The following is a 56,284-nucleotide window of genomic DNA, read 5'->3' as shown; positions in this document are numbered from 1 at the left end:
CACCGTGGCGTTGAGGCCGCGCAGTCCGTTGCGGATGGCGATCTGGCCGGTGGTGCTGTTCATCACGGTGTTCGGGAACCGGCCCGGATTGACCAGGTACGGCTTCTCCAGCGTCAGCGTGTCGTGGAGCAGGGTGCTGTGCGTGGACACCGAGCCGGTGTTCGTGGCGAGCACCACTCCGGTGCGCGCCCCGTCGACCTCGATCCCCTGGAGCACCTCCTTGCAGGAGACCAGCCCGAAGGAGGTCAGCCGGTCCAGGTACTTGGTGCCCTTGCGGCCGAGCTGCTCCTTGACGTCCAGGCCCCGTACCGCGCGGACCGGACGCGGCGGGTAGGCCGCCGCGTCCTCGCCCACCGGCTCGTCGGCGGCCCGGTCGCCGGCCCCGCCGTCGCCGAGCAGCCGCCCGGCCAGCGCGTCCAGCCCCAGGCCGGCCGCGGAGACGACTCCCGCCGAAGCCACGTACAGCGGTGCGACGACGCTTGCCCTCCGCTCCCCGGTGGCGCCGGCGGCCTCGGTCGTGGCGGTCACGAAACCCTCCCCAGGATGGTGATGACGTTGTTCCCGCCGAAGGCGAACCCGTGGTTCTGCACGATGTTCAGGCGGGCCTCGCGGCCGGTGCCCGGCACGCAGTCGACGCCCTCGCCGAGCTCCGGGTCCGGCTCGGTGACGTGCGCGGTGGGCGGCAGGAAGTCCTGCTCCAGCGCCTTGCAGCAGGCGATCGCGCCGAAGCCGGAGGCCGCGCCCATGGTGTGGCCGAGCATCGACTTGATCGAGCTGATCGGCGGGATGCGGTCGCCGAACACCGCGCGCGCCGCCGCCACTTCGGTGGCGTCGTTGGTGGGCGTGCCCGTGCCGTGCGCGCAGATGTAGTCGATCTGCTCCGGGTCCACCCCCGCCGCCTCGTGCGCGGCCCGGATGCCGGACGCGATGCTGGTCGCGTCGGGGTGCACCATGTGGGAGGCGTCGCAGTTCGCCGCGTAGCCGAGGACCTCGGCGTACATGCGGGCGCCGCGCGCCCGGGCGTGCTCGTAGGTCTCCAGCACCAGCACCGCGCCGCCCTCGCCGGTGACGATGCCCGAGCGGTCCGCGGCGAAGGGCCGCGGCACGTCCTCGGCCATGGCGCCCAGCGCGTAGAACCCGGCGTGCGTCAGCCGGTTGACGGCATCGGCGCCGCCCGCCAGCATCACGTCGGCCTCACCGCTGCGGACCAGGTCGAAGGCGTACCCGAGCGCGTAGTTGGAGGCGGAGCAGGCCGTCGGGATGGTCTGCGTGTCGCCGCTCAGCTGCAGCTCGGTGCTGACCGCGTTGGCGATGCGCGAGGCCGGGGTCTGACCGGCCAGTGCGCCGTCGATCGATTCCAGTCCGCCGGCGATCCACTGTTCGGCCAGCTCCTGGACGACGGCGGACTCGCCGCTGGTCGTCCCCATGATCGCGCCGGCTCCGGCGGCCTCCAGCTCGCCCTCGTCGATCCCGGCGTCGGCGATCGCCAGCCGGGCGGCCGCGGCGGCCAGCAGGCCGCTGCGGCCCCAGCGCGTGGGGTCGAGCCGCTTGAGGTGGTCGGCGGGATCGAAATCGAGGACCTCACCGGCATTGCGCCGGGGAAAAGCACTCGCGTCGAAACTCTCGATCGGACCGGTACCGCTCTCGCCCGCACGGATGGCGGCAGCGAATACATCGGCACCGATTCCGACCGGAGACACCGCACCGAGCCCGGTGATGACGACCCGGCGGTACGTTCCCGCCGCCTTGCCGGCAGTACGCGCGGGTCCCTTCTCAGCCATTCGGGTTCTCCTTGGCGTACCGCTCGACACCGTCCACCAGGAGACGCAGGTTCACGAGTTCACCGAGGTCGGTCTTCGGAATGACCACACCCAATTCCTTCTCGATCCTGGAAACGACGGTGATGAGGGAGAGCGAGTCACTGTCGTAGTCGTCGATGAAGTGGCCACCGTCGGTGAGCTCCCCCTCCTCCAGCTCCAGCTCTTCGTTCACGATCGCGCTGACAGCCGCGTAGTAGTCGCTCACGGATGCCACGGTCTGCTGAGTCATGCGCTTGCCTCTCGTCGCCTTCGAACCGTTCGAACAGGACCGTATGCGGGTATGAATTGACCGAGCAAGGCCCCCACAACCAAAGAGGCAGCGCATCCCCCTAAAGTGACAACAGCGCCCCTCGACCCCCTTTGTCCGGCATTTGCCCGGGGTTTCATCACGCGTTTATCGAGATTCCAAACCCCCCTGCCAGAATCACCGGGACGGTGATATCCGAGGGGGAAGAGGTCGAGATGAGCGCATTGCGCGGACCACGGTTGGCCCTGCTCTTTCCGGGCGAGGACGCACGGCATCCCGGAATGGGGAGGCTCTGGTCCGATTCCCCGAACTGGTTCCTGGCCGAGCGGGCGGGCGAGGTGTCCGGGTACGACGTGCCCGGGCTGCTGCTGGACCCCGACGGCGGCGCGGACCACCCGCCGCGGACGGACGCCGCCCAGCTCGCCACCTACGCGCTGGAGATGGTGATCCTCGCCGATCTGCGCCAGGCCCTGCCGGCGGCCGCCCGGCCCCTCGTCTGCGCCGGCCACGGCCTGGGCGAGTACTCCGCGCTCACGGCCGCCGGGATCATCGGCTTCGACGAGGGCGTACGCCTGGTCGCCGCCCGCGGCAGGGTTCTGCGGGAGGCGGCCGGCGCCGACCCCGGCACCATGGCGGCCGTGCACGGGCTCGCCCCCGAAGCCCTGGAGCGCGCCGCGGAGTCGGTGCGCGAGGCCGGCGGCCGGGTCTGGGTGGCCCGCCTCGACTCGGTCCGGCAGACCGTCCTGTCGGGCGACCCCGACTCCGTGGCCCGCTGCCGGACCCTGGCCCGCGAGCTGGGGGCCGCCCGGATCGAGCCGGTCCCCCTCGGCGGCGCCTTCCACACCCCGCTGATGGCCGGAGCGGCGGCGGCCTTCGCCCCCACCCTCGCCGCCACCGGGTTCCACCGCGGATCCGCGCCCGTCGTGGCCAACGCGGACGCCCGGCCGCACCACGGCCCCGACGGCTGGCCGGAGCTCCTGGAGCGCCAGCTGACCGGCCCGGTGCGCTGGGCGGACTCGGTGCGCACCATGGCCGACGGCCTGTACTGCGACATGTTCGTGGAGATCGGCCCCGGCCGCACCCTCACCGCACTGGCCCGCCAGACCACCCCCCGGGTGTCCCGCCTGACCATCTCCGAGCCCGGCCAGCTTCCCGCCGTCCCGAGGACCCTCGTACGGAGCGCCGCATGAACACCACCGACAACACGAGCCCCACCCCCACCCCCACCCACTGGGACGCGATCGTCATCGGCTCGGGCATCGGCGGGCTGGTGTGCGCCGCCTACCTCGCCGTCGGCGGCAAGCGGGTCCTGGTCGCCGAGCAGGGAGCCGTCGCGGGAGGCAACAGCCACGTGTTCCGCAGACGCCGCGTCTACGAGTTCGACGTCGGCGTCCACTACCTCGGCGACTGCGGCCCCGACGGCATCCTCCCGGCCATCCTGGACGGACTCGGGCTGCGCGGCAGGGTTCCGTACGAGGAGATGGACCCGGACGGCTTCGACCGCATCGTGGCCGGCGGCACCACCCTCGACATGCCGGCGGACTGGAAGCGCTACCGCGAGCGGCTCCAGGAGGCCTGCCCCGAGGACGCCGCCGGGATCGACACCTTCCTCGACGTCGTGGAGGGGCTCGGCCGCGAGCGCCGCGACGCGATCATCTCCGCCGCCGACGTCCCCATGGCGGAGCTCGAGCACCACGCCCCGCAGTCGGTGGCCTGGGGCCGGCGGACCCTGACCGAGCTCTTCGACCACTGCGCGCTCTCCACCCGCGCCCGCACCCTGCTCGCCGCCCAGTCGCCCAACTACGGGATGTCCCCCGACGAGGCGACCGTCGCCACGCACGCCACCCTCATCGACCACTACGTCCGCGGCGCCTACTACCCGCAAGGGGGCGGGCAGATGCTCGCCGGCGGGCTGCTCGAAGTGATCCGCTCCCACGGCGGAGCCCTGCGCACCCGCGCCCGGGTGACGCGGATCGCCATCGAGGACGGCCGCACCCGCGGCGTGGAGTTCGCCGACGGGAGCAGCGCCACGGCCCCGGTCGTCGTCTCGAACGCCGACTACCGCCGCACCATGCTCGACCTGGTGGGCGCGGACCGGCTGCCCCGCCGCCTGGCCGCCAAGACCCGGGACGCCCGGATGGCACTGCCCTGGGCCACCGTCTACGTGGCCCTGGACAAGGACATCGAGCGCCACGCCAACGTCTGGTGGTACCGCGGCGAGGACATAGGCCGCTTCTACGAGGAGCTCCGCTCCCCCTCCCCGTCCTCCACCACCGACTTCCTCTTCATGTCCTTCGCCTCCGGCAAGGACCCCGCAGGCCGCCGCATCTGCCCGCCCGGCCACTCCAACTTCCAGCTGATGACGCTCTGCCCGCCCGGCCTCGCGCACTGGGGCGCCACCGAAGGCCCGGCGGACGGCGGGCAGTACCGCGACGACCCCGTGTACCGCAAGGAGAAGGCGCGGCTCACCGAGTCCGTCCTGGACGCCGCGGAGGAGTTCCTCGGCCCGTTCCGCGGCCACATCACCCACCTGGAGACGGCGACCCCCCTCACCCAGGAGCGGTACACGCTCTCCACCGGCGGCACCCCCTTCGGCATGGCCCAGTGGGGCGCCACCGGAGCCCGCCCGGACACCGCCACCCTCATCGAGGGCCTGCACATCGCCGGCGCCAACACCCGGTACGGCAACGGCATCACCGGCTCGGCGGTCAGCGGCATCGCCTGCGCCGGCCAGATCCTCGGCCGCCGCCTCATGCACGAGGTCCACTCGGGCTCGGTGCTCGGCGATCCCGCGGTGCTCCCGGAGCGCGGCCCCGACTGGGACCCCCTGACCGTGTCCCGCGGACTGTCGCCCCGCGGGCTCTCGTGAGACTGAGCGCGGACGAACGCCGGGAGACCGTGCTCCGGGCCGCGGTCGCCGAGTTCGCCACCGGCGGCTACCACGGCACCCCGACCGGGGCGATCGCCCGACGGGCCGGCGTCTCCCAGCCGTACCTGTTCCGGCTCTACCCGACCAAGCGCGCCCTGTTCCAGGCCGCGGCGGTCCGCTCCTTCGAGCAGACCGCCGCGGTGTACGGGCACGCCGCCGGGCAGCTCCGGGGCACCGAGGCCCTGGAGGCCATGGCCCGCGCCCGCGACGGGCTCCTGCGCACCGGGGAACACCTCCCCCTGATGCGGCTCCAGGCCGTCGCCGCGGCGGCGTCCCTGGACGACCGCTCCTTCGCGGCCGTGGTCCGCCGCGCCTGGTGCGACCTGTGGGACCTGGTCCACACCTGCACCGGTGCCACCCCGGACGAGGTCACGGCCTTCTTCGCCCACGAAGCCCTGGCCACCACCACGGCCGCCCTGACCCCTCACTAGCAACCGAGACCCTCATCACGCCCGCACCCGTGCCCCCACCCCCGGGCACAACGAAAGAACCCCCTCACCGGATCTCTCCGGTGAGGGGGTTCTCACTTGTGCGCGAGGGGGGATTTGAACCCCCACGTCCCGAAGGACACTGGCACCTGAAGCCAGCGCGTCTGCCGTTCCGCCACTCGCGCTAGTGACGACCAGTGGTTCTTCCCTTGCGGGCCGTTCCCCTGGCGACATCGGAACATTAGCACGTCGCAGGGGCTGGATTCACATCGCTTTTCGTGCTCCCCCCGGGCCCGCCGACGACCGCCCCTCCCGCACCCGCCCGCCGGTGCGGGACACTGTGCTCGGGGCGCCCCTACGATCGCTTGTGAGGACCAACACTCATGCGCACGTGACCGATGGGGAACCACCCGAATCCGCCACGCGTGGATACGATCAGTAAGCAGTACAGGGCGACAACGACGGAGGAGGTGCCCCATGGGAGTCCTGAAGCGGTTCGAGCAGCGACTCGAAGGTCTGGTGAACGGCACCTTCGCCAAGGTGTTCAAGTCCGAGGTCCAGCCGGTGGAGATCGCGGGCGCCCTCCAGCGCGAGTGCGACAACAACGCCACCATCTGGAACCGCGAGCGCACCGTCGTCCCCAACGACTTCATCGTGGAGCTGAGCGCGGGCGACTACGAGCGCCTGAGCCCCTACTCCGGCCAGCTCGGCGACGAGCTCGCGGGCCTCGTCCGCGACTACGCCAAGCAGCAGCGCTACAGCTTCATGGGCCCCATCAAGGTCCAGCTGGAGAAGGCCGACGACCTGGACACCGGTCTCTACCGGGTCCGCAGCCGTACGCTCGCCTCCAGCACCTCCCAGTCCCCCGGCCAGCCCGGTCCGGGCCAGGGGCAGGGCCACCAGGCCCCCCCGGCCCAGCCCGGCGGCTACGGGTACCCCCCGGCCTCCGCGCCGCCCATGCCCGCGGGTCCGCCCCCGGGCGGACCGGGCGCCCGCCGGACGGGCCCCGGCGGCCCCGGCGGACCGGCCCCCGTACCTCCCGGAGGCGCCGTCCGGCGCCACTGGATCGAGATCAACGGCACCCGCCACCAGATCTCGCGCCCTACGCTCGTACTCGGCCGGAGCACCGAGGCCGACGTGCGGATCGACGACCCCGGCGTATCGCGCCGGCACTGTGAGATCCGGACCGGAACGCCCTCGACGATCCAGGATCTCGGGTCCACCAACGGCATCGTGGTGGACGGGCAGCACACCACCCGCGCTACGCTCCGCGACGGTTCACGGATCGTCGTGGGCAGCACCACCATCATTTACCGGCAAGCCGAAGGGTGAAGCGGGGGCAATGTCAGAGCTGACCCTGACGGTCATGCGGTTGGGTTTCCTGGCCGTTCTGTGGCTGTTCGTCATCGTGGCCGTCCAGGTCATCCGCAGCGACCTCTTCGGTACGAGAGTCACGCAGCGCGGTTCCCGCCGCGGCGGGGGCGCTTCCGGCGCCCCGACGCAGCAGGGCCGCCAGCCGGCGACCCCACCGCAGCAGCGCCAGCGCCGCGGTGCACCCACCAAACTCGTCGTCTCCGAGGGCACCCTCACGGGCACCACGGTGGCCCTCGCCGGCCAGACGATCACCCTGGGCCGCGCCCACGACTCCACGATCGTGCTGGACGACGACTACGCCTCCAGCAGGCATGCCAGGATCTACCCCGACCGTGACGGCCAGTGGATCGTCGAGGATCTCGGGTCCACCAACGGCACGTATCTCGACCGGACCCGGCTGACCACCCCGACGCCCATTCCGCCGGGCGCCCCGATCCGCATCGGCAAGACCGTCATCGAGCTGCGGAAGTAGTACGAGAATGAGCGAGCGGAGCGAGCGAGCCGCAGCGGTCCGTCCCACCGGGGACACGGACCCGAGCGCGCTCCAGGCCGGAGGGTGGGCAGTGTGGCTCGAGACCGGTTGTACCCCGAGGCGTCGACTGGGCAGGTGCGCATGAGTCTGTCCCTGCGGTTCGCCGCCGGATCGCACAAGGGCATGATCCGGGAGGGCAACGAGGACTCCGGCTACGCCGGTCCCCGCCTCCTCGCGATCGCCGACGGCATGGGCGGCCAGGCCGCCGGTGAGGTCGCCAGCTCCGAGGTGATCTCCGCCCTCGTGCAGCTCGACGACGACGTCCCGGGCTCCGACATGCTCACCGCGCTCAGCACCGCCGTGCAGCGCGCCAACGACCAGCTGCGCGTCATGGTCGAGGAGGACCCCCAGCTCGAGGGCATGGGCACCACGCTCACCGCCCTGCTGTGGACGGGACAGCGCCTCGGCCTGGTCCACGTCGGCGACTCCCGTGCCTACCTGCTCCGCGACGGCGTCCTCACGCAGATCACCCAGGACCACACCTGGGTGCAGCGCCTCGTCGACGAGGGCCGGATCACCGAAGAGGAAGCCACCACCCACCCGCAGCGCTCCCTGCTGATGAGGGCGCTGGGCAGCGGCGACATCGTCGAGCCCGACCTCTCCATCCGCGAGGTCCGGGTCGGCGACCGCTACCTGATCTGTTCCGACGGGCTCTCCGGCGTGGTCTCCCACCAGACCCTGGAGGAGACCCTCGCCGACTACCACGGCCCCCGCGAGACCGTGGCCTCGCTCATCCAGCTCGCGCTGCGCGGCGGCGGCCCCGACAACATCACCTGCATCGTGGCCGACGTGCTCGACACCGACAGCAACGACACCCTGGCCGCGCAGGTCAACGACACCCCGGTCGTCGTCGGTGCGGTCGCCGAGAACCAGCACCACCAGCTCTTCGACGGCGGCAACGCCATGCAGACCCCCGCCGGCCGCGCCTCCGGGCTCGGCCGCCAGAGCCCGCCCGCCGGCGCCTTCGGCCCTCCCGGCAGCGGCGAGGCCCCGGGTTACGGCGGTTACGGCGCCCAGGGACAGGGCGGCGGAGCCGACGCGTACGGCAGCTACGGCGACCCCGACCCGTACGACGGCGACTCCGGGTACGAGGACACGTACGACCACCCCCGCAGGCGCCGCGGCAAGGGCCGCAAGTGGACCACGCGCACGCTCACGCTGCTCGTGGTCCTCGGTGTCATCGGCGGCGGACTGTACGCGGGCTACCGCTGGACGCAGACGCAGTTCTACATCGGGGCCAAGGGCGAGCACATCGCGCTCTTCCGCGGGATCAGCCAGAAGCTGGGCCCGATGGAGCTCTCCAAGGTGGAGACCGACCGCCCCGACATCGAACTGAAGTACCTCCCGTCCTTCAAGCGCAAGCAGGTCGTGGACACGATCAGCGAGAGCAGCCTCGACGGAGCCCGCGCCAAGATCGACGAGCTCGGCACCCAGGCCTCCGCGTGCAAGAAGGACGAGGAACGGCGCGCCGCCGAGGCACAGGGCAACCAAACACCCGGCCCCGCCCTGACTGCCGAGGAGCAGTCGGTCGTCGGCCAGTGCGAGAAGCAGTAGACATACGCGGGCACAGGGGGCCCGCCACACCATGAGCGTTGTCACCAACACGACCACCATCGGCGCCATCGAGCTGCCGAGCCGGCGGAACACCGAGCTCCTGCTGCTCGCCTTCGCCGTGGTCATCCCGATCTTCGCCTACGCCAACGCGGGCCTGTCGATCCACGGGAAGCTGCCCCCGGGCATGCTCACCTACGGGCTCGGCCTCGGCGTCCTGGCGGGCATCGCCCACCTCGTCGTACGGCGCTACGCCAAGTACGCCGACCCGCTGCTGCTGCCGATCGCCACCCTCCTCAACGGGCTGGGCCTCGTCCTGATCTGGCGACTGGACCAGTCCGAGCGCCTGCAGAACCTGGCGAAGCGCTCGTTCGGCGCCTTCTCCGAGTCCGCGCCCCGGCAGATGATGTACACGGCGATGGCGATCGCCCTCTTCTCCGGCGTCCTGGTGGTGCTCAAGGACCACCGCGTCCTGCAGCGGTTCACCTACATCTCGATGGTCGCGGCCCTGGTGCTGCTCCTCCTGCCGCTCGTCCCCGGCCTCGGCGCGGACGTCTTCGGCGCCAAGATCTGGATCCGCGTCGCCGGATTCTCCATCCAGCCCGGAGAGTTCGCGAAGATCGTCCTCGCGGTGTTCTTCGCCGGCTACCTGATGGTCAAACGCGACGCCCTCGCCCTGGCCTCCCGCCGGTTCATGGGGCTCTACCTGCCGCGCGGCCGCGACCTCGGCCCGATCCTGGTGATCTGGGCGGTGAGCCTGCTCATCCTGATCTTCGAGAACGACCTCGGTTCCTCGCTGCTGTTCTTCGGCATGTTCGTGATCATGCTGTACGTGGCCACCGAGCGGACCAGCTGGATCATCATCGGCCTGCTGATGTCGGTCGGCGGCGCCGTCGTCGTGGCCGGCTTCTCCAGCCACGTCGGAGCCCGGGTCAGCGCCTGGATGGACCCGTTCGGCTGCTGGGAGCGGCGCGGGCTCGACGCCGGAGCCTGCGAGCAGATCGCCCAGTCGATCATGAGCTTCGGAGCCGGCGGGGTCCTCGGCACCGGCTGGGGACAGGGCAACTCCGACCTCATCGGCTTCGCCACCAACTCCGACTTCATCTTCGCCACCGTCGGCGAGGAGCTCGGCCTCGCCGGGGTCATGGCCTTCCTCCTGCTCTACGGCCTGATCATCGAGCGGGGCGTGCGCACCGCCCTCGCCGCCCGCGACCCCTTCGGCAAACTCTTCGCGATCGGCCTCTCCGGCGCCTTCGCGCTCCAGATCTTCGTGGTCGCCGGCGGAGTCATGGGCCTCATCCCCCTGACCGGCATGACCATGCCCTTCCTCGCGTCCGGCGGCTCCTCCGTCCTCGCGAACTGGATCCTCATCGCCGTCCTCATCCGGATCAGCGACACCGCACGCCGCCCTGCCCCGGCCCCGGCACCGTCCCCCGACTCCGAGATGACCCAGGTGGTCCGCCCGTCATGAACAAGCCCCTGCGCCGCATCTCGATCTTCTGCGGGCTGCTCGTCCTGGCCCTGCTCGTGCGGACCAACTGGATCCAGTACGTCAAGGCCGAGGAGCTCAGCACCCGCAAGGAGAACCGCCGGGTCCAGATCGCCCAGTACGCCACCGAACGCGGCAACATCATCGTCGAGGGCAAGGCCATCACCGGCTCCGCCGTCACCGACGGCAGCGACTACAAGTACAAGCGGACCTACCTCAACGGCCCGCTCTGGTCCCCCGTGACCGGCTACGCCTCGCAGGCCTTCGGCTCGACGCAGCTCGAATCCCTCGAGGACGGCATCCTCACCGGCAACGACGACCGGCTCTTCTTCGACCGCACCATCGGCATGTTCACCGGCGAGAAGAAGGCCGGCGGCAACGTCGTCACCACGCTCAACGCCGCCGCGCAGGAGGCCGCGTTCAACAAGCTCGGCTCCAACAAGGGCGCCGTCGCCGCGATCGACCCGCGCACCGGCGCGATCCTCGCCCTGGTCAGCACCCCCTCGTACGACCCCAGCTCCTTCGCCGGCAACTCCAAGGCCGACGAGAAGGCCTGGGTCGAGCTCAAGGACAGCGAGGACAAGAAGCTGGTCAACCGCGCCCTGCGCGAGACCTACCCGCCCGGCTCCACCTTCAAGGTGGTCACCGCCGCCGCGGCGCTGGAGAACGGCGTCGTCACCGACATCAACGCGCCGACCGACACCGAGGACCCGTACATCCTCCCGGGCACCAAGACCGAGATGGTCAACCACGCCCCGAACTGCGGCAAGGCCACCCTCAACTACGCCCTGCAGGTCTCCTGCAACTCCGTCTTCGCCAACCTGGGCGACAAGGTGGGGCGGGACAACATGGTGAAGACCGCCGAGAAGTTCGGCTTCAACAACGACAAGATCGACACCCCGGTCCGCGCCTTCGCCAGCGTCTACGACAAGACCATGGGCAAGGACGGCAACGCCCTCAGCTCCATCGGCCAGTTCAACACCGCGGCCACCCCGCTGCAGATGGCCATGGTCACCGCCGCCATCGCCAACAACGGCAAGCTGATGAAGCCGTACATGGTGAAGCAGCTGGAATCGCCCAACGTCGACGTCATCGAGAAGCACGAGCCGCAGGAGATGAGCTGGCCCCTCTCCCCCGAGAACGCGGAGAAGGTCCGGGCCATGATGGTCAACGTCGTCGAGAACGGCACCGGCCGCACCGCCAGGATCAACGGCACGACCGTCGGCGGCAAGACCGGCACCGCCCAGCACGGCGAGGGCAACAAGAAGCGCCCGTACGCCTGGTTCATCTCCTACGCCCAGAACTCCGACGGCAGCTCGCCGGTCGCCGTAGCCGTCGTCATCGAGGACAGCAGCGCGGACCGCGAGGACATCTCCGGCGCCGGCCTCGCCGCCCCCGTCGCCAAGGCCGTCATGCAGGCCGTCCTCAAGAGCAACAAGGGGTGACGGACGGGGCCGAGGGCCACCAAAGAGCCGCAAGGGGCACACAGATGTGATCCGGGTCACCATTCCCGCCCGGATCCGAGCGCACGGTACCGGTCCGGTATCAGCCTGTGGTCACGAACCGATCACCGACGATCGGCCGGTAGCCTTTGCGCGAACAGCACACCGCCGGACCACACACGGGTGCGGTCGGGACTGACGGAGAGGGCTGCACGTTATGGAAGAGCCGCGTCGCCTCGGCGGCCGGTACGAGCTGAGCCACGTGCTCGGCCGTGGTGGCATGGCCGAGGTCTACCTCGCCCACGACACCCGGCTCGGCCGTACCGTCGCCGTCAAGACCCTGCGCGCCGACCTCGCCCGCGACCCGTCCTTCCAGGCCCGGTTCCGTCGCGAGGCCCAGTCGGCCGCGTCGCTCAACCACCCGGCGATCGTCGCCGTGTACGACACCGGCGAAGACTACGTCGACAACATCTCCATCCCGTACATCGTGATGGAGTACGTCGACGGCTCGACCCTGCGCGAACTCCTGCACTCCGGCCGCAAACTGCTGCCCGAGCGCACCCTGGAGATGTGCATCGGCATCCTCCAGGCGCTGGAGTACTCGCACCGCGCCGGCATCGTGCACCGCGACATCAAGCCCGCCAACGTCATGCTGACCCGCTCCGGCCAGGTCAAGGTCATGGACTTCGGCATCGCCCGCGCCATGGGCGACTCCGGCATGACCATGACGCAGACCGCCGCCGTCATTGGCACCGCCCAGTACCTCTCCCCGGAGCAGGCCAAGGGCGAGCAGGTCGACGCGCGCTCCGACCTCTACTCGGCCGGCTGCCTCCTCTACGAGCTCCTCAGCGTCCGGCCGCCCTTCATCGGCGACTCCCCGGTCGCCGTCGCGTACCAGCACGTACGGGAAGAGCCGCAGCCCCCGTCGAACTTCGACCCCGAGATCACGCCCGAGATGGACGCGATCGTGTTGAAGGCACTGGTCAAGGACCCGGACTACCGCTACCAGTCCGCCGACGAGATGCGCGCCGACATCGAGGCCTGCCTCGACGGCCAGCCCGTCGCCGCCACCGCCTCCATGGGCGCCCCCGGATACGGCTACCCCGACCAGGGCCACGGCTACGGACACCAGGGCTACGACCAGCCCACCACCGCCCTGCGCACCGCCGACCCGAACCAGACCTCCATGCTCCCGCCGATGCCCCCGGGCGACGGCGGCTACGGCTACGGGGACCAGGGCGGCTACGACCAGGGCGGCCGCGGCGGCCGGCGTCCGCAGAAGAAGAGCAAGGCCTCCACGATCCTGCTGGTCACCGCCGGCATCCTCGTCCTGGTCGGCGCGATCCTCATCGGCCGCACCATCTTCGACACCACCGCCGACAACCGGCCCGCGGTGCCCAAGCTCATCGGCGAGACCTTCGAAGCGGCCAAGTCCAACGGCACCAACGTCGGCCTCGTCGTCGAACAGGCCGGCGAGATGGCCTGCGACGCCGCCCCCAAGGGCAGCGTCTGCGAACAGGACCCCGCCGAAGGCACCAAGGTCGCCAAGAACTCCGTGGTCAAGGTGAAGATCTCCACGGGCGCCCCCAAGGTCCTCGTCCCGAACGTCGTCAACCTGGCGATCGCCGACGCGGAGAAGGCGCTCCAGGAAAAGGGCTTCCAGGTCGAGAAGAAGCCGGTCGAGTCCGAGCGGACTCCCGGCACGGTCATCGAGCAGAACCCGAAGAGCGGCGAGGCCGAAAAGGGCTCGACGATCACCCTGACGGTGGCCAAGGAAATCTCCCAGGTGACCGTCCCGGACCTGACCGGCAAGAGCCAGGCCGACGCGGCGAAGGCCCTGCAGGCCGTCAAGCTGAAGCTCGGCAGCATCACGGAGGTGGACGCGCCCCCGGGCACGGCCCCCAAGACGGTCGTCAGCCAGGACCCCGGCCCCAGCAACCAGGTCGACGTCAACTCGACGGTCAACATCTCGGTCGCCAAGGCGGTCCAGCAGCTCCAGGTCCCGAACGTGGTCGGCAAGACCATCAACGCGGCCCGGGCCGAGTTCGCCTCCAAGGGCCTGATCTTCGGATCCGTCCTGTCGGGCTCCTCGGACGGCAAGGCCAGGATCCTCAGCACGGACCCGGGCGCCGGCAGCCCGGTGACCACCGGCACGGTGATCAACGTGGTCACGATGCCGGACAACCAGCAGAACGGCGGCAACGACAACGGCGGCGGCGGCTTCATCGGAGGCCTCGGCAACTAGCCCCCACCGCCACCGAGCACCAACGGGTCCGGCCCCTCTCCACGAGAGGGGCCGGACCCGTTTTCCGTACGTACGTGTCTTCATATGTACGAAGTTCGTTAACCCGGACGGGGCGGGCAGCAGGGCCCGCCCGGGAGGGACGGATCATGATCAACGAATCGGTGCTGCTCGAGTCCAAGACCTTGCGCACGAGCGTCCTGGAGCGGACGGACGTACTGGACAGGGTGAAGGTGCTGTCGCTCCTGCCGGACCGGCTGCACGTGACGACGGCGATGGTGGCGGCGTATTACGAGGTCACCGAGGTCGTGATTCGCGCCCTGCTGTTCGACCACCGCGAGGAACTGGAGTCCAGCGGCTACCGAGTTTTGACAGGTACAGAACTGAGTTACTTCAAGCAACTCGGTGACATTCCGTCACAAGTTTCGTCACTCGCAGTGTTCCCCCGCCGGGCCGTCCTGAACGTCGGAATGCTCCTCAGGGACAGCAAAGTCGCACGTCAGGTGCGTACCTACCTCCTCGACACCGAGGCCGAGGCCCGCACACGCCCTGTGGACAACCTTATCCACAGGCCCAGTTGGGACGAGCTCGACGAGCGGATCGACAGCCGGATCACCGACGTACTCGGCAAGACCGTCGTGCCCATGCTGAACGTCCTCATCGAGACCTCCGGCGAACAGCGCCACGAACTGATCTCCCTTCGGGAGGACGTCGAGCAGATCCAGCAGCGGCTCGTCGAGCACGACCTCCAGCTCAGCCGCCTCCAGCGGGGCCAGGACGTGAAGGCGCTCACCGGAGTCATCGGCACCATCGACGCCATGAGCCGGAAGGAGTTCCAGCTGCACGTCGCCGACCTGCTGCGCCGCGACGGCTGCACCGACGTCGAGGTGTACGGCGGGCACGGCGGCGACCGCGGGGTCGACATCACCGCCCGGACGGCGGACGGGCGGTCGGTCGCCGTCCAGTGCAAGAACTTCGCCCCGTTCCGCCACGTCCTCAGCGGGGAGATGCAGAAGTTCCTCGGCGCCGCCAAGGTCCTCCACCGGGCCGACGTGGCCCTCTACGTGGCCACCTGCGCCTTCACCCGCGAGTCCCTGGCCATCGCCGCCCAGGGAGGTGTCACGGCCGTCCACAGGGGGCTTCTGGAGGCCTGGAGCGCCGGAGTGGTGCTCCAGGTCCTGCGGTGATTCCGAAAGGGTCGGGCTGTCGCTCTCGGAATCAGCGCAGCTCCGCCGGAGGCGTTCGCTTCGCGTCCACCTTTTCCGTGCGGACCAGCTCGCCCCACACGATGTAGCGGTACTTCGAGGTGTACACCGGGGTGCAGGTGGTCAGGGTGATGTAGCGGCCCGGGGCCGTGCGGCCCGACTCCTTGGGGACCGGGCTGATCGAGTCCACGTTGTACTTCGAGGTCTGGCTCAGCTCCGCGAAGACCTTGTACACGTACCAGGTGTCGCGGGTCTCGAAGACGACCGCGTCGCCGTTCTTCAGCTTGTCGATGTTGTGGAACTTCGCCCCGTGCCCGTCGCGGTGGGCCGCCAGCGCGAAATTGCCCGCCGGATCCCACGGCAGCGCCGATTTCACCGGCTCCGTGTAGTACCCGGCGACGCCGTCGTTCAGGACCTCCGAGTCGGTGCCCTTCTTGACCAGCACCTCGCCGTTCTTCATCGCCGGCACGTGCAGGAAGCCGATCCCGCCCTGGGTGTCCAGCGCCCCCGGCGCCGCGGCCGCGTCCTGCGAGGGCGCCGCCCGCTCCCACTGCTCGCGCACCGCGTCCCCGCGCGCCGACGCGTCCCGGTCCGCGAGGACGTTCGTCCACCACAGCGAGTACGCCACGAACAGCCCGAGCACCAGGCCCACCGTGATCAGGAGCTCGCCCAGCAGGCTCAGGAACCCCGCGAGGGCGCTGCGGCGCGGGGGCGGTGCGACACGTGACACTGCGGATCCTCTACGGGCTGGTCAGCTCGGGCGGAGCACCCTGGCTGCGGGGGCGTTCAGCGGTCATCCTGCCCCATACGATCATCCGGTAGGTGCTGGTGAACTCCGGGGTGCAGGTGGTCAGCGTGATGTACCGGCCCGGGGAAGTGAATCCCGATCCGGCGGGCACCGGCTTGATGACCGACACGTTCGACGGCGGGGTCTGCGCGAGCTGCGAGCTCATCTCGTACGTGTAGTACGCGTCCCGCGTCTCCACCACGATCTTGTCCCCCGGCACCAGCCGGTTGATGTAGCGGAACGGTTCGCCGTGCGTGTTGCGATGCCCCGCCAGGGCGAAGTTGCCCTGGGGATCGGCCGGCATCCCGGTCGCGAGCGGCGCCTCGGAGTAGTGGCCGACCATGCCCTTGTCGAGGACCTTGGCCTTGTTCGTCCCCTCCGCGACCGGCACCTTCACGTCCAGCTTCGGGATGTACAGGATCGCGAAGCCCTGGCCCGGTTCGAACGCCGCCACCGGCGGGGCGGCCGCCCCGGCCGGAGCGCGGTCCCAGTTCTGGAGCAGCGAGCCCGCCGCGTCGTCGGCCGTCCGGCCGGCCAGGAAGTTCGTGTACCAGAGCTGGTAGCCGACGAAGAGGAGCATCACCAGGCCCAGCGTGATGAACAGCTCCCCGGAGAGCCTGCTGACGACCACGACCGGCCCGCCCGAGGCCGGCCGCCTGCGCCGCCGGCCGCGGCCCTGGCCGCGGCCCCGCGTGCGCGTACGCTTCGCGGCCGCCTGTGCTGCCCTGCGTCGCGCTGCCCGGCCCTCGGTGGGCGCGGACGGCGCGAGAGCCGTCACGCGACGGCCTTGCCCACCACCGGGGCGAGCCCCACCGAGCGCTCCACGGCGCCCGCGTCACCGCAGCGCACCAGCCAGTTCGCGAGCATCCGGTGGCCCCACTCGGTCAGCACGGACTCGGGGTGGAACTGCACGCCCTCGACGTCGTGCTCGCGGTGGCGCAGGCCCATGATGATCCCGTCCTCGGTCCGCGCCGTGACCTCCAGCGTGTCCGGGAGGGTCGGCGGCTCGGCCGCGAGGGAGTGGTAGCGGGTCGCGGTGAAGGGCGAGGGCAGTCCCTCGAAGACGCCGAGGCCCTCGTGGACCACCGGCGAGGTCTTGCCGTGCAGCAGCTCCGGAGCCCGGCCGACGACCCCTCCGTAGGCGACCGCCATCGACTGCATGCCGAGGCAGACGCCGAAGACCGGTACGCCCGTGTCCGCACAGTGGCGGACCATGTCCACGCAGACGCCGGCCTCTTCCGGCGTCCCCGGCCCCGGGGACAGCAGGACTCCGTCGAAGCCGTCCTGGGCGTGGGCGAGCTCGACCTCGTCGTTGCGCAGCACCTCGCACTCGGCCCCGAGCTGATAGAGGTACTGGACCAGGTTGAAGACAAAGCTGTCGTAGTTGTCGACCACCAGAATGCGCGCGCTCACGGAGTCGCTCCCGATCCCTCGTCCACCGTCACATCGTTGAACGGAAGCAGCGGCTCGGCCCACGGGAAGACGTACTGGAACAGCACGAACACCACCGCGAGCACCAGCACGAGGGAGATCATCACGCGTACCCACGCGTTACCCGGCAAATGCCGCCAGATCCAGCCGTACATGCCGCCTGTGTCCTTTTCGTCCACGATCGTTCAACGCACCGCGGGGGCGGTGCGTCCACAGCCTAAAGCCACCCGCCCGGGGCGGAGGGTCACCTTGCCAAACCCTCCGGTGCGCCCTGTGCGAGGGTCCGCATACCGGTCAGTTCGCCCCAGACCACGAGCCGGTGGCTGTGGCCCCATTCCGGGTCGCAGGTGGTCAGCGTCAGGTACTTGCCGGTCCCGGTGAAGGGCGAGCGGGCCGGCACCGGATCGACCACGCCGATCTCGGTGGGCAGCGTGCGCAGCGCCTCGGCCCGGACGGTGTACGTGTACCAGCCGGTGGCGTCCTTGAGGATCACGGCGTCGCCGGGGCGCAGCTTGGGGATGTCCTTGAAGGGGTCCCCGTACGTGCGCCGGTGGCCGGCCACCGCGAAGTTCCCGGTGCCGCCCAGCCGGGCCGTACCGGCGTAGTGGCCCAGGCCCTTCTTCAGCAGCTCGGTGCCCGTGCCCTCCAGGACGGGCTTGTTCCACCCGCGGCCGAACCGCGGGACGTACATCTCGGCGAAGGCCTTGCCCGCGGGGTACGCGGCGGTCTCGTGGGCGGCCGGAGCGGCCGACGGCGCGGGGGCGGGCTGCGGGGCGGCCGCGGGCGCCGCGGACCAGCCGTCGCGCAGGCGGGCCATCTCCCCGTCCATGGCCTGGTCGGCCTTGACCCCGGTCCAGAGCAGGACGTAGGCCACGAAGAGCACGATGAGCGAGCCCGCCGTCAGGCACACCTCGCTGAACGTCCGTACCAGCAGGCGCGGTACGTCGACGTCCCGATCACGGGGTGGAGGACTCCAGCGGCTTCGCATAGTGGAGGTCCACTGTGCCGGAGTAGCCCGGCAGTGTCAGCGCCTTGTGCTCGTCGACTTTCCAGCCGAGACCGTAGGCGTTCACGTACAGCTGGTAGTTCTGCAGCGCCGGGGAGGCCGCGAGGGCCTTCTTCAGCGCGCCGGGGTCGCCGACCGCCGTCACCTTGTACGGGGGCGAGTACACCCGGCCCTGGAGGATCAGGGTGTTGCCCACGCAGCGCACGGCGCTGGTGGAGATCAGGCGCTGGTCCATCACCTGGATGCCCTCGGCGCCGCCCTGCCAGAGGGCGTTGACCACGGCCTGCAGGTCCTGCTGGTGGATCACCAGGTCGTTGGGCTGCGGCTCGGGCACGTTGGGGATGCGGGCCGTGGCGTTGGGGGGCGCGTCGTTGAGGGTGACCGTCACGGCCTTGCCGGTGAGCTCCTCGGTGCCGGAGGCGGTGCGCAGGGCAGCCAGTTTGGCGTCCTCGGCCCGGGTGCTCCCGTTGTCGCGTTCGGCGAGGGCGTCGACCTGGTCGCGTGCGGTGGCGGTGCTCTTCTCCAGCTCCAGATTGCTCTGGCTGCGCTCCTGGATCAGATCGGACAGCTTGAGGAGGGAGGCATCCGTCCGGATGTTCGTACCCTTGGAAGTGTTGAAGCTGGTGACGAAGATCAAGCCGGCCAGGGCGAAAACGGCGGCCGTGAGCAGCCGGACCGGTCTGGCACGGCGACGGGGACCCGCGGAGGAGTCGTCGGAATTGCTCAACGTACCCTTCTCCTTCAACGCCACAGGTCCACTACGCTAACGGACGCCCGGGGCAGGCCAGGTCCCCAGCCCATCGACAGGAGAGCCCCTCGTGCCGAAGTCACGTATCCGCAAGAAGGACGACTACACGCCGCCCCCCACGCGGACGCCGCAGTCGATCAAGCTGACGAACCGCAACTGGGTCGCCCCGGTCATGCTGGCGTTCTTCTTGGTCGGTCTGGCATGGATCGTCGTTTTCTATCTGTCCGAGACCAAGCTTCCGGTCGAAGCCCTCGGAAATTGGAACATTGTGGTCGGATTCGGCTTCATTGCGGCAGGATTCGGCGTCTCCACGCAGTGGAAGTAGTCCGGCTCCGCAAGCTCTCCCCATGAGTTATCCACAGCGTCATCCACACCTGAGGAAAAGACAGAAGATCTGTGGATAACTCTGTGGAGAGTTGACGCCGGTGTGATCAGTTGAGGACGGAAAGCTCGGCCGTCCGGATCGCGATCAGGGCTGTGGCCAGCAAGAACACCGCCACACAGGTGCCCCACTGGACGAATTTCCGATTTCGCGCGCCCATGTCCTTCGTCGGCCACAAGAGACCCAGCGCGACCAGCGCACCGGTGATCAGGCCACCGATATGGGCCTGCCAGGACACGTTCAGCCCCGGCACGAAGGTCAGCAGCAGCATGAACACCGCCACGGTGATCAGCGGGCGCATTTCGTACCGCATCCGGCGGGCCAGCACCACGGTGGCGCCGAGCAGGCCGAAGACGGCGCCGGAGGCGCCGAGGGTCGCGGCGTTCATCGGGGTCAGCAGGTAGACCACGGCGCTGCCGCCCAGCGCCGACAGCAGGTACAGGGTGAGGTAGCGGGCCCGGCCGAGGGCCTGCTCCAGCGGTCCGCCGATGAACCACAGGCCGAGCATGTTGCCGAAGACGTGCCACAGCTCGGTGTGCAGGAAGGTCGAGGTCAGCAGCCGGTAGTACTCGCCGGTGGAGACGCCTTCTGCCGGCCCGCCCACCAGCTCGCGGTACCAACCGATCAGCGCCAGGTGGAGCTCCAGCCCGGGGAAGATCTCGGTGGCGAGGAACACGGCCGCGTTGATCCCGATCAGGATCTTGGTGACCAGGTACGGATCGGCGGCGACCACCCCGCCCGCGATCGTGCGCGGAGCGTTGGCCGCGGCCCCGTGGCCGGTTCCCGAGCCCCCGCGGACGCACTCGGGGCACTGGAATCCGACCGAGGCGCTGATCATGCACTCGGGGCAGATCGGCCGCTCACAGCGCGTACAGCTGATCCCGGTCTCGCGGTCCGGGTGCCGGTAGCAGCCCGGAAGACGGTCGGTGTCCATCGGTCCCCTCGGTCGGCGGCGCGGCGCGGATCCGCCCGCGCCCGTCCGGTACGTATCGAGGACGGACGGGCGGGGCCGAAAGGTTCCCCTGCGGTCAGCGCTTCTCGATGACGACGGAGTGGATGATCACGTCGTCGAGGGGGCGCTCGGTGCGGGGGTTGGTGGGACCTGCGGCGATGGCGTCGACGATCTTCTGGCTGGCCTTGTCGCCGATCTCGCCGAAGATGGTGTGCTTGCGCGTCAGCCAGGCGGTGGGGGCGACGGTGATGAAGAACTGCGAGCCGTTGGTGCCCGGGCCGGCGTTCGCCATCGCGAGCAGGTAGGGCTTGGTGAAGGCCAGGTCGGGGTGGAACTCGTCGGCGAACTGGTAGCCGGGGCCGCCGGTGCCGTTGCCCAGCGGGTCACCGCCCTGGATCATGAACCCGCTGATGACGCGGTGGAAGACGGTGCCGTCGTAGAGCGGGTCCGTGGTCTTCTGGCCGTCCGTGGGACGCGTCCACTCGCGCTCACCGGTGGCGAGTTCGACGAAGTTGCGCACGGTCTTCGGGGCGAAGTTCGGCAGGAGCTCGATCTCGATGTCGCCGTGGTTGGTCTTCAGGGTGGCGTAGAGCTTCTCGGCCACGGATCTGCCTTCCCTCGTCATCACTGGTCACACTGCTCATCACTCTCGGTTTCAGATCCTCGCACGGAGGGCCGCACCGGACGGAAATCGTCCACCCATATGCCCTGTCGTGCATGCCGGGCGGCGTTATGGGAGGCATGATCCGACAAAGGGTGGAAAGGTGAGCTGTGTCCGCCACCGAGGAGGAGGTTCCCGTGACCCGCAATGAAAGCGTGCGTCTGGCAGCGTCAAGTGCCAGGGATACGGCGCGGCACGCAGCGGAAGTGGTGGCGCCGTACGCGGAATCCGCCAAGCACGCTGCGGTGCATTACGCCCACGAAGCGAATGAACGGCTCACGCCGATGGTGTCGCACGCGGCCGGTGAGGCCGCCAAGCAGGCCCGCCACACGTACGGGTGCCACGTACAGCCCATGATCAGGACCGCGCGCGCCCATGTGCCGCCGAATGTCGACCGGGCCGCATCCAAGGCCGTGAAGCAGACCCGTCTGGCGGCCCTGCACGCAGTGGAGTACACGCAGCCGAAGCTGGAGAGCGCCCTCGCGGCGGCCCAGCCGGTGGCCGAGGAGGCCGCTTCCCGGTCGACGGCCGCGCTGGCGGCACTGCGCGGCCAGGTATCGGCCAAGGAGGTCCAGAAGCTCGTACGGCGCCACGAGCGGCGGGCGCGCTGCGGCCACCTGCTCAAGGGCGCGGCGGTGGTGGGCCTGCTGGCCGGCGCGGCCTTCGCCGCGTGGAAGTGGTGGGACCAGCAGTCGAACCCGGACTGGCTCGTCGAGCCGCCGGCCGCCACCGAGCTGTCGTCGCGTGAGGGGGAGGCTCCGGCCCCCTACGACGAGGAGCTGGCGGCGAAGGAGCACGAGGCGAGGAGCACCCCGTCCAGCCTGGAGGCGGAGGCCGAGGCCGTGCAGGAGCGGATCGACGCGGAGGACGCGAAGCGCAAGCACCGCTGAGCGCGCACGTGAGTGGGGCCGCGCAAACGTGAGTGGGGCCCGGATCCTTTCCAGGATCCGGGCCCCACTCACGTGCGCCCCTAGTTGGGGAGGGTGAGCTTCATCCCCGGGTGGATCATGTCGGGGTTCGAGCCGATGACGCCCTTGTTCATCGCGTAGAGCTCGCGCCAGCGGCCCTCGTTGCCGAGCTCGCGGCGGGCGATCGCGGAGAGCGAGTCACCCGAGCGGACGGTGTACGTGCGCTGCGGCTTGGGCGCGGGCTTGGCCGCCGGCATCGGCGCCGCGGGCACCGCCTTGTGCGCGGCGGAGGCCGGCGTGGGCGTGTGCGGGGCGGGCCGTGCGACGGGGGGCGCCGGGGGTGCCGGTGCCGCCTTGGGCGGCGCGGCCGCCGCCATGCGCTCGGCGGCCGCCTTGGTGGCCGCCGCCGCGTCGGTGTACTTGGTCCCGGTGTCGGCGGGCATCGCGGACGGCGGCGCCGGAGCGTCCGCGGCCTGCTGCTGCACCTGCTCAGCCGCCTTCTGGGCGGCCTTCTCGGCTTGTTCCTTCTTCTTGTCGGACCTCATGAAGTCGAACAGTCCCATGTGCGTACGCCTCCGGCATGGTGGTGCCCCCCTGGGGCGAGTGCCCTGTCCCACTCTCTGCCAGAAGGCGCGGGACGGCCCTGTGACTGGGCCATACGGGGGATGCCCCGGGAAGGTCCGGGAATGCCCGGGCGGGGCCCCGGCTGCTACTGGCGGGCCCGGCGGGCCGGCCGCGGGCTCTCCGACGGGGTCTCCAGATCGCCCTTGACCAGCAGGTTCAATACGCGCAGCACGGCCTCGCGGTCCGCGTCCGCGAGGGAGGCGAGGGCCTCGGCGTGCACCTGGTCGACGATGCGAGTGCTCTCCTGCGCCAGGGCCGCGCCCCGCTCGGTGACGACGATGACGCGGGCCCGGCGGTCGGTGCTGGACTGCCGCCGCTCGGCCAGTCCGGCCTTCTCCAGGGCGTCGACGGTGACGACCATCGTCGTCTTGTCCATGCCCCCGATCTCGGCGAGCTGGATCTGCGTCCGCTCCTCCCCCAGGGCGTGCACGAGCACGCAGTGCATCCGCGCGGTGAGCCCGATCCGGTCGAGCGCCACGGCCATCCGGGTGCGCAGGACGTGACTGGTGTGGTCCAGGAGGAAGGAGAGGTCCGGCTCGTTCGGTGAGGGTGCCATGGCAGTCATGTCCGCCACTCTAGCAATTCAGTCTCCAATAGATCGTCTACAACGGAACTATCTGATACGGTCCTACCAAGTCAGCCCGCCGCTCACCGCCTGGGGACACAGATGCCTGCCACTTCCGCTCCCGCCGCTCCTGCCACCGCACCGGCCGCCTCCACCGGCACCGCTGCCACGGGGACCACCCCGCGCGGGCTGCGCTCCCGCTGGACCGCCCTCGGAGTGCTCTCCACCGGTGTCCTGATGACCGTCCTCGACGGCAGCATCGTCACCGTCGCGATGCCGGCCATCCAGAAGGACCTGGGCTTCAGCCCCGCCGGACTCAGCTGGGTGGTCAACGCCTACCTGATCGCCTTCGGCAGCCTGCTGCTCCTCGCCGGCCGGCTCGGCGACCTCATCGGCCGCAAGCGGATGTTCCTGGCCGGGACAGGCGTCTTCACCGGAGCCTCCCTGCTCGCCGGGTTCGCCGGCTCGCCCGAGGTGCTGATCGCCGCCCGGTTCCTGCAGGGCCTCGGCAGCGCCATGGCGGCGGCCGTCAGCCTGGGCATCCTGATCACGCTGTTCACCGAGCCGCGCGAGCGGGCCAAGGCCATCGCCGTCTTCTCCTTCACCGGCGCGGCCGGAGCCTCCCTGGGCCAGGTGCTCGGCGGGGTCCTGACCGACGCCCTCGACTGGCACTGGATCTTCTTCATCAACCTGCCCATAGGACTGGCCGCCCTCGCGCTGGCCCTGCCCGCGCTCCCCGCCGATCGAGGACTGGGTCTGCGCGCCGGAGCCGACGTCCTCGGCGCCCTCCTGGTCACCGCGGGCCTGATGCTCGGCATCTTCACCGTCGTCGAGGTGGAGCGCTACGGCTGGCTCTCCGCGCACACCCTCGGCCTCGGCGCCCTCTCCCTCGCCCTGCTCGCCGGCTTCACCGCACGCCAGGCCAAGGCCCGGACCCCGCTGGTACCGCTGCGCGTCTTCCGCTCGCGGACCGTGGTCGGCGCCAACCTGGTCCAAATGCTGATGGTGGCCGCGCTGTTCTCCTTCCAGGTCCTGGTCGCCCTGTACCTCCAGAACGTGCTGGGCTACGGAGCCGCCGAGACCGGGCTGGCCATGCTTCCGGCGGCCGTGGTCATCGGCGCGGTCTCCCTCTTCGCCTCGGCCCCGCTGAACGCCCGCTTCGGCGAGCGGCGCGTCCTCCTCGCCGGACTCGCCCTGCTCGTCGCCGCCCTGGGCCTGCTGACCCGGCTCCCGGTCCGCGCCGACTACGTCACCGACCTGCTCCCCGTGATGCTGCTGGCCGCCGGCTTCGGCCTGGCCCTGCCCGCCCTCACCGCGCTCGGGATGTCCGGCGCCGACGAGCGGGACGCGGGGCTCGCCTCGGGGCTGTTCAACACCACCCAGCAGATCGGCATGGCCCTCGGCGTCGCCGTCCTCTCCACCCTGGCGGCCGCCCGCACCGACTCCCTGCTCGGCACCGGCCTCGACCGCTCCGCGGCCCTGACCAGCGGCTACCACCTGGCCTTCGGTATCGGAGCCGGGCTGATGCTCACCGCGCTCGTCGTGGCGGCGACCCTGCTGCGGACCGGCCGTCGCCACTGACTCCCGCCCGATGTTTCACGTGAAACATCGGGGCAGAACGCCAAGGGCCGCTCCGCACCCCGGAGCGGCCCACGTGCATGTCCCGGTCCCTACTTCACGAAGAGACCGTTGAGCGTGCCGTAGTCGACCGCCCCTTCGAGCGCCCCGTACGTCCCCTGCTCCAGCACCTCGACCGCAGCGGCACGGGCCGCCGAGTACGCCGCCTGCGCCACACCGGTCCCGACACTGACCCGGCGCACCCCGGCCTTCGCCAGCTCGGCGACGGACGGGCCGCCCGGACCGGCCATGGCGTTGACCGGCAGCGGGCCCCGCGCGATCTCGCCCAGGGCCTCCAGGTCCAGCAGCCCGGGCACGAAGATCCCGTCCGCCCCGGCGGCGGCGTACGCCTCCACCCGCGCCAGTACGTCGGCGAGGCGGCCGGACTCCTCGCCGATCCCGAACAGGAAGACGTCGGTACGGGCGTTGATCACCAGCTCCGGCAGCCCGGCCCCGGCGGCTGCGGCTCGGGCGGTACGGATCCGTTCGGCCTGCTCGGAGGCGGTGCGGAGGGTTCCGTCGGACGCCTTCGAGTCCTCCAGGTTGATCCCGACGGCGCCCAGCGCCACCACCTCGCGCACGGTGGCCCCGAGGTCCTCGTAGCCGCCCTCGATGTCCACGGTGACCGGGACGTCCACGGCCGCCACGATCCGCGCGGCCGCCGCCAGCATCTCCGGCCCCGTCGCGTGCTGCCCGTCCCCCCGCCCGATCCCCCAGGCCACACCACCACTGGTGGTGGCAATGGCCGGCGCCCCGGCCGACTCGATCACCGCCGCGCTGCCCGCGTCCCAGGCGTTGGGCAGGACGAGCAGCGACTCGCCCAGCTCCCGCAGCCGCAGGGCCTTCTCGGTGCTCTTCGCTTCCACGGTCATCCGAACTCTCCTCAGCCGTACGACTTCTCAAGCCCCGTCACATCACTCGACGGACAGCGGACTCTAACCGGGCGGCACACGGCTCAGCTCGCGGTTTTCCGACACCGAGCCACGGCGCCGGCCCACCGGACGGCCCATCTGACGTTCCGCGTCCGGGACCGGTCATGGCCGGGCGCGGAAGGCCGGAATCCATGGTCCGGAAGTCCGCGGCAGGGAAATCTCCTCTCTTGTGATCCGCGCCAAGGTTGGAGAGACCATGCAGTCCCCGCTCATACGTTCCTTCTCGCAGCTCGACACCCTGGACCCGAACCGTCCCGTCGTCACCCTGTTCAGCGGCGGCCTCGACAGCTCGTACCTGCTGCTGCGACTGCGCCGCATGGGCGTCCGCGACGTACACGCCGTCAGCGTCGACATCGGCGAGGACGAGTCGAGCCAGTACAAGCGTCAGGTGGCGGAGGCGCTCGGCGCGACCATCCACATCCTCGACCGGCGCGAGGAGTTCGCCGGCCAGTACGTCGCCCCCGCGATCGCCGCCCAGGCCGTCTACCTCGGCATCCACCCGGTCAGCTCCACCCTCAGCCGCCCGCTCATCGCCCGCAGCGCGGTCGAACTGGCCCGCGCCCTCGGCGCCCAGACCGTCCTGCACACCGCGAACCGCTCGCAGAACACCCTGCGCCGGCTCAACGGCGCGCTGACCCTGCTCGGCTGGGAGGGCAGCTTCGGCAGCCCGTACGACCTCGACCCGGTCACCCGCGAGGAGAAGCTCGTCGAGCTGCGGTCCGCGGGGATCGACCTGCTCGCCGGCCGGATCGTCAGCGGGGACTCCAACCTGTGGTGCCGCGAGTTCGAGTCCGGGATCCTGGACGACCCGGAGCGCCACGCGGTCCCCGAGGACATGTACACCTGGAGCCGCGCCACCGCGCTGCCCGGCGAGTCCGAGACCCTGACCGTCTCCATCGAGCGCGGGCTCCCGGTCGCCGTCGACGGCGTTCCGATGCCGCTCACCGACCTCATCGACCAGCTCAACCACCGGGTGGGCGCCTACGGTCTCGGCCGCTACTCCGGCCTGGAGCACCTCGACCACGGCGAGAAGGTGCTGGAGATCCGTGAGATGCCCGGCGCCTACCTGCTGCTGAGCAGCTACCGGCACGTCGAGAGCGCCTGCCTGGACGCCGAACTGATCCGGGAGAAGCGCCACCTGGAGCAGGTCTGGACCCGCGAGGCCCTGGAGGGCCGCTGGTTCGGCGACCTGCGGCTCACCGTCCAGGCCTTCATGGACACCTGCGCCGCCCGCACCACCGGCTCGGTGACCTGGCGGCTGCAGACCGGCGGGGCTGACACGCGGGCCATCACCGCGGTCAAGCCGCTCTACCTGCGCGACCGCGAGGCCTGGGAAGAGCAGGCGATCGAAGCCGAGTCCGCGCCCTTCGCCCGCGCCGACTCCCTGCTCGCCGCCGTCTGATCCACCGTACCTACCGTTCTTCCTCGTTTCCACGGAGCACTTCCATGACCACTGCCGCCGTCACCACGCACCCCGTCGCGCTCGACGCCACCGCCGCCCTCGCCGGATCCGGCGGGCACCTGATGCCCTCCCGCGCCCTCTCCGACCTGGTCGACGCCGACTCCTCCGACTGGGCCCGGTTCGCCGCCCACTGGGACGAGCTGACGCTCGACACGCACATGGCCGACGGAGGCACCTACCGCTTCCGCCGCTACGGCCAGTTCGAACTCGACGCCGACTCCGGCGAGCTCAGCCTGCTCCCGCACGAGCCCTACCGCCAGGAAACGGACGTCAACCCCCTCAACGGCGGTGTGGAGCGCGTCTTCGACCCGCTGACCGGCGCCTTCGTCGGCGACCAGCTCCTGCGCTCGGTCCTGGTCGAACTGGGCCGGATCTTCACGGCGGTCGACGGCACGAAGACCTGGAACATCAAGCTCCACCCGTACCGGATCATCTCCTCCGCCGACCAGGAGGGGCAGCCGGCCCCCGAGGGCCGCCACCGCGACGGCGTCACCTTCATCACCTCGCTGATGATCGGCCGCACCAACGTCACCGGCGGCGAGAGCGGCGTCTACACCGACGCCGGCGAGCACCTGCTCACCACCACCCTGACCGAGCCCGGCGACCTCCTGCTGGGCGACGACCGCCGGACCCTGCACTCGGTGACCGGTCTGCAGCCGGTGGACCCCACGGCCGCGGCCCACCGCGACGTCCTGGTGATCGCCTACACCGCCCGCTGAGCCCGACCGCTCCCGCCCTCCCCCCACACCCCGTAGGAGTACTCCCGATGACCGCCACCGCCGCGGCCCGCCGCGCCTGGCTGACCGATCTGCCCGTCCTGCTGGTCGCAGTGGTGTGGGGATCGAGCTACCTGGCCGCCAAGGGCGTCACCACCACCCAGACCGTGCTGGCGGTGCTGGTGCTGCGGTTCGCGGTGGCGCTGCCCGTGCTCGTCATCGCCGGATGGCGCAAGCTCCGCGCGCTGAACGGGGCACAGGTGCGCGGCGCGGGCGTCCTCGGGCTGATCCTCGCGGGGATCTTCCTGCTGGAGACCTACGGGGTGGTGCACACCTCGGCGACCAACGCGGGGCTCATCATCAGCCTCACGATGATCTTCACCCCGATCGCGGAGAGCCGGATCCGCGGGACCGCGCTGCCGCGCCCGTTCATGGCGGCGGCCGGGCTGTCGGTGGCGGGCGTCCTGCTGCTGACCCAGGGGGCCGGCTTCACCGCGCCCTCCCTCGGCGACCTGCTGATGCTGGGCGCGGCCCTGGCCCGTACGGTCCACGTCCTCGCGATGTCGCGGATGAAGTCCGTCGAGGGCGCGGACTCGATGTCGATGACCACGGTCCAGCTCGGCAGCGCGGTCACGGTGTTCGCCCTGCTGTCCTTCGCGCCCGGCACCGGAGGCACCCCGTGGGCGGCCGCCGCCGCGTTCGACGTCTCGGACTGGCTCTGGCTGGTCTACCTGTCCGTGTTCTGCACGCTCTTCGCCTTCTTCACGCAGATGTGGGCCGTCCGCAGGACCTCGCCCTCGCGGGTCAGCCTCCTGCTCGGCACGGAGCCCGTGTGGGCCGCCGTGTTCGGCATCGCGCTGGCCGGGGACCGGCCCGGACTCCTCGGCCTGGCGGGCGCGCTGCTGGTCCTCGCGGGCACCGCCTGGGGCCGCACGGCCGCCGCCGGCCCGGCCACCGAGAAGGAGACCGCCCCGACCGGGGCCACCACCGCCTCAGTCGTCGAGCCAGCCGAGCCGGACCGCGCACACACCGGCCTGGAACCGGCTGGCCGCGCCTAGCCGTTCGGTCAGCTCGGAGACGAGACGGCGGACCGTGCGCTCGGACACCCCGAGCTTGCGGGCCATCGTCTCGTCCGTCAGCCCGCCCTCCAGCATCCGCAGCAGCTCGCGGTGCCGGCCGGTGGGCTGCCAGCCGCCCTCACCGCCCGGGGCCGCCGCACTCGCCGCGGTGCCCGCCTCACCCAGCACACTGGCGGCCTCCCAGCAGTGCTCGAAGATCCCGCGCAGGACGCCGACCAGCGTCTCCCCGCGCAGGACGACGGCGGCGATGTCCCCGTCCACCGGTTCCGGAGCGGGGACGATGGCCAGGGAGCGGTCCACCACGATCAGCCGCAGGGGCAGGGTGTGCGCGGTGCGCACCTGGGCCCCTGCCGCGTTCAGCCCGCGCAGGTAGGTGCTCATGTGCGGCACGGCGGCCGCCGAACCGAGGTGGATGGTACGGATCTGCACCCCGCGGCCGAGCGCCAGCCGGTCCCGCTCCAGCCCCGCTTCGATCATCTCGGCGGGCAGCGCCCGCCCCGGGTGCAGGGAGAGCACCTCGTGCTCGACCCGCTGCGAGGCGTCCTCCAGCGCGGCCGAGACGTTGGCGGCGCCGGTGACCACTTCCATCTGTACGGAGGACAGTTCCCGGGCGTGCACCGGCTGGAAATCGGTGACGACCTGGGCGAGCGCGGCCCGGGTCTGCTGCACGGCCGAGAGCAGGGCCCCCGTGTGCTGCTCCTCCTCCAGCAGGAGGTTGCGCAGCGCCGTGTCCGGGGCCAGCGCGGTCCAGCCGTTGCGCGTCTCGGGCGAGGGGACGAACAGCCCGAGCCGGTTGAGCAGGCGCAGGGCCTCCGCGAATTCCGGGTCGGTCCAACCACGTTCGCCCGTGACCAGCTCCGGCCGCCAGGACGCGTCGTCCAGTGCGATCCGGTACAGCTCCTGCGCCTTGGCCCGTACGTCCACACCGCCCCCTCGCCTCGGCGGACCGCCCCCCGCGGTTCGCACCCGCGATCCTAAGAAGGGGTCCGCACTACGGCCAGCGGGGTCCGGCATACGGACATCCGCGGAGGTCGGAGGGGTTGCCGGACCTCCTGCCGTGTCCGCCCCTGGCCATGGCCGGTCCCGGAACTTCGCATCCGTAGCCATCGCAGGACCCCCCGCAGCATGCTGGTTCCACACCACAACACACGTTCTTCCGGGGGTTCTTCATGTCTCGTGTCCGTACCGCTCTGCTCGCCGTGATCGCCGCCGCCTTCGTCTTCGGCGCAGCCCCCACGGCGCTCGCGGCGGAGCAGCCGGCGTCCGCGTCGACCGACTCCTTCATCTGGGGCTGACCATGAACAGGCGACCGGAGGTCGCGGTCGTCGCCCCGCTGACCGGCCCCCGGGCCGCCTGGGGGGCGGTGCTCCTCGGAGGGATCGAGCGGGCGAAGGCCGAACACCCCGCGGCGGCCGACTGGCGCGTCCACGACGAGACCGCGGGGGTCGAGGAAGAGGTCGTGGCCGGCGGCTACGCGGCGGTGGTCGGCCACAGCGACCCGGCCCGCGGCCGGATCGCGGAGGCGGTCTACGGGGCGGCGGGGCTGACCTGCCTGCTGCCCTTCCTCCCGCCGGGGGCGACCGGGACGACCGGGGCGACCGAGCTCAGCTGGTCCCCCGACGGGGACTCCCTGCCGGGCCTGATCGTCGAGGGAGCGGCCGCACTGGGGGCGGCCACTCTCCGGATCCTGCACGACGGGAGCCCGCAGTGGACGGAGCTGGCCCGCCGGGTCGGCGAGGAGTCCGCCGCGGCCGGCCTGCCCGCTTCCCCCCTCCCCTCCCCCTCCCCTTCCCCGTCCGGGGGCAAGCGCGACGTCCTCGCGGTCCTGGCCCCCCAGGAGCTCTGCCTGCGCCTCGCCCGCGCGGCCGGGCCCCGCGGACCGGTGCTGATTCCCGCCGACTGCGGGCTCGGCACCTTCCGCTCCCTCGACCCGGACGCGGCGGGCCTCGAAGTGTGGGCCGTCCACGCCCAGTCCTGCGCGGTACGCCGGGCCGACCGCGCGGTCACGGCCCTCGCCCGGACCCTCGCCGCCGCACCGGACCTGCGCGGCCCGCAGCTGACGGCGGCGGTACGGGCGAACTCGGGCGTCCTCCTCACCCCCCGGGGCGCCCCCCTGGGCGAAGGCTGGCGCATCTCCCGGCTCCACGAACTGTGCCGCCGCCCCGACCCCCGCTGACCCGCGGGAACCCACGGGGACCCACACGAAAAAACCCTGTCCGACCGGCGTTTCCGCTGGTCGGACAGGGTTTTCTTGATGTGGAGCCTAGGAGATTCGAACTCCTGACATCTGCCTTGCAAAGGCAGCGCTCTACCAACTGAGCTAAGGCCCCGGACGCGGGCACGGCCGTCCCCCGGGAGGGAGTGACCGTTCCGTAGGACAGAGTACCGGGTGTACCCCCTCATCCCGCAAAATGATAGGGACTCCCGCCCCGCGACCACTCTCCGTAAGATGCTCGCGAGGTTCGCACCAGCGAAGGGGAGTAGTAAGAGTGGACGCAGTACAGCAAGAGGCGACCGCCAGAGCCAGGGAACTCCAGCGGAGTTGGTACGGGGAGCCGCTCGGCGCGCTCTTCCGCCGGCTCATAGATGACCTCGGTTTGAACCAGGCCCGCCTCGCTGCCGTCCTCGGGCTGTCGGCTCCGATGCTGTCCCAGCTGATGAGCGGTCAGCGGGCCAAGATCGGCAACCCCGCCGTGGTCCAGCGGGTACAGGCTCTCCAGGATCTCGCCGGCCAGGTGGCCGACGGCAGCGTCAGCGCGGGAGAGGCCACCGACCGGATGGACGAGATCAAGAAGACCCAGGGAGGTTCCGTCCTCAGCAACAGCACCAGCCAGGCCGCCACCGGTTCGGGCGCGCCCACCGTCAAGCGCGTCGTGCGCGAGATCCAGTCGCTGCTGCGCTCGGTCTCCGCCGCCGGCGACATCATCGACGCCGCGGACACCCTCGCCCCCACCCACCCGGAACTGGCAGAGTTCCTCCGGGTGTACGGAGCGGGCCGCACCTCCGACGCCGTCGCGCACTACGAGGCGCACCAGAACTGACACGCCACGCAGGCAACGGACACAGCTGACGACGGGGGACGGGCGCAGCAATGGGTGAGATCTTCGCCGGCCGGTACGAACTGATCGACCCGATCGGACGTGGCGGCGCCGGCGCCGTATGGCGAGCCTGGGACCACCGGCGCCGCCGCTACGTCGCAGCGAAGGTCCTCCTGCAGAGCGATGCCCACACCCTGCTGCGGTTCGTCCGCGAGCAGGCGCTGCGGATCGATCACCCGCACGTACTGGCCCCGGCCAGCTGGGCGGCGGACGACGACAAGGTCCTGTTCACCATGGACCTCGTCGCCGGCGGTTCCCTCGCCCATGTGATCGGGGACTACGGGGCCCTGCCGCCCCGGTTCGTGTGCACGCTGCTCGACCAGCTCCTGTCGGGGCTGGCGGCGGTGCATGCGGAGGGTGTCGTGCACCGCGACATCAAACCGGCCAACATCCTGATGGAGGCCACTGGAACCGGGCGGCCGCACCTGCGGCTGTCCGACTTCGGCATCGCCATGCGCAAGGGCGAGCCCCGGCTGACCGAGACCGCCTACGTGGTCGGCACGCCGGGCTATCTCGCCCCGGAGCAACTCCTCGGCTCCGAGCCGGACTTCACCGCCGATCTGTTCGCGGTCGGGCTGGTCGGCCTCTACCTCCTCCAGGGCTCCAAGCCCGACTCCCAGGCCCTGATGGAGCAGTTCTTCGCCCACGGCACCCCCGCGGCGCCGGAAGGCGTCCCCGCGCCGCTGTGGGACGTCCTGGCCGCGCTGCTCCAGCCGGACCCCCGGAGCAGGTTCCAGACCGCCACCGGGGCGCGCAGGGCCCTCGCCGAGGCCGTGGAACTGCTCCCGCCGCCCGGCCCGGACGGGGACCCGGTCGAGGTGTTCGACCAACTGGGCCCGGTGCCCGCCGATTTCACCCCCCGAGCACCCCGGGAAACCTCCTACGAGGCTGCGCACGAGACGCCGGCCGCGGCACCCGTGCCCGCGCAGCCCGGCGGCGCCCCCACACCCGTCACCGCGCCCCTCGGTGTCTTCGGCCCCTCGGAGACGGGCAGCTTCCACCTCCCGCCGCCCACCCCGACGCCGCCCGCGCCGCACGCCCCGTACGCGCCGCAGACGGGCGGGGCCACGCCCACGGCCCCGTACCCCCGCCAGCAGCCCCCGGCGCCGGTCGCGGCCACCGGGCCCGCCCCGCTCCGTACGGGCGCCCTCGCGCCCCCGCCCGCGAAGGTCACCGCCGGGATCCTGCTCGCCGCGGCCCTGTGCTTCGCCGTCGGGATCTGGGCCCTGACCCAGCTCTAGGCGGAGCGCCGCCGGGCCAGCAGCATCCACCCGCCCAGGACGAGCAGCAGCAGGGTCCCCGTACCGAAGCCGGCGCCCGCGACCACCCGCATCACGGACCGGTTCTCGGCGGCGGCATCGGCCTCCACGGCCGTGGAGCCCTCCTTGGCCGCGGTACGGTCCTCGGCCCCCACCCCGAACCCGGCGGCCGCGAGGTCCTCCGCGTAGGCCGGGGCCTTGCCCGGCGAGCCGATGATCTGCGTGCGCAGGGTCAGCGGCACGGGCACCGCGTCCTGGGTGAACTCCCCCACCTTCCCGCCCATGGTCACCGCGACGTAGTACCAGCCGGCCACCCGGACCGCCCCGAGCTTCCGGTCGGAGGAGAAGCGGTTCTCGTAGGCCACCGGCGCCGTCCGCGCCAGGGTGAGTCCCGTCTGCTTCCCGTCGTACGAGGCGTCCTCGCCGTCGATCGGGGACCGGTAGGGGCTGTACAGCGTGACGGAGAGCCCGGGCGAGGCGTACCCGGAGTCCTTCGTCATCGTGGCGGCGGAGAGTTCCGCCGCGAGCCCGAGCTGCTGCCCCCAGTCGAGCGGCACCCGGTAGAACCGGGTCTGCCCGGGCCGCAGTTCGTCGCTCCAGACCCCGCTGTCCAGCGCCCGGGCGTCGTTGAAGCCGGTGCCGCCGGTACGCGGGGCCGGGTCGCTGCCCGGCAGGGTCGGGGAGGCCGAGGGCCAGACGCTCGGCGCCGCCGTGGGCGCGGTGCCGCCGCTGAGCTTCGGCTCGCGCTGGACCTTCAGCTCCAGGGGCCAGGCCGCCGGGTCACCGCCCTTGGCCGTCTCGCGCGTGACCTTGACGTAGTAGGTGCCCTCGCCCTGGCAGCCCTGGTCCTCCTGCATGATCCGGGCCCCCACGGCGCCGAGGGGGACGGGGTCGTAGCCGAAGGACGCCCGCCCCGGGCTGCCGGGGCAGGCGGTGTTCTCGGCGTTCAGGACCTCCACCTCGAGGCCGTCGCCGTAGCTCACCTTGGCGCCGCGCGGGGGCTGCAGGACCCCGGAGACGTAGACGGTCGAGCGGTTGTCGAGCCGGATCCGGTAGTACCGCTCCCCCGGCGCGATGGAGTCCTTGTGGACGGCGCCGGCCTTCAGCTCGGGCGCTCCGGCCGTGGACGGCTTCCCCTCGACCGCCACCGCCCCCTCCGCGCCCAGGTACGGCGGCACCGGCTGCGGGGTCCCCGCCGCGCCCGCGGCCCCCGGCAGGGCCGCGACCAGCCCGAGGGCGGCCAGCGCCGCCGCAACGGCCGTCCTTACCCGACGTACCCCACCCATCACACGCACCCACCCCGAGTTTGCCAACGCAAGCAACAACTTTGCATACCGCAACAATTCGTCACAGAGCAGCACAAAGCCCCGACCGCAGCGGCAGTCGGGGCTCTGGGATCAACCTCGGGTCTCACACACCGGAACCAGAAGGCACGGAGTCGGTTGCCTCCGTCCACAGGTCCTGCTCTGCGCGGTCCGCCTGGATCTGGCGGTACACGAGGAGCCCGCCGATGGCGGCCAGTGCGACCAGGAGCAGCTTCTTCACCGCGCGACCTCGTCTTTCGTTGACGTAGGGGACTTCTGGCGCCCAACAATACACACCGACCGATACCGATCGGTGACCTACCGGCCCACCAACCGATCCACCAACTGGCCCAACGACAAAGACCCCCAGGCCATGGGCCTGGGGGTCTTCGACACTGTGGGGCTAACAGGATTTGAACCTGTGGCCTCATCCTTATCAGGGATGCGCTCTAACCAACTGAGCTATAGCCCCATCCGCGCTGCGCGCTGACTCCTGAAGGTTAGCGCACAGACCCGGTGACTCCAAAATCGGTTCCCGTGACCCATCTACGCAGGTCACCAGCCCCGTCCCCGGAGTGGCTACTCGTCCTCGGCAAGCGTCAGCTCCACACCGCCGACGAAGCCCGCCGACAGGTTGTAGATGAACGCGCCCAGGGTCGCCAGCGCCGTCATGAGCACCACGTCGATGACCGAGATCACCGTCGTGAAGATCAGAACGCGCGGCAGCGACAGGAAGGTCTGGAGGTCGAAGCCGTTGCTCTCGTTCGAGCCGGTCGCCTCACTGATCGTGCCGCCGACGCTGGAGAAGATGCCCATGGCGTCCATGACCATCCACAGCACCACCGCGGCGACGATCGTGCACACGCCCAGCGCGATCGACAGCAGGAAGCTGACCTTCATCACCGACCAGGGGTCGGCCTTGGCCACCCTGAGCCGCGCCTTGCGCGTCCTGGGCGCCATACGTGCCCCCGTGCGCGGCTTGCGCTGCGCTCCGGGCTCTCCCGCCCCCCGCGGCGCCCCGGGGCCCGAGGGCACCGGGTACGCCTGCGGCGGGTGGTAGGGCTGCTGAGGGCCCGCCCCGGCCTGAGTCTGATGCGACTGCGGCGACTGAGGCGGCTGCGGTCCTCGGGTGTCCGTCACGGTTCCCCCCTGGGAGTCCGTGGCGGGGCCACGGGCACCGTTCGCTCCAGTGTGGGCCGGTCCGGCGCCCGTGGCTCCGCTCACGCTTACTCCTCGTGCTCCCCAGCCGAGGGCTCCGTGCCCCCGGCAGCCTCGGCGGCCTGTCCTTCGACGGCCGCCTCGGTCCCGATCTCGTTCTCGCTGTCGTCGACCTCGTCAGATTCCTGACCGGCCTCCGCGTTGCGGGCGATGCCGACGACGGCATCCCGCTTGCCCAGGTTGATCAGCTGGACGCCCATGGTGTCACGGCCGGTCTCCCGTACTTCGTTGACGCGCGTACGAATCACACCACCGCTGAGCGTGATGGCGAGAATTTCGTCCGTTTCATCCACCACGAGCGCCCCGACGAGCGAGCCGCGGTCCTCCACGATCTTCGCGGCCTTGATGCCCAGGCCACCACGGCCCTGGACGCGGTACTCGTCCACCGGCGTCCGCTTGGCGTAGCCGCCGTCGGTCGCGGTGAAGACGAACGTACCCGGCCGGACGACGCTCATCGAGAGCAGTTCGTCCCCTCCCCGGAAACTCATGCCCTTCACGCCCGAGGTGGCGCGGCCCATCGGGCGCAGCGCGTCGTCGGTCGCCGTGAAGCGGATCGACTGCGCCTTCTTGCTGATGAGCAGCAGGTCGTCCTCGGCGGACACCAGCTCGGCGCCGATCAGCTCGTCATCGCTGCCGTCCTCCGTCTCACGGAGGTTGATGGCGATGACACCACCCGAACGGGGAGAGTCGTAGTCCTTGAGCGCCGTCTTCTTCACCAGGCCGCCCTTGGTGGCCAGGATCAGGTACGGAGCGGCCTCGTAGTCGCGGATCGCGAGGATCTGGGCGATCTTCTCGTCCGGCTGGAAGGCCAGCAGGTTCGCCACGTGCTGCCCGCGCGCGTCACGGCCGGCGTCCGGGAGCTCGTACGCCTTCGAGCGGTAGACCCGGCCCTTGTTCGTGAAGAACAGCAGCCAGTGGTGCGTGGTGGACACGAAGAAGTGGTCGACGAGGTCGTCCTGCTTCAGCTTCGTGCCGCGCACGCCCTTGCCGCCGCGCTTCTGCGAGCGGTAGTCCTCGGTCTTGGTGCGCTTGACGTACCCGCCGTGGGTGATCGTGACGACGATGTCCTCTTCGGCGATCAGGTCCTCCATGGACATGTCGCCGTCGAAGGGCACCAGCTTGGAACGCCGGTCGTCGCCGAACTTCTCGACGATCGCGGCCAGTTCCTCGCTGACGATCTGGCGCTGGCGCTCCTCGGAGGCCAGGATCGCGTTGTACTCGTTGATCTTGGCCTGGAGTTCGTCGTGCTCGGCGACGATCTTCTGCCGCTCCAGGGCCGCCAGGCGGCGCAGCTGCATCTCCAGGATCGCGTTCGCCTGGATCTCGTCGATCGACAGCAGGCCCATCAGGCCCTCGCGGGCGATCTCGACCGTGTTGCTGCGCCGGATCAGCGCGATGACCTCGTCGATCGCGTCCAGCGCCTTGAGCAGACCGCGCAGGATGTGGGCGCGCTCCTCCGCCTTGCGCAGGCGGAAGCGCGTGCGCCGGACGATGACCTCGATCTGGTGCGTCACCCAGTGGCGGATGAAGGCGTCGATCGACAGCGTGCGCGGCACGCCGTCCACCAGCGCCAGCATGTTCGCGCCGAAGTTCGTCTGCAGGTCGGTGTGCTTGTACAGGTTGTTCAGCACGACCTTGGCGACGGCGTCGCGCTTGAGGACGATCACCAGGCGCTGGCCGGTCCGGGACGAGGTCTCGTCGCGGACGTCGGCGATGCCGCCGACCTTGCCGTCCTTCACCAGGTCGGCGATCTTCTGCGCCAGGTTGTCGGGGTTGGTCTGGTACGGAAGCTCCGTGACCACCAGGCACTGGCGGTTCTGGATCTCCTCGACCTCGACCACCGCGCGCATCGTGATGGAGCCGCGACCGGTCCGGTACGCCTCCTCGATGCCCTTGCGGCCCACGACCAGGGCGCCCGACGGGAAGTCCGGGCCCTTGATCCGCTCGATGAGCGTGTCCTGGAGCTCCTCGTGCGAGGCCTCCGGGTGCTCCAGCGCCCACTGGGCGCCGGCCGCGACCTCGCGCAGGTTGTGCGGCGGGATGTTGGTGGCCATGCCGACCGCGATGCCCGCGGAGCCGTTGATCAGCAGGTTCGGGAACCGCGCCGGCAGGACGGTCGGCTCCTGGTTGCGGCCGTCGTAGTTGTCCGTGAAGTCGACGGTCTCCTCGTCGATGTCCCGGAGCATCTCCATGGCCAGCGGCATGAGCTTGCACTCGGTGTAACGCATGGCGGCCGCCGGGTCGTTGCCCGGGGAGCCGAAGTTGCCGTTGGAGTCCACGAGCGGCATGCGCAGCGACCACGGCTGGGCCAGGCGGACCAGGGCGTCGTAGATCGAGGAGTCACCGTGCGGGTGGTACGTGCCCATGACGTCGCCGACGACGCGGGCGCACTTGTAGAAGCCCTTCTCGGGCCGGTAGCCGCCGTCGTACATCGCGTACAGCACACGGCGGTGGACGGGCTTGAGGCCGTCCCGTACGTCGGGCAGCGCGCGGGACACGATGACGGACATCGCGTAGTCGAGGTAGGAGCGCTGCATCTCCGTCTCGAGCCCGACGGGCTCGATGCGCAGGACGGGCTCTTCCTCGGTGTTCTCGGCAGTGGGCGTGGTTTCGTCGGCCATTGCTGGTCAAAGATCCTTTCAGGCGGTCAGCTGAGCCGACTCAGATGTCGAGGAAGCGAACGTCCTTGGCGTTGCGCTGGATGAAGGAGCGCCGGGCTTCGACGTCCTCACCCATCAGCACCGAGAACAGGTCGTCGGCCTGCGCGGCGTCGTCCAGGGTGACCTGGCCGAGCACGCGGTGGTCCACGTCCATCGTGGTGATGCGCAGTTCCTCGGCGTTCATCTCGCCCAGACCCTTGAAGCGCTGGATCGAGTCTTCCTTGATCCGCTTGCCGTTCTGCTTGCCGAGCTCGACCAGGGCGTCGCGCTCGCGGTCCGAGTACGCGTACTCGAAGTCGTCGCGGCCCCACTTGATCTTGTACAGCGGCGGACGCGACAGGTACACGTGCCCGGCCTCGACCAGCGGCCGCATGAAGCGGAACAGGAAGGTCAGCAGCAGGGTGTTGATGTGCTGTCCGTCGACGTCGGCGTCCGCCATCAGGATGATCTTGTGATAGCGGAGCTTCTCGATGTCGAAGTCCTCGTGCACACCGGTGCCGAAGGCGCTGATCAGCGCCTGGACCTCGGTGTTCTGGAGGATCTTGTCGATCCGGGCCTTCTCCACGTTCAGGATCTTGCCGCGGATCGGCAGGATGGCCTGGTACATGGGGTTCCGGCCGGACTTGGCCGAGCCGCCGGCCGAGTCGCCCTCGACGATGAAGATCTCGCACTTGGTCGGGTCGTTGGACTGGCAGTCCGACAGCTTGCCCGGCAGCGAGGCGCTCTCCAGCAGACCCTTGCGGCGCGTCAGGTCGCGGGCCTTGCGGGCCGCGACGCGCGCCGTGGCCGCCTGGATCGACTTGCGGATGATGTCCGCGGCCTCGTTGGGGTTGCGGTCGAACCAGTCGTTGAGGTGCTCGTGCACGACCTTCTGCACGAAGGTCTTCGCCTCCGTGTTGCCCAGCTTGGTCTTCGTCTGGCCCTCGAACTGCGGCTCGCCCAGCTTCACCGAGATGATCGCCGTCAGACCCTCGCGGATGTCCTCGCCGGCGAGGTTGTCGTCCTTCTCGCGCAGGAACTTCTTCTCGCGCGCGTAGCGGTTGACCAGGCCGGTCATCGCCGCGCGGAAGCCCTCTTCGTGGGTGCCGCCCTCGTGCGTGTGGATCGTGTTCGCGAAGGAGTAGACGCCCTCGGTGTACTGCGAGTTCCACTGCATCGCGATCTCGACCGAGAGCATGCGCTCCTTGTCCTCGGCCTCGACGTCGATGACCGTCGGGTGGATCAGCTCGCCCTTGCGCGCGTTCAGGTACTTCACGAAGTCGACGATGCCGCCCTCGTAGTGGTACTTGACCGAGCGCGCCTGCTGGTCGTCGGTCTCCTCGGCGGTGTCCGCGCCCATCGTGGCCTTCGCCGACTCGCGCTCGTCCGTCAGCGAGAGGGTCAGGCCCTTGTTGAGGAAGGCCATCTCCTGGAAGCGGCGCGAGAGCGTCTCGAAGGAGTACTCGGTGGTCTCGAAGATGTCGCCGTCGGCCCAGAAGGTGACCGAGGTGCCCGTCTCGGACGTCTCCTCGTTCTTGGCGAGGGCGGCCGTCGGCACACCGAGCTTGTAGTCCTGGGTCCAGCGGTGTCCGTCGGTCTTGACCTCGACCGCGACCTTGGTCGACAGGGCGTTCACGACGGAGACGCCGACGCCGTGCAGACCGCCGGAGACGGCGTAGCCGCCGCCGCCGAACTTGCCGCCCGCGTGCAGGACCGTCAGCACGACCTCGACGGCCGGCTTCCCCTCGGACGGCACGATGCCGACCGGGATACCGCGGCCGTTGTCGACCACGCGCACGCCGCCGTCGGCGAGGATCGTCACGTCGATGGTGTCCGCGTGCCCGGCCAGGGCCTCGTCGACCGAGTTGTCGACGACCTCGTAGACGAGGTGGTGGAGCCCGCGCTCACCGGTCGAGCCGATGTACATGCCGGGACGCTTGCGGACCGCGTCCAGGCCCTCGAGGACCTGGATGGCGCTTGCGTCGTACGAGGACGTGACCTCGCCGTTCTGGCCGACTGTGGACTGGTTGTCGTTGGGGTTGCCGGAATCGGCCACGAAGCGCCCTTTCTGGCACAGCACAGGCCGTACTCCGGGCCGGCAGGCATGCAAGCGGGAGCGGCTGCGTCGATCTGCGTTGTCAGCGGTGGTCAGCTTTACTCGACTGGATCCCGCGCGTGCGCGGGATTCTCGTTCAGTCTACCGGTATCACCCCCATGAATGGGCGTTTGCCGGTACCTGAGTCCGCATGTGCCGCCCGGAAACTCCTCTCTCCGACTCCCCATATCCGGGGAGGGGCTCAAAGAGGCTCACACGGGCATTCAGCGCTTCGGGCTGTCAACCTCCCGCTACCGTGAGGGACACCACCCGCCCGACCGTCCGTACGGGTGGCCGCCGCATCCCTACTCACCCGTACGAGTGAGGGCGCGCGCAGGCATGCGGGAGCCGTGGGGCAGGCACACGGCAGGCCTACGAGGCCACCCGCGCGCGGTGGGACACGCCGGGCCGGCCACCCGCCCTCACCCGTAGTTGTCCCCCGGGCCGGTGCTCCCCGGCGCCCGCAGGGGCCCGTACCGCTTGGGCCCGCCGCCAGGGCCGTGCACCTTGATCAGCCGGACGGTGCCCTGCCCCAGGTCCGCGTTGAGCCGGGCCACCAGCTGCGGCGCCAGCAGCTTCAGCTGCGCCGCCCACGCCGAGGAATCGCAGCGGACCACCAGCTCGCGGTCCTCGTACCGGTCCGGAACGCAGTGCGTCGCGATGTCCCGGCCGACGATCTCCGGCCAGCGCTCCATCACGCCCGCCACCGCCATCGGCATCTCCCAGCCGCGCTCCGTGCGCAGCCGGTCCAGCGCCGCCATCAGCGGCATCGGGTCCCGGCCGTCCGCGCGGGCGCCCGAGCGCAGGCCCGGCCGGTAGCCGCCCTTCTTGTTCTGCGCCGCGTTGCCGCGGGCCCGCGCCTGCTCGCGCGCCGCCGCCAGCGCCTGGCGCGCCAGGTCCACGCCCGAGGGCTCGGCCGCCTTGCGCGGCGGGTCCTGCGACTGGGGGTTCTGCGAGGGGTCCTGCTCCTTGCCGCTCACAGCCGGGTCACCTCCCCGCCGGACACCGCGAACCGGGTCCCGACCAGCACCCCGGGCACGTCGTCGTCCACGGCCGCCGTCACCAGCACCTGCTCGCCCGGCGCCACCAGCTCCGCCAGCCGCTCCCGGCGCCGCGCGTCCAGCTCCGCGAACACGTCGTCGAGGATCAGCACCGGCTCGCTGCCCTCCGAGCGCAGCAGCTCGTAGGAGGCCAGCCGCAGGGCCAGCGCGTACGACCAGGACTCGCCGTGGCTCGCGTACCCCTTCGCCGGCAGCTCCCCCAGGCGCAGCAGCACGTCGTCGCGGTGCGGGCCGACGAGGGTCACCCCGCGCTCGATCTCCTGCTTGCGCACCTCCCCCAGCGCACCGAGGAGGACCTCGTAGAGCGCCTCGCGGGTGCGGGCCCCGCCGCCGTCCACCTGCTCGCCCGCGGAGGACTTGTAGGCCACCCCGAGCGGGCCGCCGCCGGGCGCGAGCTGCTCGTACGCCTTGTCCGCCAGCGGCAGCAGGGTCGCGAGCAGGTCGAGCCGGTGGGCGAGCAGCTCCGCGCCCGTGCGCGCCAGGTGCTGGTCCCACACGTCGAGCGTGGACATGTCCATGGAGCGGCCGCCGTGCCGGCGGGCCATCGCCGCCGACTTCAGCAGGGTGTTGCGCTGCTTGAGCACCCGCTCGTAGTCCGAGCGGACGGCCGCCATGCGCGGCGAGCGGGCCGTGACGAGCTCGTCGAGGAAGCGGCGCCGCTCCCCGGGATCACCCTTGACCAGGGCCAGGTCCTCGGGGGCGAACAGCACGGTCCGCACGATGCCCAGCACGTCCCGCGGCCGCACCTGCGAGGACCTGTTGATCCGGGCCCGGTTGGCGCGCCCCGGGTTCAGCTCCAGCTCCACGAGCTGCTGCCGCTCGCCCTGGGTGACGGCGGCCCGGATGACGGCGCGCTCGGCGCCCATCCGCACGAGCGGGGCGTCCGAGGAGACCCGGTGGCTGCCGAGCGTCGCGAGGTAGCCGATCGCCTCGACCAGATTGGTCTTGCCCTGGCCGTTGGGGCCCACGAAAGCGGTGACGCCCGGGTCGAGGGGAACCTCGGCCCGGGCGTACGAGCGGAAGTCGGCCAACGAGAGATGCGAGACGTGCATGTGGCGCCGACCTCCCCCGGCTTCCTGCTGCTCTGCTGTTCTCCGCTCCACAGGCTGTGCACATCCAGACCTGGATCTGTGGATCTGTGTGGACCTGTGGAGCGGTTGTGGATTACTTCTTCTCGACCGCGTGGCCGCCGAACTGGTTGCGCAGCGCGGCGATCATCTTCATCTGCGGGGAGTCGTCCTGGCGGGACGCGAAGCGCGCGAAGAGCGAGGCCGTGATCGCGGGCAGCGGCACGGCGTTGTCGATCGCGGCCTCGACCGTCCAGCGGCCCTCGCCGGAGTCCTGCGCGAAGCCGCGCAGCTCCTGCAGGTGCTCGTCCTCGTCCAGCGCGTTCACGGCCAGGTCCAGCAGCCAGGAACGGATGACCGTGCCCTCCTGCCAGGACCGGAAGACCTCGCGGACGTCGGTGACCGAGTCGACCTTCTCCAGGAGCTCCCAGCCCTCGGCGTAGGCCTGCATCATGGCGTACTCGATGCCGTTGTGGACCATCTTCGCGAAGTGGCCGGCACCGATCTTGCCCGCGTGCACGGCGCCGAACTCGCCCTCGGGCTTGAGGGCGTCGAAGATCGGCTGGACGGCCGCGACGTGCTCCTTGTCGCCGCCGTACATCAGCGCGTAGCCGTTCTCCAGGCCCCACACGCCGCCCGAGACTCCGCAGTCCACGAAGCCGATGCCCTTGGCGGCCAGCTCGGCGCCGTGCTTCTCGTCGTCGGTCCAGCGCGAGTTGCCGCCGTCGACGACGATGTCGCCGGGCGAGAGCAGGCCCGCGAGCTCGTCGACGGTGGACTGGGTCGCCGCGCCGGCCGGGACCATGACCCACACCACGCGGGGGGCCTGCAGGCTGTCCACAAGTTCCGACAGGCTGTGGACATCGGCGAGGTCCGGGTTGCGGTCGTATCCGATGACGGTGTGGCCGGCGCGGCGGATGCGCTCGCGCATGTTGCCGCCCATCTTGCCGAGACCGACGAGACCAAGCTCCATCAGGTGGTTCCTTAAGCGTTGTGGCCGTCTGTGCCGGGGTTCGCCCCTGACCCGGGGACATCCCCCGTCCCGAGCCTACGCCGGGCCGTGGCGCCCGGCGCCACGGGCACTCCGGGTGTCGGCGCCGGGGCTCTCGGCGGGCGGTGGAACGCCCTCGGGCCCGGTCCCGCGGGAAGCGGGGCCGGGCCCGGGGGGCGTGCCGCGTCGGTTCCCGGGCTCAGCCGGAGAGGCGGACCGGCATGATCAGGTACTTGTACGCCTCGTCGGCCTCGGCGTCGACGGCCGGGCGGCCGCTGAGCAGCGCCGGCTTGGTGGACGTGGTGAAGCTCAGCTGCGCGGCCGGCGAGTCGATCGCGCTCAGGCCGTCCAGCAGGAAGGTCGGGTTGAAGGCGATCGAGATGTCGTCGCCCTCCAGCTTCGCGTCGACGCGCTCCACAGCCTGTGCATCGTCGGAGGAGCCGGCCTCCAGGATCAGCACGCCCTGCTCGAAGCTGAGGCGGACCGGGGTGTTGCGCTCGGCGACCAGGGCCACGCGCTTGACGGCCTCGACGAACGGGGCGGTCTCGATCACGGCGACCGAGTTGAACTCCGTCGGGAAGAGCGTGCGGTACTTCGGCAGGTCGCCCTCGAGGAGGCGGGTGGTGGTGCGCCGGCCGGCGCCCTCGAAGCCGATGAGGCCCTCGCCCTGGCCGGAGCCCGACAGCGCGATGGTGACCGTGTCGCCGCTGGTGAGCGACTTGGCGGTGTCCAGGAGGGTCTTGGCGGGCACCAGGGCCACGGCCGAGGCCTCGGGGTCCTCGGGCTTCCACAGGAACTCGCGGACCGCAAAGCGGTAGCGGTCGGTGGAGGCGAGGGTGACCTTGTCGCCCTCGATCTCGATGCGCACACCGGTCAGCACGGGCAGCGTGTCGTCGCGGCCGGCGGCGATGGCGACCTGGGCGGCGGCGGAGGCGAAGACCTCGCCGGGCACGGTGCCGGTCGCGGTGGGCATCGTCGGCAGCGCCGGGTACTCCTCCACAGGCAGGGTGTGGAGTGTGAACCGCGAGGAGCCGCAGACCACGGTCGCCCGTACACCGTCTGTGGAAATCTCCACCGGGCGGTTGGGGAGGGCGCGGCAGATGTCGGCGAGCAGCCGGCCGGAGACCAGGACGGTGCCGTCCTCCTCGACGTCCGCCTCGACGGAGACGCGGGCCGAGACCTCGTAGTCGAAGCCGGAGAGGGACAGCTTGCCCTCCTCGGCCTTCAGCAGCAGGCCCGCGAGAACGGGCACCGGCGGCCGGGCCGGGAGGCTACGGGCAGCCCAGGCCACCGCCTCCGCGAGTACGTCGCGCTCCACCCGGATCTTCACCGGAAACCGCCTCCTGCTGTTGCTCGCTCGTCTGCCGGCCTTCGTCGTCGGCTCGTCGATGCCTCGACCGATGCCGGGGACCAGTCTGACGTACGGCGCCGACAGTCGTCGCTGCTGGCGGTCAAGTCGGGAGCGAGGTGTCGGGGAGGGCGATCCACCGAGTTGTGCACAGGACCTGCTTGAAAACCGAAACCGGGCTAACTCTCTATGGGGGTAGTAGTAGGGCCTGTGGAAACGGTGGATAACAGTGTTTCCACAGGTCAGGCCGTGTTTTTTATCCCCACACCCTGTGGGCGGCACCGGTGGACAACCCAGTGTCTCTGTGGAGAACAAAAACTTCTGCACAGGCCGTCCCCAGACGACCCCCACTACTCCACAGGTGCGTCCCCAGGTTTTCCCGAGTACTCCACAACCCAAACGTCGACTTCGGTGTGACCGCTTTCACTCGGGGCGGTGACAGGGGGTTCCCTGTTGCCGAACAGTGGACAACGGTGTGGGGAACTCGTCCCATCCTGTGCACAGGACCCGGGAAGCTGTGGACCGCCGGTGGACAACGCGGTGGACAGACCTGTGGACGAAATTTTCGTCCACAGCCTGTGGACAGTCGTTGCGCACAATTCCACAGGGGTCTGACCAGCCCTGATGGTGCCTCACGCCTGGGCCCTGTGGACAGTCTTGTGGGTTGTGGAAGCCGTCCCCAGGGTGTGGACGGAAGAAAGTCGCCCAATCTGTGGATGAGTTGGCTCCAGGGGGGCGTATTCGAACAGGTCGGGGGCGCACGCACGAAGAAGGGCGCCCCCGAAGTGACCCGGGAGCGCCCTCTCACAGCGTTTGGAGGGGCCTCGACGGCACCTCTGCGGCACGTGCACAGCGCCGGCGTCAGCCGTTCTTGATGCGGTTGGTGAGCTCGGTCACCTGGTTGTAGATGGAGCGGCGCTCCGCCATCAGGGCGCGGATCTTGCGGTCCGCGTGCATGACGGTGGTGTGGTCGCGGCCGCCGAACTGCGCCCCGATCTTGGGCAGCGAGAGGTCCGTGAGCTCCCGGCACAGGTACATGGCGATCTGCCGGGCGGTGACCAGCACGCGGCTGCGCGAGGAGCCGCACAGGTCGTCCACGGTCAGCCCGAAGTAGTCGGCGGTGGCGGCCATGATGTCCGTCGCCGTGATCTCGGGCGCGCTGTCCTCGCCGCCGGGGATCAGGTTCTTCAGTACGTCCTCGGTCAGGCCGAGGTCCACCGGCTGCCGGTTCAGGCTCGCGAAGGCCGTGACCCGGATCAGCGCCCCCTCCAGCTCGCGGATGTTGCGCGAGATGCGGGAGGCGATGAACTCCAGGACCTCCGGCGGGGCGTTGAGCTGCTCCTGCACGGCCTTCTTGCGCAGGATCGCGATGCGGGTCTCCAGCTCGGGCGGCTGGACGTCGGTGATCAGACCCCACTCGAAGCGGTTGCGGAGCCGGTCCTCCAGGGTGACGAGCTGCTTGGGCGGCCGGTCGGAGGAGAGCACGATCTGCTTGTTGGCGTTGTGGAGCGTATTGAAGGTGTGGAAGAACTCCTCCTGCGTCGACTCCTTGCTCGCCAGGAACTGGATGTCGTCGACGAGCAGGATGTCCATCTCGCGGTAGCGCTTGCGGAACGCGTCGCCCTTGCCGTCGCGGATCGAGTTGATGAACTCGTTGGTGAACTCCTCGGAGCTCACGTACCGCACGCGGGTGCCGGGGTAGAGGCTCCGCGCGTAGTGCCCGATGGCGTGCAGCAGGTGCGTCTTGCCGAGGCCCGACTCCCCATAGATGAAGAGGGGGTTGTACGCCTTCGCCGGCGCCTCGGCGACGGCCACCGCGGCGGCGTGCGCGAAGCGGTTGGAGGCGCCGATGACGAAGGTGTCGAAGAGGTACTTGGGGTTCAGCCGTGCGGTCGGCTCCAGCGGGCCCGAGGTGGAACCGCCGGACGGAGCCGAGGGCGCGGGCCGGCTGGGCGCCGGGCGCGGGGCGGACTGCTGCTCGTACCCCTGCTGCTCGTACTGGCGCGGGGAGCGCTGCTGCTGGCCCTCGTACTGCTGCTGCTCGTACTTCTGCTGTTCGTAGGAGCCCTGGTCGTAGGAGGAGGGCTCGGACTGCTGCATGTAGCCCGGCTGCGGGGAGGCGTACGGGTCGCGCTCGGGGAAGCCGCCGAGGCGGGGCTGCTGCCAGCCGTAGTCGTCCTGCTGGCCGCCGCGGGGCCAGGCGCCGGGCTCGGAGCGCGGCTGCTGGTAGTCCGGATAGGCGGGGCGGGCGCTCGGGAGCTGGTCGTCCGCGGGACCGGTGTGGCCGCCGGGTCCCGTGTGGCCCCCGGGTCCGGTGTGTCCGCCGGGGCGCTGGCCGCCGTACGGTTCGTAGCCCCCGTCGCGGGAGGGGGGCCCGGTCGCGGCCGGGGGCGAGGGCTCGCCGGCGGAGTCGTCGACGGTGATGGCGATCCGGATGGGGCGGCCGCACTCGCGGCTCAGGGCGTCGCTGATGAGCGGGGCGAGCCGGCCCTCCAGGACGCGCTTGCCGTACTCATTGGGGACGGCAAGCAGTGCGGTGTCCGCCACCAGGGCCAGGGGCTGGCAGCGCTCGACCCACTGCTTGTCCTTGGGCTCGATGCTGTTCTGTCCCTCCCCGAGGAGCTTTTCGAGCACCCTTGGCCACACTGCGGCAAGATCGGCAGGTACGTCAGCCACAGGGCACGCTCTCTCAGAGGGGGTCCCACGAATGTGTGGTTCTTTGGGACGGTCGGGACAAAAAATCCAGGGTCAGGCAACGGTAGTCAGGCCAGCGGGTACGGTTCAAGTCGTTGTCCACAGCCTGTGCACAGTGTGGGGCACCGTCGGCTCGGTTTGACCGGATGGCGTAGCCGCGCGTACCGTAACGAGGTCGAGTTGTCGATGGCTGCTGCCGCCTGCCTACCGATGGGCGAAGATCACTGATTGTGATCGTTTAGCGGTGCCACTCGGGCGAACACGCGAGTTTTCTCCTCGTGGGCGCACGGTGACAGCCAGGCGATGTCCCGCCACAACGATTTATTCTCTGGAGCCCCCGAGTGAGCAAGCGCACCTTCCAGCCGAACAACCGCCGTCGTGCCAAGACCCACGGCTTCCGTCTCCGGATGCGTACCCGTGCCGGCCGCGCCATCCTCGCGAACCGTCGTGGCAAGGGCCGCGCCGAACTCTCCGCGTAACTGACGGGCGGATCGTGACGTCGTGCTGTCTCCCGACAATCGGCTGAGGCGGCGCGAGGACTTCGCGAGCGCGGTACGTCGAGGCCGTCGGGCTGGTCGCCCGCTCCTCGTCGTCCACCTACGTACAAGCGGTGCAACGGACCCGCACGAGTCGGGGGAGATCGATCCCTCGACGCGTGCGGGTTTCGTCGTCAGCAAGGCTGTCGGCATCGCCGTCGTACGCAATCGGGTCAAGCGCCGTTTGCGCCATCTCGTCCGCGAGCGGCTGTCCCAGCTGCCCGAAGGTAGCCTGATGGTGGTACGGGCTCTGCCCGGAGCGGGTGATGCCGGTCTCGACGAGCTGGCCCGGGACCTCGATGCCGCACTGCTGCGGCTCTTGGGAGGCGTGGCTCGATGAAGTACCCGCTGCTCGCATTGATCAAGCTGTACCAGTGGACGATCAGTCCGCTGCTCGGGCCGGTGTGCCGCTACTACCCCTCGTGCTCGCACTACGGGTACACGGCCATCGACCGGCATGGTGCGGTGAAGGGGACGGCTCTGACCGCCTGGCGGATCCTGCGGTGCAATCCGTGGTCCCCGGGTGGCGTGGACCACGTCCCACCCCGGAAACGCCCGCGTTGGCACGAGCAGCTGCGCAGTGCGTTGCGTAGATCTCGCAATGCTCAAGGAGCCTGATTAGTGGACACGATTGCCAGTTGGTTCACCTTTATCACCACGCCCGTTTCGTGGATCATCGTTCAGTTCCACAAGCTGTACGGTGCCATGTTCGGAGCGGACAGTGGATGGGCCTGGGGCCTGTCCATCGTCTCCCTGGTGGTCTTGATCCGTATCTGCCTGATCCCGCTCTTCGTGAAGCAGATCAAGGCGACGCGCGGCATGCAGGCGATCCAGCCGAAGATGAAGGCGATCCAGGAGCGCTACAAGAACGACAAGCAGCGCCAGTCCGAAGAGATGATGAAGCTGTACAAGGAGACGGGTACCAACCCGCTCTCCTCGTGCCTTCCCATCCTGGCGCAGTCCCCGTTCTTCTTCGCGCTCTACCACGTGCTCGCCAGCATCGCCAACGGCACGCCGATCGGTCAGATCGACGGCCCGCTGCTGGAGAGCGCCCGTAACGCGCACATCTTCGGCGCCCCGCTGGCTTCCAAGTTCACGGACAGCGCGGACAAGGTCGCCGCTCTCGGCGCCTCGATCACCGACGTGCGGATCGTCACCGCGATCATGATCGTGCTGATGTCGCTGTCGCAGTTCTACACGCAGCGCCAGCTGATGCAGAAGAACGTCGACCTCTCGGTCAAGACGCCGTTCATGCAGCAGCAGAAGATGCTGATGTACATCTTCCCCGTGATCTTCGCGGTCATGGGCATCAACTTCCCCGTCGGTGTCCTCGTCTACTGGCTGACCACGAACCTGTGGACCATGGGCCAGCAGATGTTCGTGATCAGCCGGAACCCCACCCCGGGCAGCCTGGCCCAGGACCAGTACCTGACGCGCCTGCTGAAGCAGATCGGTGCGCACGGCCAGCTCAAGGGCCGGGGCAAGAAGAAGATCGTCGCGGCGATCGTGGCCAAGGGCCCGGACCGCAACGACAACGAGCGCAAGTTCATCACCGGTCTGACCAAGCAGGGCCTGGCCGCGCAGGCGGACGGCTCCGTGACGAAGAGCGTCGAGGCGACCGTCGACTCCGATGCGGCCGGCGGCGGTGCCCCGAAGCGGCAGCAGCCCAAGCGCCAGTCGAAGTCGCAGCGCCAGACGCCCCCCAGCAAGCCCTCTCCCAAGAAGTAAGAAGGAGTCCCTCCCGTGACGGAAGGCACCACCACCGCCGCCGCTGAGAGTGGCGACACCCTGACCCGCCTCGAGCAGGAGGGTGAGATCGCGGCCGACTACCTCGAGGGTCTGCTCGACATCGCCGACCTGGACGGCGACATCGACATGGACGTCGAGGCGGACCGCGCCTCGGTCTCCATCGTCAGCGACTCCGCGCGCGACCTGCAGAAGCTCGTCGGCCGTGACGGGGAGGTGCTGGAGGCCCTGCAGGAGCTGACCCGCCTCGCCGTGCACCGCGAGACCGGGGACCGCAGCCGGCTGATGCTGGACATCGGCGGCTTCCGCGCGAAGAAGCGCGAGGAGCTGACGGCGCTGGGAGCCAAGGCCGCGGAGGACGTCAAGGCGTCCGGTGAGCCCCTGAAGCTGGAGCCGATGACCCCCTTCGAGCGGAAGGTCGTCCACGACGCCGTGGCCGCCGCCGGTCTGCGGAGCGAGTCCGAGGGCGAGGAGCCGCAGCGCTTCGTCGTCGTGCTTCCGGCCTGATCGGAAGTCCGAGTGTCCGGCCCCGTCTGTCTCGCAGGCGGGGCCGATGTTTGTCAGCCTGGCAGTGACGATGTGGCCCGCGGGACGGCACGGCCACAACCATGCGGTACGGAAGGACGGTCCCCGTGACGGAGGCAGCTGAGCTTCCCCCGATGCCCGAAGAAGCGCCCCCGGCACCTGAAGAGGCGCGCGCGGTGTTCGGTGAGCATTTCCCGGAAGCTGTGCGGTACGCGGAGCTGCTGGCGGACGCGGGTGTCAAGCGGGGCCTGATCGGCCCGCGCGAGGTGCCGCGGCTGTGGGAGAGGCACCTGCTGAACTGCGCGGTGCTCTCGGAAGTGGTCCCCGAAGGCGTCACCGTGTGCGACGTGGGTTCGGGCGCCGGCCTTCCCGGCATTCCGCTGGCCCTGGTGCGCAGGGACCTGAAGATCACGTTGCTGGAGCCGCTGCTGCGCCGCACGAACTTCCTCCAGGAGGTCGTGGAGCTGCTGGGGCTCGACCATGTGACGGTCGTGCGCGGTCGGGCCGAGGAAGTCCTCGGCAAGCTCCAGCCGGTGCACGTGGTGACGGCGCGCGCGGTGGCCCCGCTGGACCGGCTCGCCGGGTGGGGCGTGCCCCTGCTGCGGCCGTACGGCGAGATGCTGGCGCTGAAGGGCGACACCGCCGACGAGGAGCTGGTGGCGGCGAAGGCCGCGCTGACCAAGCTCGGTGTGGTGAAGACCTCGGTGCTGCACGTCGGTGAGGGCATCGTGGACCCGATGTCCACCGTGGTGCGGGTCGAGGTCGGGGAAAGCCCCGGCGGTGTGCGGTTCGCGGCGAAGCGGGCCAAGGCCGCCCGGACGAGCCGTACGCGCCGGCGTCGCTGAGGCCCCGTGGGGCCGCGCTCCCCGGTCTATTGCAGGGGTGTTGAGCCCTATAGGTATGGATTTCGGAGTGTCGTAGCGGCCGGGTGACTCCGCCCGGGCATCGTGTTTCACGTGAAACGTCGCTCTCTGCTGCACGGAATCATCAGCCGCGGTCGTGCGGCCACGTCCCCCCGTCTCCTCAAGGGTGAAGGGGGGACGGAGTTGTCCACATCGGTGGATTCATCCACAGGAGTACGGGCCCCGCTGGTTCGCGACCCCGGTGACATGGCAGGCTCTGTTCATCGCGAGCCTGATGCCGAGGAGAGTGACACCGTGCGGTCAGACGCCAACCTTGCGGGGCCGATGGCCGATCCGGTCCCCGGTCCCCGCTCTGAATCCCCGGGCGCCGATGTTTCACGTGAAACATCGGCCCCACCCCTGGTGGACAACGAAGACACGCCCATCGGCCGTGCCGCCCAGATCGCGGTGGAGGCCCTGGGGCGTGCGGGTGAGGGCCTGCCCAGGCCCCCGAAGACCCGGATCATGGTGGTGGCCAACCAGAAGGGCGGCGTGGGCAAGACCACGTCGACCGTGAACCTGGCCGCATCCCTGGCCCTGCACGGTGCACGGGTCCTGGTGGTCGACCTCGACCCGCAGGGCAATGCCTCGACGGCGCTGGGCATCGACCACCACGCGGACGTGCCGTCCATCTACGACGTGCTCGTGGACAGCCGCCCGCTGATGGAGGTCGTCCAGCCGGTGGTCGACGTGGAGGGGCTCTTCTGCGCGCCGGCCACGATCGACCTGGCGGGTGCCGAGATCGAGCTGGTGTCCCTCGTGGCGCGCGAGAGCCGTCTCCAGCGGGCCATCCAGGCGTACGAGCAGCCGCTCGACTACATCCTGATCGACTGCCCGCCCTCGCTGGGCCTGCTGACGGTGAACGCCCTGGTCGCGGGCGCCGAGGTGCTGATCCCGATCCAGTGCGAGTACTACGCGCTGGAGGGTCTGGGGCAGCTGCTGCGCAATGTGGACCTGGTGCGGGCCCACCTGAACCCGACGCTGCACGTGTCCACGATCCTGCTGACGATGTACGACGGCAGGACCCGGCTGGCCTCGCAGGTGGCGGAGGAGGTGCGCACCCACTTCGGCAAGGAGGTGCTGCGCACGAGCATCCCGCGCTCGGTCCGCATCTCCGAGGCGCCGAGCTACGGGCAGACGGTGCTGACCTATGACCCGGGTTCCAGCGGCTCCCTCTCCTATTTGGAGGCGGCGCGGGAGATCGCGCTCCGCGGGGCCGGATTCCAGTACGACCCCCAGCACCCCCATCAGGGTGCGGGCATGAACAACACGCAGAGCATGGCGGAGGGGATCCAGTGAGTGAGCGACGTAGGGGTCTGGGGCGGGGGCTCGGCGCGCTGATTCCCGCGGCTCCCCAGGAGAAGGTGCCGCCGGTGATCGGTGCCGGGTCGACGTCTCCGTCGGCGGTACCGGTGCTGCCCTCGGAGCGGGGCATCGCGGCGGCGAAGCTGGCTTCGCTGGCGCAGGCCGATGTTTCACGTGAAACATCGGCGGTGGCCGCCTCCCTGAGCGAGCCGGCGCCGGTGGCCGCTCCGGAGGCCGGAGAAGTCCCGGGGGCCACGTTCGCTGAGCTCCCGATGGACTCCATCACGCCGAACCCGCGCCAGCCGCGCGAGGTGTTCGACGAGGACGCGCTGGCCGAGCTGGTGACCTCCATCCAGGAGGTGGGTCTGCTCCAGCCGGTGGTGGTGCGCCAGTCCGGGCCGGGCCGCTATGAGCTGATCATGGGTGAGCGGCGCTGGCGGGCCTGCCGGGAAGCCGGCCTGAGCCGTATTCCGGCGATCATCCGGGCCACGGACGACGAGAAGCTGCTGCTGGACGCCCTCCTGGAGAACCTGCACCGGGCACAGCTGAACCCCCTGGAGGAGGCGGCCGCGTACGACCAGCTGCTCCAGGACTTCAACTGCACGCACGACCAGCTGGCGGACCGGATCGGGCGTTCCCGCCCGCAGGTCTCGAACACCCTGCGTCTGCTGAAGCTCTCCCCTCCCGTGCAGCGTCGGGTGGCTGCGGGCGTGCTGTCGGCGGGGCACGCGCGGGCCCTGCTGTCGGTGGACAACTCCGAGGAGCAGGACCGGCTGGCACACCGGATCGTGGCCGAGGGGCTGTCGGTGCGCGCGGTCGAGGAGATCGTGGCGCTGATGGCTTCGGAGTCGCCGAGTGCGGTGAAGCCGAAGGGTCCGCGGGCGGGTGCCCGGGTCGCGCCCGCGCTCAGCGAGCTGGCGATGCGGTTGTCGGACCGGTTCGAGACGCGGGTGAAGGTGGATCTGGGCCAGAAGAAGGGGAAGATCACCGTCGAGTTCGCGTCGATGGAGGATCTGGAGCGGATTCTGGGGACTCTGGCGCCGGGCGAGGGCCGGGTGCTGGACCAGGGTGCTGCCGGGGAGTGATTCCCGGGCCGGGGGCGGTCATGCCGGTGTGAGCCGGTGCGGGCCGCCCCCTTTGCCTTGTCGCGGTTTCGGGTGATTCGAGCTGTGGATACCATGCGGTCATGGGTCGTCGGCTGGTACCGCTCACGCTGGACAACCTTCAAGACCTGCCCCGGCGTTGCCGGTCCTGTGTCTTCTGGGAGCTGGACCCCGTCAGCGGCGAGGCCGCCGTGAAGACGGGGACCGCCGCCGAGGAGAAGGAGGCGTGGATCTCCGCCGTTCTCCTGGAGTGGGGCTCGTGCGGCCGGGTCGTCTATGTGGACGAGGTTCCCGTGGGGTTCGTCCTGTACGCGCCGCCGGCCTACGTGCCGCGCGCGACGGCGTTCCCGACCAGTCCGGTGTCCCCGGACGCCGTACAGCTCATCACCGCGTGGATCATGCCGGGGTATCAGGGCCAGGGGCTGGGCCGGGTGATGGTGCAGACCGTGGCGAAGGATCTGCTGCGCAGGGGTTTCCGAGCGATCGAGGCGTTCGGGGATGCCCGGTGGGAGGGTCCGGACTGTCTGCTGCCGGCGGACCATCTGCTGGCCGTGGGCTTCAAGACGGTACGGCCGCATCCGACGCGTCCCCGGCTGCGGCTGGAGCTGCGGTCCACGCTGTCGTGGAAGGAAGACGTGGAACTGGCCCTGGACCGGCTGTTGGGCGCGGCCCGGAAGGAACCGGCGCTGCGTCCGTTGTAGGACGGCTGCATCCGCCGCGTCCGCCGCAGGACATGCGAACGGGGCCGCCCCTGGCAGGGGGCGGCCCCGTGTCACGCGATCACGTCCGGTCCCGGACGCGGAGGTGTCAGGCCTTGGGGGTGACGAAGCCGTCGAGGTCGCGCAGGATGGCGGCCTTCGGCTTGGCGCCGACGATGGTCTTGACGACCTCGCCGCCCTGGTAGACGTTCAGCGTCGGGATGGACATGACGCCGTACTTGGCCGCCGTTTCCGGGTTCTCGTCGATGTTGAGCTTGACGATCTCGATCTCGTCGCCGTATTCGGAGGCGATGGCCTCGAGGGACGGGGCGATCTGGCGGCACGGACCGCACCAGGCGGCCCAGAAGTCCACCAGGACGGGCTTGTCGCTCTTGAGGACGTCGTCATCGAAGCTTGCGTCGGTGACGGTCTTGAGGGTGCCGGCCACAGCGGCCTCCTTCTTTTCCTGCGGGGAGTGGGGTGTGGTGCTGCTTGAGGGTGTCAGACCGCTGCGTGCGCCTTCTCGGCGTCCGCGAGGGCGGCGAGGAAGCGCTCGGCGTCGAGGGCCGCGGAGCAACCCGTGCCCGCGGCGGTGATGGCCTGACGGTAGGTGTGGTCGACCACGTCGCCCGCGCCGAACACGCCGGTGAGGCTGGTGCGGGTGGAGGGGGCGTCGACCTTGAGGTAGCCCTCCGCGTCGAGCTCGAGCTGGTCCTTGAACAGCTCGGTGCGCGGGTCGTGGCCGACGGCGATGAAGAGGCCGGTCACGGGCAGCGCGGAGGTCTCACCGGTCTTGGTGTTGCGCAGGGTGAGGCCGGTGAGCTTCGGGTCGCCGTGGATCTCGGCGACCTCGCTGTCCCAGGCGAACTTGATCTTCGGGTCGGCGAAGGCGCGGTCCTGCATGGCCTTGGAGGCGCGCAGGGAGTCGCGGCGGTGGATGATCGTGACGGACTTGGCGAACCGGGAGAGGAAGGTTGCTTCCTCGATCGCGGTGTCACCGCCGCCGACCACGGCGATGTCGTGGTCCTTGAAGAAGAACCCGTCGCAGGTCGCGCACCAGGAGACGCCGCGGCCGGAGAGGGCGTCCTCGTTGGGCAGGCCGAGCTTGCGGTGCTGCGAACCGGTGGTCACGATCACGGCCTTGGCGCGGTGCACGGTGCCGGCGGTGTCGGTGACGGTCTTGATCTCACCGGTGAGGTCCACGGCGACGACGTCGTCCGGAATCAGCTCGGCGCCGAAGCGCTCGGCCTGGCCACGCATGTTGTCCATGAGGTCCGGCCCCATGATGCCGTCCTGGAAGCCGGGGAAGTTCTCGACCTCGGTGGTGTTCATCAGTGCGCCACCGGCGGTGACGGCGCCTTCGAAGACCAGGGGCTTGAGCGAAGCGCGTGCGGTGTACAGGGCGGCGGTGTAACCGGCCGGCCCGGAGCCGATGATGATCACGTTTCGTACGTCGCTCACGGGTTGATTCCTCGTCTCTGCGGACTGCCTGCTGCCTACCGGGGGGCCGGTGTGGACTCTCACCCCACCCAACGGATCCTACGGCGCCTGCATTCCCGAGTTGCG

The 56,284-nt window shown here is 70.3% G+C and carries 55 protein-coding genes, 3 tRNA genes and 1 pseudogene (1 of these 59 only partly in view); 29 read left to right on the top strand and 30 right to left on the bottom strand.

Annotation, left to right across the window (positions count from 1 at the left end; translation table 11 throughout):
• The 3 genes in view from NLX94_RS09340 to NLX94_RS09330 are tightly spaced (each overlapping or abutting the next) and all read right to left on the bottom strand, a layout consistent with a single transcriptional unit that may run on beyond the window.
• Positions 1-528: the 5' portion of a beta-ketoacyl synthase N-terminal-like domain-containing protein gene (locus tag NLX94_RS09340; protein ID WP_254382136.1), read on the bottom strand. 606 nt of this gene lie to the left of the window's left edge; only the first 528 of its 1,134 coding nucleotides appear in the window; its start codon is at positions 526-528; the stop codon falls past the left edge of the window.
• Positions 525-1,781, bottom strand: a complete 1,257-nt coding sequence (locus tag NLX94_RS09335) for a beta-ketoacyl synthase (protein ID WP_254382135.1) — start codon at positions 1,779-1,781, stop codon at positions 525-527. The genes NLX94_RS09340 and NLX94_RS09335 overlap by 4 nt, the downstream gene beginning before the upstream one ends.
• On the bottom strand, positions 1,774-2,049 hold the full coding sequence (locus tag NLX94_RS09330) for an acyl carrier protein (protein WP_254382134.1): 276 nt from the start codon (positions 2,047-2,049) through the stop codon (positions 1,774-1,776). The genes NLX94_RS09335 and NLX94_RS09330 overlap by 8 nt, the downstream gene beginning before the upstream one ends.
• A gap of 299 nt (positions 2,050-2,348) precedes the next feature.
• Here NLX94_RS09330 and NLX94_RS09325 point away from each other — a divergent pair, with 299 nt between their 5' ends.
• Genes NLX94_RS09325 through NLX94_RS09315 form a run of 3 tightly spaced genes read left to right on the top strand, consistent with a single transcriptional unit; the run spans position 2,349 to position 5,427 of the window.
• Entirely contained in the window at positions 2,349-3,257 is a 909-nt protein-coding gene (locus NLX94_RS09325) for an ACP S-malonyltransferase (RefSeq protein WP_254382133.1), read from the top strand.
• A complete protein-coding gene (locus NLX94_RS09320; protein ID WP_254382132.1) occupies positions 3,254-4,936 on the top strand; it encodes an NAD(P)/FAD-dependent oxidoreductase in 1,683 nt (560 codons plus the stop codon). The genes NLX94_RS09325 and NLX94_RS09320 overlap by 4 nt, the downstream gene beginning before the upstream one ends.
• On the top strand, positions 4,933-5,427 hold the full coding sequence (locus tag NLX94_RS09315) for a TetR/AcrR family transcriptional regulator (protein WP_254382131.1): 495 nt from the start codon (positions 4,933-4,935) through the stop codon (positions 5,425-5,427). Before NLX94_RS09320 ends, NLX94_RS09315 begins: the two co-directional genes overlap by 4 nt.
• Positions 5,428-5,526: 99 nt before the next feature.
• Here NLX94_RS09315 and NLX94_RS09310 read toward each other — a convergent pair.
• A tRNA-Leu gene (locus tag NLX94_RS09310) sits at positions 5,527-5,609 on the bottom strand.
• A 292-nt stretch (positions 5,610-5,901) separates the two neighbouring features.
• On the opposite strand from NLX94_RS09310, the gene NLX94_RS09305 reads away from it, so the two are divergent.
• From NLX94_RS09305 to NLX94_RS09275, 7 genes are all read left to right on the top strand, one after another.
• Entirely contained in the window at positions 5,902-6,756 is an 855-nt protein-coding gene (locus NLX94_RS09305; protein ID WP_254382130.1) for a DUF3662 and FHA domain-containing protein, read from the top strand.
• A 10-nt stretch (positions 6,757-6,766) separates the two neighbouring features.
• On the top strand, positions 6,767-7,270 hold the full coding sequence (locus NLX94_RS09300; RefSeq protein ID WP_254382129.1) for an FHA domain-containing protein: 504 nt from the start codon (positions 6,767-6,769) through the stop codon (positions 7,268-7,270).
• 141 nt (positions 7,271-7,411) lie between these two features.
• The gene (locus NLX94_RS09295) at positions 7,412-8,884 is read left to right on the top strand and encodes a PP2C family serine/threonine-protein phosphatase (protein WP_254382128.1); all 1,473 of its coding nucleotides are present in this window, start codon (positions 7,412-7,414) and stop codon (positions 8,882-8,884) included.
• Positions 8,885-8,915: 31 nt separating this feature from the next.
• Positions 8,916-10,352 (top strand): FtsW/RodA/SpoVE family cell cycle protein, encoded by a 1,437-nt coding sequence (locus NLX94_RS09290; protein WP_254382127.1) that lies wholly within the window; start codon positions 8,916-8,918, stop codon positions 10,350-10,352.
• Entirely contained in the window at positions 10,349-11,815 is a 1,467-nt protein-coding gene (locus NLX94_RS09285) for a penicillin-binding transpeptidase domain-containing protein (protein ID WP_254382126.1), read from the top strand. The genes NLX94_RS09290 and NLX94_RS09285 overlap by 4 nt, the downstream gene beginning before the upstream one ends.
• Before the next feature lie 214 nt (positions 11,816-12,029).
• Positions 12,030-14,057, top strand: a complete 2,028-nt coding sequence (pknB, locus tag NLX94_RS09280; protein ID WP_254382125.1) for a Stk1 family PASTA domain-containing Ser/Thr kinase — start codon at positions 12,030-12,032, stop codon at positions 14,055-14,057.
• 146 nt (positions 14,058-14,203) lie between these two features.
• On the top strand, positions 14,204-15,241 hold the full coding sequence (locus tag NLX94_RS09275) for a restriction endonuclease (RefSeq protein WP_254382124.1): 1,038 nt from the start codon (positions 14,204-14,206) through the stop codon (positions 15,239-15,241).
• Between the two features lie 31 nt (positions 15,242-15,272).
• Here NLX94_RS09275 and NLX94_RS09270 read toward each other — a convergent pair whose 3' ends face one another.
• The 6 genes and pseudogenes from NLX94_RS09270 to NLX94_RS09245 form a co-directional block, all read right to left on the bottom strand.
• On the bottom strand, positions 15,273-15,989 hold the full coding sequence (locus tag NLX94_RS09270) for a class E sortase (RefSeq protein WP_254382123.1): 717 nt from the start codon (positions 15,987-15,989) through the stop codon (positions 15,273-15,275).
• 10 nt (positions 15,990-15,999) lie between these two features.
• Positions 16,000-16,677 (bottom strand): annotated as a pseudogene (locus tag NLX94_RS09265) (class E sortase); the annotation flags it as partial.
• Between the two features lie 143 nt (positions 16,678-16,820).
• Positions 16,821-17,459, bottom strand: coding sequence for an aminodeoxychorismate/anthranilate synthase component II (locus tag NLX94_RS09260; protein ID WP_254382122.1), 639 nt, complete (start codon positions 17,457-17,459; stop codon positions 16,821-16,823).
• Positions 17,456-17,656 (bottom strand): hypothetical protein, encoded by a 201-nt coding sequence (locus tag NLX94_RS09255; RefSeq protein ID WP_254382427.1) that lies wholly within the window; start codon positions 17,654-17,656, stop codon positions 17,456-17,458. Before NLX94_RS09255 ends, NLX94_RS09260 begins: the two co-directional genes overlap by 4 nt.
• A 65-nt stretch (positions 17,657-17,721) precedes the next feature.
• Positions 17,722-18,465: a class E sortase gene (locus NLX94_RS09250; RefSeq protein ID WP_254382121.1), complete on the bottom strand. Its 744-nt coding sequence runs from the start codon at positions 18,463-18,465 to the stop codon at positions 17,722-17,724.
• A complete protein-coding gene (locus tag NLX94_RS09245; RefSeq protein WP_254382120.1) occupies positions 18,434-19,210 on the bottom strand; it encodes a DUF881 domain-containing protein in 777 nt (258 codons plus the stop codon). The genes NLX94_RS09250 and NLX94_RS09245 overlap by 32 nt, the downstream gene beginning before the upstream one ends.
• A 91-nt stretch (positions 19,211-19,301) precedes the next feature.
• On the opposite strand from NLX94_RS09245, the gene crgA reads away from it, so the two are divergent.
• Positions 19,302-19,556, top strand: a complete 255-nt coding sequence (gene crgA / locus NLX94_RS09240) for a cell division protein CrgA (RefSeq protein WP_254382119.1) — start codon at positions 19,302-19,304, stop codon at positions 19,554-19,556.
• Between the two features lie 106 nt (positions 19,557-19,662).
• Here crgA and NLX94_RS09235 read toward each other — a convergent pair whose 3' ends face one another.
• Together NLX94_RS09235 and NLX94_RS09230 are read right to left on the bottom strand one after the other, a co-directional pair.
• Positions 19,663-20,547 (bottom strand): rhomboid family intramembrane serine protease, encoded by an 885-nt coding sequence (locus tag NLX94_RS09235; RefSeq protein WP_254382118.1) that lies wholly within the window; start codon positions 20,545-20,547, stop codon positions 19,663-19,665.
• Positions 20,548-20,641: 94 nt separating this feature from the next.
• The gene (locus NLX94_RS09230) at positions 20,642-21,169 is read right to left on the bottom strand and encodes a peptidylprolyl isomerase (RefSeq protein ID WP_254382117.1); all 528 of its coding nucleotides are present in this window, start codon (positions 21,167-21,169) and stop codon (positions 20,642-20,644) included.
• Positions 21,170-21,363: 194 nt separating this feature from the next.
• Between NLX94_RS09230 and NLX94_RS09225 the strand changes: the two genes are divergently transcribed.
• Positions 21,364-22,116 carry a DUF5324 family protein gene (locus NLX94_RS09225; RefSeq protein WP_254382116.1) on the top strand — a complete coding sequence of 251 codons (753 nt, stop codon included), beginning with the start codon at positions 21,364-21,366 and terminating at the stop codon, positions 22,114-22,116.
• 80 nt (positions 22,117-22,196) lie between these two features.
• On the opposite strand, the gene NLX94_RS09220 is transcribed toward NLX94_RS09225, so the two are convergent.
• Both NLX94_RS09220 and NLX94_RS09215 read right to left on the bottom strand, forming a co-directional pair.
• Positions 22,197-22,697 (bottom strand): LysM peptidoglycan-binding domain-containing protein, encoded by a 501-nt coding sequence (locus NLX94_RS09220; RefSeq protein WP_254382115.1) that lies wholly within the window; start codon positions 22,695-22,697, stop codon positions 22,197-22,199.
• A gap of 146 nt (positions 22,698-22,843) precedes the next feature.
• Positions 22,844-23,323, bottom strand: coding sequence for a MarR family winged helix-turn-helix transcriptional regulator (locus NLX94_RS09215; protein WP_254382114.1), 480 nt, complete (start codon positions 23,321-23,323; stop codon positions 22,844-22,846).
• A gap of 102 nt (positions 23,324-23,425) precedes the next feature.
• Here NLX94_RS09215 and NLX94_RS09210 point away from each other — a divergent pair, with 102 nt between their 5' ends.
• Positions 23,426-24,904, top strand: a complete 1,479-nt coding sequence (locus NLX94_RS09210; RefSeq protein WP_302169048.1) for an MFS transporter — start codon at positions 23,426-23,428, stop codon at positions 24,902-24,904.
• Positions 24,905-24,993: 89 nt separating this feature from the next.
• Here the strand turns inward: NLX94_RS09210 and NLX94_RS09205 are convergent, their stop codons facing one another.
• Positions 24,994-25,812, bottom strand: coding sequence for an isocitrate lyase/phosphoenolpyruvate mutase family protein (locus NLX94_RS09205; RefSeq protein WP_254382113.1), 819 nt, complete (start codon positions 25,810-25,812; stop codon positions 24,994-24,996).
• Positions 25,813-26,068: 256 nt separating this feature from the next.
• On the opposite strand from NLX94_RS09205, the gene NLX94_RS09200 reads away from it, so the two are divergent.
• The 3 genes from NLX94_RS09200 to NLX94_RS09190 are packed head-to-tail and all read left to right on the top strand — an operon-like array spanning position 26,069 to position 29,108.
• Positions 26,069-27,274, top strand: a complete 1,206-nt coding sequence (locus NLX94_RS09200; RefSeq protein WP_254382112.1) for an argininosuccinate synthase-related protein — start codon at positions 26,069-26,071, stop codon at positions 27,272-27,274.
• A 44-nt stretch (positions 27,275-27,318) separates the two neighbouring features.
• Complete coding sequence (locus tag NLX94_RS09195; RefSeq protein WP_254382111.1) at positions 27,319-28,053, top strand: 2OG-Fe dioxygenase family protein; 735 nt, start codon at positions 27,319-27,321, stop codon at positions 28,051-28,053.
• A gap of 47 nt (positions 28,054-28,100) precedes the next feature.
• Positions 28,101-29,108, top strand: coding sequence for a DMT family transporter (locus tag NLX94_RS09190; protein ID WP_254382110.1), 1,008 nt, complete (start codon positions 28,101-28,103; stop codon positions 29,106-29,108).
• Here NLX94_RS09190 and NLX94_RS09185 read toward each other — a convergent pair.
• Positions 29,043-30,053, bottom strand: a complete 1,011-nt coding sequence (locus NLX94_RS09185; RefSeq protein WP_254382109.1) for a helix-turn-helix transcriptional regulator — start codon at positions 30,051-30,053, stop codon at positions 29,043-29,045. The genes NLX94_RS09190 and NLX94_RS09185 overlap by 66 nt on opposite strands.
• A gap of 245 nt (positions 30,054-30,298) precedes the next feature.
• Between NLX94_RS09185 and NLX94_RS38880 the strand changes: the two genes are divergently transcribed.
• Entirely contained in the window at positions 30,299-30,424 is a 126-nt protein-coding gene (locus NLX94_RS38880) for a hypothetical protein (protein ID WP_302169046.1), read from the top strand.
• Between the two features lie 2 nt (positions 30,425-30,426).
• Positions 30,427-31,305: a hypothetical protein gene (locus NLX94_RS09180; RefSeq protein ID WP_254382108.1), complete on the top strand. Its 879-nt coding sequence runs from the start codon at positions 30,427-30,429 to the stop codon at positions 31,303-31,305.
• Between the two features lie 81 nt (positions 31,306-31,386).
• On the opposite strand, the gene NLX94_RS09175 is transcribed toward NLX94_RS09180, so the two are convergent.
• Positions 31,387-31,459, bottom strand: a tRNA-Ala gene (locus tag NLX94_RS09175).
• 159 nt (positions 31,460-31,618) lie between these two features.
• Between NLX94_RS09175 and NLX94_RS09170 the strand changes: the two genes are divergently transcribed.
• Positions 31,619-32,170, top strand: a complete 552-nt coding sequence (locus NLX94_RS09170) for a DNA-binding protein (protein WP_243331094.1) — start codon at positions 31,619-31,621, stop codon at positions 32,168-32,170.
• Between the two features lie 50 nt (positions 32,171-32,220).
• Complete coding sequence (locus NLX94_RS09165) at positions 32,221-33,468, top strand: serine/threonine-protein kinase (RefSeq protein ID WP_254382107.1); 1,248 nt, start codon at positions 32,221-32,223, stop codon at positions 33,466-33,468.
• On the opposite strand, the gene NLX94_RS09160 is transcribed toward NLX94_RS09165, so the two are convergent.
• From NLX94_RS09160 to dnaA, 11 genes are all read right to left on the bottom strand, one after another.
• Complete coding sequence (locus NLX94_RS09160; protein ID WP_254382106.1) at positions 33,465-34,772, bottom strand: hypothetical protein; 1,308 nt, start codon at positions 34,770-34,772, stop codon at positions 33,465-33,467. The two genes, NLX94_RS09165 and NLX94_RS09160, sit on opposite strands and share 4 nt — an antisense overlap.
• 124 nt (positions 34,773-34,896) lie before the next feature.
• Positions 34,897-35,031: a DLW-39 family protein gene (locus NLX94_RS09155; RefSeq protein WP_208809277.1), complete on the bottom strand. Its 135-nt coding sequence runs from the start codon at positions 35,029-35,031 to the stop codon at positions 34,897-34,899.
• 157 nt (positions 35,032-35,188) lie between these two features.
• Positions 35,189-35,262, bottom strand: a tRNA-Ile gene (locus NLX94_RS09150).
• Positions 35,263-35,369: 107 nt separating this feature from the next.
• Positions 35,370-35,930: a DUF3566 domain-containing protein gene (locus NLX94_RS39315; protein ID WP_374683930.1), complete on the bottom strand. Its 561-nt coding sequence runs from the start codon at positions 35,928-35,930 to the stop codon at positions 35,370-35,372.
• 86 nt (positions 35,931-36,016) lie between these two features.
• Positions 36,017-38,629 (bottom strand): DNA gyrase subunit A, encoded by a 2,613-nt coding sequence (gene gyrA, locus NLX94_RS09140; protein WP_254382104.1) that lies wholly within the window; start codon positions 38,627-38,629, stop codon positions 36,017-36,019.
• 40 nt (positions 38,630-38,669) lie between these two features.
• Positions 38,670-40,727 (bottom strand): DNA topoisomerase (ATP-hydrolyzing) subunit B, encoded by a 2,058-nt coding sequence (gene gyrB, locus NLX94_RS09135; protein WP_308402406.1) that lies wholly within the window; start codon positions 40,725-40,727, stop codon positions 38,670-38,672.
• 437 nt (positions 40,728-41,164) lie between these two features.
• Positions 41,165-41,722, bottom strand: a complete 558-nt coding sequence (locus NLX94_RS09130) for a DUF721 domain-containing protein (RefSeq protein ID WP_254382102.1) — start codon at positions 41,720-41,722, stop codon at positions 41,165-41,167.
• Positions 41,719-42,855, bottom strand: a complete 1,137-nt coding sequence (gene recF / locus NLX94_RS09125) for a DNA replication/repair protein RecF (RefSeq protein WP_254382101.1) — start codon at positions 42,853-42,855, stop codon at positions 41,719-41,721. The genes NLX94_RS09130 and recF overlap by 4 nt, the downstream gene beginning before the upstream one ends.
• A 112-nt stretch (positions 42,856-42,967) precedes the next feature.
• Positions 42,968-43,843 (bottom strand): phosphogluconate dehydrogenase (NAD(+)-dependent, decarboxylating), encoded by an 876-nt coding sequence (gnd, locus tag NLX94_RS09120; RefSeq protein ID WP_250738644.1) that lies wholly within the window; start codon positions 43,841-43,843, stop codon positions 42,968-42,970.
• Positions 43,844-44,060: 217 nt separating this feature from the next.
• Positions 44,061-45,191: a DNA polymerase III subunit beta gene (gene dnaN, locus NLX94_RS09115; protein WP_243331110.1), complete on the bottom strand. Its 1,131-nt coding sequence runs from the start codon at positions 45,189-45,191 to the stop codon at positions 44,061-44,063.
• Positions 45,192-46,070: 879 nt separating this feature from the next.
• The gene (gene dnaA / locus NLX94_RS09110; protein WP_254382100.1) at positions 46,071-47,843 is read right to left on the bottom strand and encodes a chromosomal replication initiator protein DnaA; all 1,773 of its coding nucleotides are present in this window, start codon (positions 47,841-47,843) and stop codon (positions 46,071-46,073) included.
• A 401-nt stretch (positions 47,844-48,244) separates the two neighbouring features.
• Between dnaA and rpmH the strand changes: the two genes are divergently transcribed.
• The 9 genes from rpmH to NLX94_RS09065 all read left to right on the top strand — a co-directional run bounded on the left by rpmH (position 48,245) and on the right by NLX94_RS09065 (position 54,721).
• On the top strand, positions 48,245-48,382 hold the full coding sequence (rpmH, locus tag NLX94_RS09105; RefSeq protein WP_100597229.1) for a 50S ribosomal protein L34: 138 nt from the start codon (positions 48,245-48,247) through the stop codon (positions 48,380-48,382).
• A gap of 22 nt (positions 48,383-48,404) precedes the next feature.
• The gene (gene rnpA / locus NLX94_RS09100) at positions 48,405-48,779 is read left to right on the top strand and encodes a ribonuclease P protein component (RefSeq protein ID WP_254382099.1); all 375 of its coding nucleotides are present in this window, start codon (positions 48,405-48,407) and stop codon (positions 48,777-48,779) included.
• On the top strand, positions 48,776-49,057 hold the full coding sequence (yidD, locus tag NLX94_RS09095) for a membrane protein insertion efficiency factor YidD (protein WP_076043740.1): 282 nt from the start codon (positions 48,776-48,778) through the stop codon (positions 49,055-49,057). Before rnpA ends, yidD begins: the two co-directional genes overlap by 4 nt.
• 3 nt (positions 49,058-49,060) lie before the next feature.
• A complete protein-coding gene (yidC, locus tag NLX94_RS09090; protein WP_254382098.1) occupies positions 49,061-50,167 on the top strand; it encodes a membrane protein insertase YidC in 1,107 nt (368 codons plus the stop codon).
• A 15-nt stretch (positions 50,168-50,182) separates the two neighbouring features.
• Positions 50,183-50,692, top strand: a complete 510-nt coding sequence (locus NLX94_RS09085; protein ID WP_254382097.1) for a R3H domain-containing nucleic acid-binding protein — start codon at positions 50,183-50,185, stop codon at positions 50,690-50,692.
• Between the two features lie 152 nt (positions 50,693-50,844).
• Positions 50,845-51,555, top strand: a complete 711-nt coding sequence (gene rsmG / locus NLX94_RS09080; RefSeq protein ID WP_254382096.1) for a 16S rRNA (guanine(527)-N(7))-methyltransferase RsmG — start codon at positions 50,845-50,847, stop codon at positions 51,553-51,555.
• 264 nt (positions 51,556-51,819) lie between these two features.
• On the top strand, positions 51,820-52,911 hold the full coding sequence (locus NLX94_RS09075; protein WP_254382095.1) for a ParA family protein: 1,092 nt from the start codon (positions 51,820-51,822) through the stop codon (positions 52,909-52,911).
• Positions 52,908-54,002, top strand: coding sequence for a ParB/RepB/Spo0J family partition protein (locus NLX94_RS09070; protein ID WP_254382094.1), 1,095 nt, complete (start codon positions 52,908-52,910; stop codon positions 54,000-54,002). Before NLX94_RS09075 ends, NLX94_RS09070 begins: the two co-directional genes overlap by 4 nt.
• 101 nt (positions 54,003-54,103) lie before the next feature.
• Positions 54,104-54,721: a GNAT family N-acetyltransferase gene (locus NLX94_RS09065; RefSeq protein ID WP_254382093.1), complete on the top strand. Its 618-nt coding sequence runs from the start codon at positions 54,104-54,106 to the stop codon at positions 54,719-54,721.
• A gap of 106 nt (positions 54,722-54,827) precedes the next feature.
• Here NLX94_RS09065 and trxA read toward each other — a convergent pair whose 3' ends face one another.
• Both trxA and trxB read right to left on the bottom strand, forming a co-directional pair.
• Positions 54,828-55,166 carry a thioredoxin gene (trxA, locus tag NLX94_RS09060; RefSeq protein ID WP_254382092.1) on the bottom strand — a complete coding sequence of 113 codons (339 nt, stop codon included), beginning with the start codon at positions 55,164-55,166 and terminating at the stop codon, positions 54,828-54,830.
• 53 nt (positions 55,167-55,219) lie between these two features.
• A complete protein-coding gene (trxB, locus tag NLX94_RS09055; RefSeq protein ID WP_254382091.1) occupies positions 55,220-56,179 on the bottom strand; it encodes a thioredoxin-disulfide reductase in 960 nt (319 codons plus the stop codon).
• Positions 56,180-56,284 lie beyond the last annotated feature (105 nt).

It is taken from the genome of Streptomyces sp. TBY4 (genome assembly GCF_024213195.1).
Taxonomy (GTDB): Bacteria; Actinomycetota; Actinomycetes; order Streptomycetales; family Streptomycetaceae; genus Streptomyces.
Note: the sequence above shows the minus strand (reverse complement) of the source record. Positions and strands in the feature narration are given on the sequence as shown.

Coding starts and splice junctions, on each gene's coding strand:
- NLX94_RS09305 (WP_254382130.1), top strand. CDS start 5,902: ATGGGAGTCCTGAAGCGGTTCGAGCAGCGACTCGAAGGTCTGGTGAAC.
- NLX94_RS09235 (WP_254382118.1), bottom strand. CDS start 20,547: ATGGACACCGACCGTCTTCCGGGCTGCTACCGGCACCCGGACCGCGAG.
- NLX94_RS09290 (WP_254382127.1), top strand. CDS start 8,916: ATGAGCGTTGTCACCAACACGACCACCATCGGCGCCATCGAGCTGCCG.
- NLX94_RS09195 (WP_254382111.1), top strand. CDS start 27,319: ATGACCACTGCCGCCGTCACCACGCACCCCGTCGCGCTCGACGCCACC.
- NLX94_RS09065 (WP_254382093.1), top strand. CDS start 54,104: ATGGGTCGTCGGCTGGTACCGCTCACGCTGGACAACCTTCAAGACCTG.
- NLX94_RS09165 (WP_254382107.1), top strand. CDS start 32,221: ATGGGTGAGATCTTCGCCGGCCGGTACGAACTGATCGACCCGATCGGA.
- NLX94_RS09210 (WP_302169048.1), top strand. CDS start 23,426: ATGCCTGCCACTTCCGCTCCCGCCGCTCCTGCCACCGCACCGGCCGCC.
- NLX94_RS09250 (WP_254382121.1), bottom strand. CDS start 18,465: ATGCGAAGCCGCTGGAGTCCTCCACCCCGTGATCGGGACGTCGACGTA.
- NLX94_RS38880 (WP_302169046.1), top strand. CDS start 30,299: ATGTCTCGTGTCCGTACCGCTCTGCTCGCCGTGATCGCCGCCGCCTTC.
- pknB (WP_254382125.1), top strand. CDS start 12,030: ATGGAAGAGCCGCGTCGCCTCGGCGGCCGGTACGAGCTGAGCCACGTG.
- NLX94_RS09295 (WP_254382128.1), top strand. CDS start 7,412: ATGAGTCTGTCCCTGCGGTTCGCCGCCGGATCGCACAAGGGCATGATC.
- NLX94_RS09285 (WP_254382126.1), top strand. CDS start 10,349: ATGAACAAGCCCCTGCGCCGCATCTCGATCTTCTGCGGGCTGCTCGTC.
- recF (WP_254382101.1), bottom strand. CDS start 42,855: ATGCACGTCTCGCATCTCTCGTTGGCCGACTTCCGCTCGTACGCCCGG.
- gyrA (WP_254382104.1), bottom strand. CDS start 38,629: ATGGCCGACGAAACCACGCCCACTGCCGAGAACACCGAGGAAGAGCCC.
- NLX94_RS09180 (WP_254382108.1), top strand. CDS start 30,427: ATGAACAGGCGACCGGAGGTCGCGGTCGTCGCCCCGCTGACCGGCCCC.
- NLX94_RS09275 (WP_254382124.1), top strand. CDS start 14,204: ATGATCAACGAATCGGTGCTGCTCGAGTCCAAGACCTTGCGCACGAGC.
- NLX94_RS09320 (WP_254382132.1), top strand. CDS start 3,254: ATGAACACCACCGACAACACGAGCCCCACCCCCACCCCCACCCACTGG.
- NLX94_RS09205 (WP_254382113.1), bottom strand. CDS start 25,812: ATGACCGTGGAAGCGAAGAGCACCGAGAAGGCCCTGCGGCTGCGGGAG.
- NLX94_RS09335 (WP_254382135.1), bottom strand. CDS start 1,781: ATGGCTGAGAAGGGACCCGCGCGTACTGCCGGCAAGGCGGCGGGAACG.
- gnd (WP_250738644.1), bottom strand. CDS start 43,843: ATGGAGCTTGGTCTCGTCGGTCTCGGCAAGATGGGCGGCAACATGCGC.
- NLX94_RS09215 (WP_254382114.1), bottom strand. CDS start 23,323: ATGACTGCCATGGCACCCTCACCGAACGAGCCGGACCTCTCCTTCCTC.
- NLX94_RS09200 (WP_254382112.1), top strand. CDS start 26,069: ATGCAGTCCCCGCTCATACGTTCCTTCTCGCAGCTCGACACCCTGGAC.
- NLX94_RS09330 (WP_254382134.1), bottom strand. CDS start 2,049: ATGACTCAGCAGACCGTGGCATCCGTGAGCGACTACTACGCGGCTGTC.
- NLX94_RS09160 (WP_254382106.1), bottom strand. CDS start 34,772: ATGGGTGGGGTACGTCGGGTAAGGACGGCCGTTGCGGCGGCGCTGGCC.
- yidD (WP_076043740.1), top strand. CDS start 48,776: ATGAAGTACCCGCTGCTCGCATTGATCAAGCTGTACCAGTGGACGATC.
- NLX94_RS09075 (WP_254382095.1), top strand. CDS start 51,820: ATGGCAGGCTCTGTTCATCGCGAGCCTGATGCCGAGGAGAGTGACACC.
- NLX94_RS09325 (WP_254382133.1), top strand. CDS start 2,349: ATGGGGAGGCTCTGGTCCGATTCCCCGAACTGGTTCCTGGCCGAGCGG.
- NLX94_RS09190 (WP_254382110.1), top strand. CDS start 28,101: ATGACCGCCACCGCCGCGGCCCGCCGCGCCTGGCTGACCGATCTGCCC.
- NLX94_RS09220 (WP_254382115.1), bottom strand. CDS start 22,697: ATGGGACTGTTCGACTTCATGAGGTCCGACAAGAAGAAGGAACAAGCC.
- rsmG (WP_254382096.1), top strand. CDS start 50,845: ATGCCCGAAGAAGCGCCCCCGGCACCTGAAGAGGCGCGCGCGGTGTTC.
- NLX94_RS09300 (WP_254382129.1), top strand. CDS start 6,767: ATGTCAGAGCTGACCCTGACGGTCATGCGGTTGGGTTTCCTGGCCGTT.